Annotated in this window: 45 protein-coding genes, 1 tRNA gene and 1 pseudogene; 13 read left to right on the top strand and 34 right to left on the bottom strand. The window is 40.2% G+C overall.

Annotated features, from left to right (window positions below; translation table 11 throughout):
- Positions 1-9: 9 nt before the first annotated feature.
- Both JWR87_RS03330 and JWR87_RS03325 read right to left on the bottom strand, forming a co-directional pair.
- Positions 10-513 carry a hypothetical protein gene (locus JWR87_RS03330; RefSeq protein WP_297815561.1) on the bottom strand — a complete coding sequence of 168 codons (504 nt, stop codon included), beginning with the start codon at positions 511-513 and terminating at the stop codon, positions 10-12.
- Positions 514-530: 17 nt separating this feature from the next.
- Positions 531-965 (bottom strand): annotated as a pseudogene (locus JWR87_RS03325) (FKBP-type peptidyl-prolyl cis-trans isomerase); the annotation flags it as partial.
- Positions 966-1,090: 125 nt separating this feature from the next.
- On the opposite strand from JWR87_RS03325, the gene JWR87_RS03320 reads away from it, so the two are divergent.
- A complete protein-coding gene (locus tag JWR87_RS03320) occupies positions 1,091-2,071 on the top strand; it encodes a potassium channel family protein (protein WP_297815557.1) in 981 nt (326 codons plus the stop codon).
- 15 nt (positions 2,072-2,086) lie between these two features.
- Positions 2,087-2,551: an acyl-CoA thioesterase gene (locus JWR87_RS03315; RefSeq protein ID WP_297815555.1), complete on the top strand. Its 465-nt coding sequence runs from the start codon at positions 2,087-2,089 to the stop codon at positions 2,549-2,551.
- Between the two features lie 79 nt (positions 2,552-2,630).
- Here the strand turns inward: JWR87_RS03315 and JWR87_RS03310 are convergent, their stop codons facing one another.
- Positions 2,631-3,383, bottom strand: coding sequence for a YdcF family protein (locus JWR87_RS03310; RefSeq protein WP_297815553.1), 753 nt, complete (start codon positions 3,381-3,383; stop codon positions 2,631-2,633).
- 180 nt (positions 3,384-3,563) lie between these two features.
- Positions 3,564-4,451 carry a YegS/Rv2252/BmrU family lipid kinase gene (locus JWR87_RS03305; RefSeq protein WP_297815551.1) on the bottom strand — a complete coding sequence of 296 codons (888 nt, stop codon included), beginning with the start codon at positions 4,449-4,451 and terminating at the stop codon, positions 3,564-3,566.
- Positions 4,452-4,480: 29 nt separating this feature from the next.
- Here JWR87_RS03305 and JWR87_RS03300 point away from each other — a divergent pair, with 29 nt between their 5' ends.
- On the top strand, positions 4,481-5,569 hold the full coding sequence (locus tag JWR87_RS03300) for a phosphatase domain-containing protein (RefSeq protein ID WP_297815549.1): 1,089 nt from the start codon (positions 4,481-4,483) through the stop codon (positions 5,567-5,569).
- Between the two features lie 77 nt (positions 5,570-5,646).
- Here the strand turns inward: JWR87_RS03300 and JWR87_RS03295 are convergent, their stop codons facing one another.
- From JWR87_RS03295 to miaB, 8 genes are all read right to left on the bottom strand, one after another.
- Positions 5,647-6,621: a YihY/virulence factor BrkB family protein gene (locus tag JWR87_RS03295; RefSeq protein ID WP_297815548.1), complete on the bottom strand. Its 975-nt coding sequence runs from the start codon at positions 6,619-6,621 to the stop codon at positions 5,647-5,649.
- Complete coding sequence (gene mltG, locus JWR87_RS03290) at positions 6,618-7,664, bottom strand: endolytic transglycosylase MltG (RefSeq protein WP_297815546.1); 1,047 nt, start codon at positions 7,662-7,664, stop codon at positions 6,618-6,620. The genes JWR87_RS03295 and mltG overlap by 4 nt, the downstream gene beginning before the upstream one ends.
- Positions 7,665-7,744: 80 nt before the next feature.
- Positions 7,745-8,098, bottom strand: coding sequence for a preprotein translocase subunit SecG (secG, locus tag JWR87_RS03285; protein WP_297815544.1), 354 nt, complete (start codon positions 8,096-8,098; stop codon positions 7,745-7,747).
- A 1-nt stretch (position 8,099) separates the two neighbouring features.
- Positions 8,100-9,215 (bottom strand): hypothetical protein, encoded by a 1,116-nt coding sequence (locus JWR87_RS03280; RefSeq protein WP_297815543.1) that lies wholly within the window; start codon positions 9,213-9,215, stop codon positions 8,100-8,102.
- Between the two features lie 19 nt (positions 9,216-9,234).
- Complete coding sequence (gene lptE, locus JWR87_RS03275; protein ID WP_297815541.1) at positions 9,235-9,783, bottom strand: LPS assembly lipoprotein LptE; 549 nt, start codon at positions 9,781-9,783, stop codon at positions 9,235-9,237.
- Positions 9,784-9,978: 195 nt separating this feature from the next.
- Entirely contained in the window at positions 9,979-11,244 is a 1,266-nt protein-coding gene (locus tag JWR87_RS03270; RefSeq protein WP_297815540.1) for a sigma-54 dependent transcriptional regulator, read from the bottom strand.
- A gap of 9 nt (positions 11,245-11,253) precedes the next feature.
- Complete coding sequence (locus JWR87_RS03265) at positions 11,254-11,382, bottom strand: hypothetical protein (RefSeq protein ID WP_297815539.1); 129 nt, start codon at positions 11,380-11,382, stop codon at positions 11,254-11,256.
- A gap of 117 nt (positions 11,383-11,499) precedes the next feature.
- Entirely contained in the window at positions 11,500-12,924 is a 1,425-nt protein-coding gene (miaB, locus tag JWR87_RS03260) for a tRNA (N6-isopentenyl adenosine(37)-C2)-methylthiotransferase MiaB (RefSeq protein WP_297815537.1), read from the bottom strand.
- 43 nt (positions 12,925-12,967) lie between these two features.
- On the opposite strand from miaB, the gene JWR87_RS03255 reads away from it, so the two are divergent.
- On the top strand, positions 12,968-13,171 hold the full coding sequence (locus tag JWR87_RS03255; protein WP_297815535.1) for a hypothetical protein: 204 nt from the start codon (positions 12,968-12,970) through the stop codon (positions 13,169-13,171).
- A gap of 29 nt (positions 13,172-13,200) precedes the next feature.
- Here JWR87_RS03255 and JWR87_RS03250 read toward each other — a convergent pair whose 3' ends face one another.
- Positions 13,201-13,584, bottom strand: coding sequence for a hypothetical protein (locus JWR87_RS03250; protein ID WP_297815533.1), 384 nt, complete (start codon positions 13,582-13,584; stop codon positions 13,201-13,203).
- Positions 13,585-13,907: 323 nt separating this feature from the next.
- Here JWR87_RS03250 and JWR87_RS03245 point away from each other — a divergent pair, with 323 nt between their 5' ends.
- On the top strand, positions 13,908-15,524 hold the full coding sequence (locus JWR87_RS03245; protein WP_297815531.1) for an amidase: 1,617 nt from the start codon (positions 13,908-13,910) through the stop codon (positions 15,522-15,524).
- Positions 15,525-15,676: 152 nt separating this feature from the next.
- On the opposite strand, the gene JWR87_RS03240 is transcribed toward JWR87_RS03245, so the two are convergent.
- Positions 15,677-17,572, bottom strand: a complete 1,896-nt coding sequence (locus JWR87_RS03240; protein ID WP_297815529.1) for a CocE/NonD family hydrolase — start codon at positions 17,570-17,572, stop codon at positions 15,677-15,679.
- Positions 17,573-18,013: 441 nt separating this feature from the next.
- On the opposite strand from JWR87_RS03240, the gene JWR87_RS03235 reads away from it, so the two are divergent.
- Positions 18,014-19,867, top strand: a complete 1,854-nt coding sequence (locus JWR87_RS03235; RefSeq protein ID WP_297815527.1) for a sugar-binding domain-containing protein — start codon at positions 18,014-18,016, stop codon at positions 19,865-19,867.
- A gap of 8 nt (positions 19,868-19,875) precedes the next feature.
- Here JWR87_RS03235 and JWR87_RS03230 read toward each other — a convergent pair whose 3' ends face one another.
- The 9 genes from JWR87_RS03230 to JWR87_RS03190 all read right to left on the bottom strand — a co-directional run bounded on the left by JWR87_RS03230 (position 19,876) and on the right by JWR87_RS03190 (position 31,433).
- Positions 19,876-20,523, bottom strand: a complete 648-nt coding sequence (locus JWR87_RS03230) for a hypothetical protein (protein ID WP_297815525.1) — start codon at positions 20,521-20,523, stop codon at positions 19,876-19,878.
- 319 nt (positions 20,524-20,842) lie between these two features.
- A complete protein-coding gene (locus JWR87_RS03225) occupies positions 20,843-23,653 on the bottom strand; it encodes a M16 family metallopeptidase (protein ID WP_297815523.1) in 2,811 nt (936 codons plus the stop codon).
- A 205-nt stretch (positions 23,654-23,858) separates the two neighbouring features.
- On the bottom strand, positions 23,859-24,323 hold the full coding sequence (locus JWR87_RS03220; protein WP_297815521.1) for a GyrI-like domain-containing protein: 465 nt from the start codon (positions 24,321-24,323) through the stop codon (positions 23,859-23,861).
- A 101-nt stretch (positions 24,324-24,424) separates the two neighbouring features.
- On the bottom strand, positions 24,425-25,201 hold the full coding sequence (locus tag JWR87_RS03215) for a slipin family protein (protein WP_297815519.1): 777 nt from the start codon (positions 25,199-25,201) through the stop codon (positions 24,425-24,427).
- A 69-nt stretch (positions 25,202-25,270) separates the two neighbouring features.
- Entirely contained in the window at positions 25,271-26,320 is a 1,050-nt protein-coding gene (locus tag JWR87_RS03210) for a class I SAM-dependent methyltransferase (RefSeq protein ID WP_297815517.1), read from the bottom strand.
- A gap of 196 nt (positions 26,321-26,516) precedes the next feature.
- On the bottom strand, positions 26,517-28,142 hold the full coding sequence (locus JWR87_RS03205) for an OstA-like protein (RefSeq protein WP_297815515.1): 1,626 nt from the start codon (positions 28,140-28,142) through the stop codon (positions 26,517-26,519).
- Positions 28,139-29,158 (bottom strand): MlaD family protein, encoded by a 1,020-nt coding sequence (locus JWR87_RS03200; protein ID WP_297815513.1) that lies wholly within the window; start codon positions 29,156-29,158, stop codon positions 28,139-28,141. Before JWR87_RS03200 ends, JWR87_RS03205 begins: the two co-directional genes overlap by 4 nt.
- A gap of 102 nt (positions 29,159-29,260) precedes the next feature.
- Positions 29,261-30,202 carry an N-acetylmuramoyl-L-alanine amidase gene (locus JWR87_RS03195; protein WP_297815511.1) on the bottom strand — a complete coding sequence of 314 codons (942 nt, stop codon included), beginning with the start codon at positions 30,200-30,202 and terminating at the stop codon, positions 29,261-29,263.
- Between the two features lie 244 nt (positions 30,203-30,446).
- A complete protein-coding gene (locus JWR87_RS03190) occupies positions 30,447-31,433 on the bottom strand; it encodes an N-acetylmuramoyl-L-alanine amidase (RefSeq protein WP_297815509.1) in 987 nt (328 codons plus the stop codon).
- Positions 31,434-31,523: 90 nt separating this feature from the next.
- Here JWR87_RS03190 and JWR87_RS03185 point away from each other — a divergent pair, with 90 nt between their 5' ends.
- Positions 31,524-34,283 carry a putative LPS assembly protein LptD gene (locus tag JWR87_RS03185; RefSeq protein ID WP_297815507.1) on the top strand — a complete coding sequence of 920 codons (2,760 nt, stop codon included), beginning with the start codon at positions 31,524-31,526 and terminating at the stop codon, positions 34,281-34,283.
- Positions 34,284-34,671: 388 nt separating this feature from the next.
- On the opposite strand, the gene JWR87_RS03180 is transcribed toward JWR87_RS03185, so the two are convergent.
- Both JWR87_RS03180 and ung read right to left on the bottom strand, forming a co-directional pair.
- Positions 34,672-35,418, bottom strand: coding sequence for a lysophospholipid acyltransferase family protein (locus tag JWR87_RS03180; protein ID WP_297815505.1), 747 nt, complete (start codon positions 35,416-35,418; stop codon positions 34,672-34,674).
- Between the two features lie 17 nt (positions 35,419-35,435).
- Positions 35,436-36,113: a uracil-DNA glycosylase gene (ung, locus tag JWR87_RS03175; protein ID WP_297815503.1), complete on the bottom strand. Its 678-nt coding sequence runs from the start codon at positions 36,111-36,113 to the stop codon at positions 35,436-35,438.
- A gap of 71 nt (positions 36,114-36,184) precedes the next feature.
- Here ung and JWR87_RS03170 point away from each other — a divergent pair.
- Positions 36,185-36,261: transfer RNA gene (locus JWR87_RS03170), tRNA-Arg, on the top strand.
- Between the two features lie 892 nt (positions 36,262-37,153).
- Here JWR87_RS03170 and JWR87_RS03165 read toward each other — a convergent pair.
- Positions 37,154-38,578, bottom strand: a complete 1,425-nt coding sequence (locus JWR87_RS03165; RefSeq protein ID WP_297815500.1) for a DUF1501 domain-containing protein — start codon at positions 38,576-38,578, stop codon at positions 37,154-37,156.
- Positions 38,579-38,783: 205 nt separating this feature from the next.
- The gene (locus JWR87_RS03160) at positions 38,784-41,507 is read right to left on the bottom strand and encodes a DUF1549 domain-containing protein (RefSeq protein WP_297815498.1); all 2,724 of its coding nucleotides are present in this window, start codon (positions 41,505-41,507) and stop codon (positions 38,784-38,786) included.
- 453 nt (positions 41,508-41,960) lie between these two features.
- On the opposite strand from JWR87_RS03160, the gene JWR87_RS03155 reads away from it, so the two are divergent.
- Positions 41,961-42,479 carry a hypothetical protein gene (locus tag JWR87_RS03155; protein ID WP_297815496.1) on the top strand — a complete coding sequence of 173 codons (519 nt, stop codon included), beginning with the start codon at positions 41,961-41,963 and terminating at the stop codon, positions 42,477-42,479.
- Between the two features lie 4 nt (positions 42,480-42,483).
- Here JWR87_RS03155 and JWR87_RS03150 read toward each other — a convergent pair whose 3' ends face one another.
- Complete coding sequence (locus tag JWR87_RS03150) at positions 42,484-43,590, bottom strand: hypothetical protein (RefSeq protein WP_297815494.1); 1,107 nt, start codon at positions 43,588-43,590, stop codon at positions 42,484-42,486.
- 253 nt (positions 43,591-43,843) lie between these two features.
- Here JWR87_RS03150 and JWR87_RS03145 point away from each other — a divergent pair, with 253 nt between their 5' ends.
- Positions 43,844-45,079: a Pycsar system effector family protein gene (locus JWR87_RS03145; RefSeq protein ID WP_297815492.1), complete on the top strand. Its 1,236-nt coding sequence runs from the start codon at positions 43,844-43,846 to the stop codon at positions 45,077-45,079.
- A 61-nt stretch (positions 45,080-45,140) separates the two neighbouring features.
- Here JWR87_RS03145 and JWR87_RS03140 read toward each other — a convergent pair whose 3' ends face one another.
- The 6 genes from JWR87_RS03140 to JWR87_RS03115 all read right to left on the bottom strand — a co-directional run bounded on the left by JWR87_RS03140 (position 45,141) and on the right by JWR87_RS03115 (position 53,129).
- Positions 45,141-46,466, bottom strand: a complete 1,326-nt coding sequence (locus tag JWR87_RS03140) for an MFS transporter (protein ID WP_297815490.1) — start codon at positions 46,464-46,466, stop codon at positions 45,141-45,143.
- A gap of 148 nt (positions 46,467-46,614) precedes the next feature.
- Positions 46,615-47,400: a glucose 1-dehydrogenase gene (locus JWR87_RS03135; RefSeq protein WP_297815488.1), complete on the bottom strand. Its 786-nt coding sequence runs from the start codon at positions 47,398-47,400 to the stop codon at positions 46,615-46,617.
- 39 nt (positions 47,401-47,439) lie between these two features.
- On the bottom strand, positions 47,440-48,570 hold the full coding sequence (locus JWR87_RS03130) for a TIM barrel protein (protein ID WP_297815486.1): 1,131 nt from the start codon (positions 48,568-48,570) through the stop codon (positions 47,440-47,442).
- Positions 48,571-48,577: 7 nt separating this feature from the next.
- Positions 48,578-51,136 carry a c-type cytochrome gene (locus JWR87_RS03125; protein ID WP_297815484.1) on the bottom strand — a complete coding sequence of 853 codons (2,559 nt, stop codon included), beginning with the start codon at positions 51,134-51,136 and terminating at the stop codon, positions 48,578-48,580.
- A 193-nt stretch (positions 51,137-51,329) separates the two neighbouring features.
- Complete coding sequence (locus tag JWR87_RS03120) at positions 51,330-52,712, bottom strand: Gfo/Idh/MocA family oxidoreductase (RefSeq protein ID WP_297815482.1); 1,383 nt, start codon at positions 52,710-52,712, stop codon at positions 51,330-51,332.
- Positions 52,713-52,976: 264 nt separating this feature from the next.
- The gene (locus JWR87_RS03115; RefSeq protein WP_297815480.1) at positions 52,977-53,129 is read right to left on the bottom strand and encodes a hypothetical protein; all 153 of its coding nucleotides are present in this window, start codon (positions 53,127-53,129) and stop codon (positions 52,977-52,979) included.
- Positions 53,130-53,396: 267 nt separating this feature from the next.
- On the opposite strand from JWR87_RS03115, the gene JWR87_RS03110 reads away from it, so the two are divergent.
- The 3 genes from JWR87_RS03110 to JWR87_RS03100 all read left to right on the top strand — a co-directional run bounded on the left by JWR87_RS03110 (position 53,397) and on the right by JWR87_RS03100 (position 57,001).
- Positions 53,397-54,941 carry a hypothetical protein gene (locus JWR87_RS03110; RefSeq protein WP_297815478.1) on the top strand — a complete coding sequence of 515 codons (1,545 nt, stop codon included), beginning with the start codon at positions 53,397-53,399 and terminating at the stop codon, positions 54,939-54,941.
- An 82-nt stretch (positions 54,942-55,023) separates the two neighbouring features.
- The gene (gene tgt / locus JWR87_RS03105) at positions 55,024-56,163 is read left to right on the top strand and encodes a tRNA guanosine(34) transglycosylase Tgt (protein ID WP_297815476.1); all 1,140 of its coding nucleotides are present in this window, start codon (positions 55,024-55,026) and stop codon (positions 56,161-56,163) included.
- A gap of 193 nt (positions 56,164-56,356) precedes the next feature.
- The gene (locus tag JWR87_RS03100) at positions 56,357-57,001 is read left to right on the top strand and encodes a YceI family protein (RefSeq protein ID WP_297815474.1); all 645 of its coding nucleotides are present in this window, start codon (positions 56,357-56,359) and stop codon (positions 56,999-57,001) included.
- Positions 57,002-57,671: the final 670 nt, after the last annotated feature.

Genomic DNA, 57,671 nt, shown 5'->3' with positions numbered 1-57,671 from the left:
AAGCCGAGGCTAAAATTCAGGACCGGCTGCTATTGTCTTTTCATTAAAATTACCTCTAAAAAAGCTAACCTGTGTAACGCTGGTACTTTTTGGAACTGCTGCCACCACCATTGGCGTCTGCAAATAGGTCTTAATAGAACTGGTATCTGTTACAGTATAGTAAACCCGCAATTCATTCCCCATAATTTCTGCTTTATTTATACCTGGCGAGATCACTCGTTCGGTTGGCTTCATTATGATTGCGATAACAGACTGGCTAGAAAAATCCGGGACGATAACCGTCCCGGGAGAAGATTTGGTCATATGAAACTTCTTATTAAACTCATTCGAATTACGAATGAAGATATAATTAGTAGTATCCTTCCACAACACATCAGGATTAAGTAGATAACTATGCAAAGTGACAAAACCTATAGCAGACGAAGTGGCTTTTGGGATACTAACACAGGCCATTGTGCCTGTAATAAAGATAGCCCCGGCTGTAAATCGTTTTATAGCTCCTAAGCTCGTCATAAACTTACATTATTAAACTAACCTATATCCAGTAACTCTACATCAAATATTAAAGTACTGTTTGGGCCAATAACAGCGCCCGTTTGTCTTTCGCCATATGCAAGGGAAGGATGCAGGAACAAACGGTACTTGCTTCCTACAGACATTAATTGCAAAGCTTCTGTCCATCCTTTGATTACCATATTTAAAGGGAATGTTGCCGGTTGACCCCTTTGAACTGAGCTGTCGAAAATAGTGCCGTCAATCAATGTACCGTGGTAATGGCATTTTACTTTGTCTGTAGCTTTTGGCTTTGCACCGCTACCTTCAGTTAATACTTCGTATTGCAAACCACTTGCAGTAGTTTGAACACCTTCTCTGCTTTTATTTTGTTCAAGAAAATCCTCTCCTGCTTTTAAATTAGCAGAAAGCTTATCACCCTTTGCCTGGTTAAGTTTATCGAATAATGACATAATAGATTTTTAGAGGGTGCAAGGTATCGAAAAACCTTTGTTGGAAGTTTGGACGCAGGGTTATATTTTAGTTGAAATTAATGTGAGTGAACTTCAGGAGGTTGACTTTTCTAACATCTTTAATTGTGCTGGTAGTCGTTCTGGGAACATCCGGCTTCATGTTTATTGAAGGTTATACTTTTCTCGAAGCGCTATACATGACTGTTATAACCGTTAGTACAATCGGTTACAGTGAAGTTCATCATTTAAGCAATTCAGGCCGCGTATTCAACATATTTCTTATCGGCTTAAGCCTTATTACAACTGCCTTTGCCATTACTATACTTACAAGGTATGTTGTAGATGGAGAAATCAATCTTTACTTTAAAAATCGCCGAATGAATACAGCTATTAACAATCTTGAGAATCATGTTATTCTTTGCGGTTATGGTCGTAATGGAAAACAGGCTGCAGTTACACTATGCCAACACAAGGTGCAGTTCGTTGTCATAGAAATAAATGTAGATCGGATTGAGCAAGACATCCTTCGTGGAAGGAAATTGCTGTACGTTAAAGGAGACGCAACTGAAGACGAAACGTTGATACGTGCAGGCATTAAAAAAGCTAAGGCTCTAATTACAGCTTTGCCCGAGGATGCCGATAATGTATTTATCGTGCTAACGGCACGTACCGTTAACAGTAACATTCAAATTATTAGCCGGGCATCACATGCAAGTTCAGCTCCTAAGTTAAAAAAGGCTGGAGCTGATAATGTTATTTTGCCTGATAAAATTGGTGGCATGCACATGGCTACACTTGTTACCAAACCAGACGTAATAGAATTTATAGACTATCTGTCCGGAGCCGAGGGAGAGTCAATACACCTGGAAGCTGTGGGTTATGAAGTATTGCCTGCTAGTTTAAAGGATAAACCTTTACACGAAATAATGGCATGGCGCAAGACAGGCGTAAATTGTTTGGGGGTAAAAAATGCAGAAGGTAAATTTGTAATCAATCCACCGGACACTACTGCAATCACTATAGGCATGAAAGTAATTATTTTAGGAACCAAAGAACAAATTGAGGCCATGAAAGGAAATGTTGAGGTAAGTAGTATCAATAGCTAAAACGAACAGGCAATAATGAATTATAGCAAACCCGTAGAAATTAGATGGAGTGACCTGGACCCCAATTTTCACGTAAGACATTCTGTTTACTATGATTTTGGTGCTTTTATAAGAATGGCTTTTCTAGCAGAGTTTGGGTTGAGTACAGAAGTATTAATGCAACAACAACTAGGGCCGATACTATTTAGGGAAGAATGTTTATTTAAAAGAGAAATTCATTTTAAAGACGTTGTTTCTATCAATCTTGTTTTAAAGCAATGTACTGCTACCTATAGCCGTTGGACAATGCAGCACGAGATTATAAAAAATGGAGATATTGTGGCTGCAGTTATTACTGTTGATGGCGCCTGGATGGATACGGCAAAACGTAAACTAAGAGTGCCGCCGGAGTTTGTTATACCAGCTATGGAAAAAGTACCCAGAGCTGCAGATTTCAAAACGATTGAAAGAAAGCCTGCAGGTGAAACAAATAAGTTATAAGTGTACCTGTTTGTTTATGCGTTTTCTGCTAATACCCGTTCTTACAACTTAGCCTATATGTTTTACCACATTTACTTAACTATGCTTTGTTGAAAACGCTATATCCAACTACTCCCACCACCTCCTTTAGGTAGGTGCTCCAACTTAAAATAGTACCAACTTTAGGAATGAAATAATCAAAAAAATAAAACTCTCCTGGAATAACATAATAATTGCAAGGGTAAGAAATAACAGCAAGCCCGGCTTTTTTAAAAACCCTTTCTGCGCGGGGAATATGCATAGCTGAAGTAATTAATACAAAAGGCGGTTGCAGGCGTAGCGAGTCAATTATTGTTTTAGTAAACGTCGCATTTTCGAATGTTGATCGTGAAGCATTCTCAACTATTATATCATTTGGAGGAATACCCATTTCAATCATTTTCTTATATTGGAAGTCTGCATCTTTAGGCTGGTTAGGTCCGTTGCTTCCTCCGCTGATAATGATTCTTTTAATTTTTTTGGTTTTATATAAGATGCAGGTTTCTATGAAACGGTCTGAAGACATATTGAAATAACCACGACCATACTTGTCAAAACTTGAACTTCCGCCTAATACAATCCCTGCTTCATAAGGCACCCTGTTTACCAGGTCTGCCGGCCTTGGCTGCCATGCATTTACCAGACTACTGTAGATAAAACTGTTACCGAAGAATAATACCAGGAGTATTACAATTATGGTAAGTCTTTTCCTGGCAATTTTTGACCTGGAAAGAAATATCCATATTAACAGAGCAATTATCCAATTTTCAGGGGCTATAAAAAAGTATGTAATTTTTGAAATTAGGGTAAACATTGATCGGGTTTAAAAAAGGAAAGGAACCTTTTTCAATTTATTAAATTCCAGCTTTTATTACAGAAGAAGGGAGTTGTTGCATGATGAATAAAATGTACAAGAGTGCGACGCAAGAATGCTTCATTAAAGTGCAATGCCGGATAAAAAAAATAGTTAGTTTTTATCGCTCTAAGTATTTTATCAACTCCCTTCAGGCACCAGAATATTAAGTTGACCGGGAAGTATTTTGGCCGACACCTGTTTTACTTTGCCTATGTATTCGCCGTCCACCTGGAAGTGTACTTTTTTGTGTGTATAAATGTTTACCGCTTCAGCCTGTATAACTTCTATTTTTTTAGGATCAAGGGTTTTAGGTGTGATCCATCTTTTTAAAAGCGTTCCAATGCCAATGTGTTTTATAATCACCACTTCAAAAAGACCATCATATAAATCGCCGGTTGGATTTATAACGGCACCTGTGCCGTATTTACTTGCATTGGCCAGTACCACCATAAAGGCATCCCGCTTTATCTCGCCCTCTTTTGATTTTAGAATAACGCGAATATTTTGGGGATTAAAAAGTACTTTCAGTGCCACTTTTGCGTAGCCAAGTTTTCCACGCATATTTCCTTCTTCAAAATATTTTACCAGTCGCGCATTTAATCCAATATCGCTAAGGTGAAGGCAAAGCTGGTTATTAATAGAGATGGCATCGGCTTTTTTAACCCTGCCATTTTCAATAATTTTTAAAGCTTCTTCTACATTCTCAGGAATATTTAATTCCCTTGCCATACCGTTGGCTGAGCCGGCAGGCACAATTCCTAAAATAATATCTGTATTTAAAATTTTTTTTGCGACCATACCCACGGTTCCGTCGCCACCAACAGCAACTACTATCTGTGGCTTTAGCTGCTCAATACGTTTCTCTAAGCACTGCGCATTATTTTTGTCGTTTAATAAAAAGACATCAATCTTGTGTGGAAGTGGCGCAAAGAATTTTTCAATTGCATCCTGGTGATCTTTCTTATCTCTGCCGCCTGAGATTGGATTGACTACAAACAAAATAGTAGTTATTGTTGTTTGCATCATTTTATTTTAATTTCATTTGTTTAGTCATTATGCAAATTACCGAACCTGGAACCAAACCTTCTTTTGTTGAAAAATTAGAAAAGAAGTTACTTATTATATTCAGACTTACCAACGAACCGGTGGTAAAAGTATATCATGGATACGGAAATGTATCACAAATGATTGTCTTTGGCCACGTTTTTAGTTTAAGCCCTTTACCCCGTAAAAAATATAGAAAAAATTTCTGGACAAATACATTTGCATTGCTTCGCTCGTTTATGGTCGTTCGGGTACCTGATGTTGCGGTACGAATGGTATGGGGCGAGACTGTTTGTGAAACTACTACTGCAAAAGATGGTTTTTTTCGTTTTGAATGGAAACACCAGGCGCCTATGGCGCCGGGCAGTTATAAAATTCAGGTACAATATTATTCAAAGGAAACAAACGCTGTTTATGCCACGGGCATCGGCTCAGTTATCATTCCTTACGTTAACCAGTATTCGTTTATTTCAGACATAGATGATACATTTTTAATTTCTCATTCATCAAACATTAGAAAGAGATTGTATGTGCTTTTAACAAAAAACGCCCACAGCCGTAAGCCTTTTGAAGGTGTTGTAAATCATTACAAATTACTTGCTAACGCACAAACTACCGTAAACAACCCGAACCCTTTTTTCTATGTCTCCAGTAGCGAGTGGAACCTGTATGATTTTATAAAAGAGTTTACAAGAAAGAATGAGTTGCCCGAAGGTGTCTTTTTGCTAAGCCAGATAAAACGACTTGCAGAAGTCTGGAAGACCGGTGCTACAAAACATTCTACCAAATTTATGCGTATTGCCCGTATTCTCGAAGCTTACCCTACCCAGCGTTTTGTTTTATTAGGCGATGACTCGCAGCAAGATCCGGTTATTTATGCAGGTATTGTTACCCATTTTCCGGGTCGGGTGGTTAGTGTGTATCTAAGGCATGTGTACGAGAAAAACCTAACGAATGTAAAAGAAGAAATTAAAAAGATTGAGGCAGCCGGGGTAGAAGTTTGTCATTTTGTGCACAGCAAAGAAGCGATCGAACATTCTTATCGCATTGGCATAATTAGAAAAAATGAAGAACAAACGGCTTTACAAGCAATTGTATAAGTGTTAATTTTTGGTTACAGGCAGTCATGCTTACCTCGGCGTCGTTGTGTCACTCACTTGTACTTGTATCTGCTGTTTCAAGGTTTACCTACTTGCAGCTTTAGCAATTCCTTTTCATTCTTTTCCTTAACGTAAGACTTCAAAAATGTAATACTAAGGTTTAGTTCAAACCCAAGAAGCAGGATGAAGGAATTCAGGTAAATCAGCAGCATGAAAATTAGAATGGTGCCGAGCGACCCATATACTTTGTTGTAATTAGTAAAGTGGTTTACCCAAAAAGAAAACGCATACGTAGTAGCAATCATCATAAAAGTGGCAAGAACAGAACCGGGGGTAACGAGCGGCCATCTTTTTTTAACTGAAGGAGCATATTTGTAAATAAATGAAATGGAATAGAAAAATAACGTTACTGTAAAAGTCCACCTCAGGATAGAAATCCACAACACATCAGCGCCTTTCAGTTTCAACCATTTTATAATGTAGTCAAATAAAATGCCCTGACCTATCAGTAATAAAATTGTTCCCATCAATAGTCCTAAAACAACGATAGTAAGTCTTATGGCTTTTATTCTCTTTCGTATAAAATTTCTTCGTTTGTGTTGTTGGTAGATAGCATTATCGAAAGTGCGGATTATGCTAAGCATTGCATTTGAAGCATAGAAAATGACCAAGACAAAACCGAAAGACAATAGACCAACGCGAGGGGTATTTAAAAAATCCTGCAGAAAACTATTTACAAAGTTGTAGGAGTTTTGATTCGGTGCTACATGTCTTGTTAACCTTAGCAGTTCTCTTGTAAACTGCTTCGAAATAGGCATATAGGGTATTAAGGTGAAAATGCAGATCAACACAGCAGGAATGGCCATTGCAAAATCAAATGAGATAGATTTCGCCCTGCTATTCAGCCCCGATTTTTTTACCTGTTCTAAAAAGAAAACAAAGGCATCGTACAAAGGCACCCCATGAAAACCCGGCAGAATAATTTTTTTACTGGTACGACCAATAAATGAAGCAGGCTTCGATTGTATTATAATCCGTTCAAGCTTGGTCACAAGGCATTTTTAGCTGCGTTTTGTTTCCGTAAGATTAGCTCATCAAGCTTTTTCTGGTATTCTTTAGCATGTTGCAAATGCTCAGCATAACTAGTGCTGAATGTATGATGGCCCGAAAAATCGCTTCGTGCCACAAAAAACAGGTAGTTCGTTTTTGGAGCATTTAATACAGCATCAATTGTTTTTGATGATGGGGTACAAATTGGCCCCGGTGGCAATCCCCTGTTTCTGTAAGTATTATAAGGCGACACTACCTGTAAATGTTTCTCATAAATTCTTTTCAGACTAAAATCATTTAAAGCAAACTTAATTGTTGGATCTGCACCAAGTGGCATTCCCGTTCTAAACCTGTTTATGTAAACGCTGGCAACGTTTCCTTTTTCATCCTGTTGGTTGGTTTCCTCTTCGACAATTGAGGCAATGGTATAGATTTGATCGGTAGTAAACCCTAGTTTTTCTGCTTTCTCTAACCTATGATTTTTTTTCCAAAAGCTTTCGCTTTCACTTTTTAGCCTTCTGAAAATCTTACCCGGCGAGGTGTTCCAGTAAAAGGTATAAGTATTTGGTATTACTATCGTCATGAAAGTATTTTCATTTACTTCCAGTTTTGCGGCACTATCAGGGCTGCTTACAAACTGGCTTACTTCAACAGAATCTGCCTCAAAATTCTTTGCAATAACAGCGGCAAGGTCGCCTTTCGTTCTAAGTTTATTAATAACCAGCTTAACAGCAGTTTGCCTGTTGTTTCGCAGCATTCGCGTTATATTTAAAAGGCTTTCTCCTTTTTTTATTTCAAATCTTCCCGGTTTCAACCGTTTCCATACACCGGTTTTTTCAGCCACCATTGCAAGTAATGCCGGATGTTTTACGAGGTCGTAGTCTTTTATAAAAGACATTACCGAAGCTTTGTCAGCCTTTCCCGTATAAACCAACAAGTACTTTCGATCTTCATTAAATGCCGTTGCACTTCCTAGTAACAGGTAGGCAGAAACTCCGGCAACAAAAACAATGAGAATAAAAAGGAGTATGAGAATTTTTTTCATAACGAAAACTGACTAAAATAAATAAAAAGCCCTGTCTGATGTTGAGACAGGGCAAATATATTAAAACAGCGTGTTAAGCCTTATTTTGTTTGATTAGAAGCGGGAGGGGCGGTTTGCTGTGGTGTTGTAGCAGGCGCTTGTCTTGAGGGGGTTGTGCCCTGGCTCGTATTAATTTTATTCAAAATGTCGTTATCGTTGCTACCGCTGCTACCTGTCATAAAAAAGGTAGAAAAGACACACAACAAAGCTATCAGGGCAGAAAAAATCCAGGTTCCTTTTTCAAGTACATCATTGGTCTGTTTTACACCCATAAATTGGTTATTAAAACCTGCTATGCTTCCTGCTAGTCCACCGCCCTTTGGGTTTTGAACTAAAATGATAAAACCAAGAACCACACTAGCCAGTACAATCAGAATAAGAAATAAAATTGTCATCTCAGATACCTTTTAATTTTTTTATCTTGTCGGCAAAGTAAGCGCTTTTGTGGGGATTCAAAAAACTTAATTTGTTATATAATTCGATCGCTTTATCTTTTTTGCCTTGTTTCTCCAGCACCGAGGCCATGGCTTCGGTAACAACTTCGCGCACTGTATTTGAAGAGTCTGCGATTTGTTGAATGTCTGCGTCTGTCTCTGTTTTACTAATTACCTCGGTTGCATCTTCAGGCCCTAATTTTTTCATGTGCCTTAACCAATGAGTGAATTTTTTTAAATTCTGACCCAATTGATCCTGCGGGTTCTGATCCAACTCGAGCTTAATGCCTTGGGAAGCAAAATAATCGATCGTATAATATGGGTCTATTGTAATAGTAGCATTGTTAACATCAGCATCCGCCTCTTCACTGGAAGCGTCGAGCATAGCTTTGATGTTTCGAAACATCCGGTCGTGCTCATCGTCCGGTTCTTGCTCGTCTTTTTCGGTTCCGTTTCCTGTTTCTTCTAAAAATTTTTTTGTAACGTCATCCGACCCGTGTGTTACTCCAGCCATTTCTTCTTCTTGCTCAGTAACTTCTGATTGCGCGGCCGGGGATAACCCGTCCTGAATACTTTCTGCAGGCGTATCTGTAGTTGGTATGACTGCAGAAAGGTCACTGATAAAACTTTCGGTGACTTCATTTGGGCTTCTTGTTAAAGAGGCTATTTCTTCCGCAGCTTGAGGAACAGCTTCCGGCGGTGTTTCTTCGTTTTTCGAAGTGGCTTCGTCTATGGGTGCTTCAACTATAGGTTGGTCTTCTAGCGCCCCGAGCGCTACAATTTTATCAGAAATAAAAGTTGTGTCTGATAAGGCAGTCGGGCTGTTTTCCTGAACGAACTCTTGCCCCGTCAACTGATATTGCAGCCAATAAGGGTTGGGAAAGTATAAAGCTGTTTTTTGAATCTGTAGCTGATACTCGCGCTCGTTTTCCCCTTTTAGCTTTTTTGCCAGCAAAAAATGACTTACAGGAAAATACGGGCTCTCTGCTACCAATTTTTGCAGATCATCAACTGTTACAGCATCTAAGTTTTTATTGCCAGTAAGATAGTGGAGCACTTTTTCGGAAGCTTTGTTCATAAGGTCAAAATATAATTAGCTACCAATTGGAGAAAATGCGATTAAAGATTTCGTCACTTAAATTTCGAAGAATCTCATCGCGTAACTGGTTTTCGGCTTGTTGCCGGGTAAGGTTAGCCGAAAAATCGAAATTTCGGCTGACATCATATTCCTCAGTTTTAGCAGTAAGCGTATTGCGAAATGTAATATGAACACCTATTGTAAGCCTGTTTGTAGCTGCCTGCTGACTAGAAATACCCGCCGTTGTAATATTGTTTTCAGAAATGTAACCGCTTATCTGGTAATGTGCATCTTCATTATTTGTTCGGGTAAGTCTTGTCTGTCCGGTTATTTTTTGTTCTACCCTGTCTCTTAGCTGAGGTGCAAGTTGGGGATCAACATATCTTGCTTTGTTATCAATCATTCCGATTTTTACAGTTTTTACTTCAGGTGGAATGCTTACATCTTTAAAAGAATAAACGCTGCATGATGAAAGCAGTAGCATTAAACAGAAGGAAGCAAGAAGTGGAAATTTCGTGTTCATAAATAATTCGGTGATAAGAACTATATTTTTATTTTGAACGTTCATATTGTAATACTTTGGGCCAAAGCAACACTACTTAAAGGTTAAGGTAGATTATTTAGAAAAGCAGCGATGCCATGAAAAACTTAAAGTATAAGTGAGTGACACAACAAAAGATGAAAAGCGTACCGCTGCCTGTTCCCCAAATTGAATTTGTTCTTTTAAAATGCTTACAACCTTGTTCTGCATATATACTTAAAATCATTCATCAATATCGTACTCTTTCAACTTCCTGTATAATGTTCGTTCACTTATTCCGAGGTCGCTTGCTGCGTCTTTTCTTTTGCCTTTGTGCTTTTTTAAAGCTTTAATAATTAGTTCCTTTTCCTTATCCATAATATTTAGCGACTCTTCTACTTCTTCGTGATGATGGATGTCGTCGAAAATTACCGGCTGGGGATGACTAATTACGTTGGACTGAATGGCTGGTTGCTGGTGTTGCTGATGCTGATACTCATTATTAGCAACAGGACTATAGTCGTGAAGCAGCGTCTCGCGTGCATAAGCAACCGTTGCATTTGAAGGCGAAGGGTTTTGCAACATTTCAAGAAACATCTTTTTTAGTTCTGTTACATCCTTCTTCATGTCAAAAAAAAGCTTGTACAAAATCTCGCGTTCATTAGCAAACTCGTGCCCTGCCGCAGTACCATTGTAACTGCTGGCTAAAACGGGTAGCCTGTTCATATTTGCCTCCGGCAAAAACTGTCTGAGTTGTTTAGCAGCTATTAATTTTTCTGTCGTCAGAACCGAAATTTGTTCTGCAATATTCTTTAGCTCTCTTACATTACCTTTCCATGGGTAGGTGACTAACAGCGATTTCGCTTCTTCATCTAATTGAACAGGAGTCGTTTTATACTTTTCGGCAAAATCAATTACAAATTTTCTAAACAGCAGTATAATATCTTCCTGCCGGTCTCTTAGTGCCGGCACCCGGATAGGTACCGTACTTAAACGATAATACAAGTCTTCACGGAACTTTCCTGTTTGGGTAAATTCAAGCAATTCGCGATTGGTAGCCGCTATCACTCTCACATCAGTTTTTTGCACCTTAGATGAACCAACCCTGATGAATTCGCCCGTTTCTAAAACACGCAAAAGCCTGGCTTGCGTTCCTATCGGCATTTCGCCGATTTCATCAAGAAAAATTGTTCCACCGTTAACAGTTTCGAAGTATCCTTTGCGGCTGTCAACTGCTCCTGTAAACGATCCTTTTTCGTGGCCGAATAATTCAGAGTCAATTGTGCCTTCCGGTATCGCGCCGCAGTTAACTGCTATAAAAGAATTGTGTTTTCTTGACGACAACGCATGAATGATGTGCGAAAAAGCTTCTTTACCAACACCACTCTCGCCTACAATAAGCACGCTTAAATCTGTTGAAGCCACTTGTACGGCAACACTTAATGCATGATTTAAGGCGGCGCTGTTTCCTATTATTCCAAATCTGTTTTTAATTACTTGAAGATCCATTGTATGCATTTAATATAAATCCAATCTTTCCCTTCGGTACTTGTCAGGTTTGTTAACCGGGTTCAGCTCGTCATCAATAATATTTGTATTGAATAACGATTTATGAGGGGGTGTAAACAAAGCATTACATAAAGCCATTTAAGAGGAATTGTTTGGGGTAATAAACTTTAGTACTATTTTCAACATTGTTGTGTCACTCCCTTGTACTAGTAAAATTCACTTCAGCTTTCTTTTGCACCTTATCACTTGTACGAACTATTTAACAATTTCGCCTAATAAAGTTGCTCCTGTCGCATTGGTTACTTTTACCTGTACATAATCGCCCTTGCTCAGGTTATAGTCGGCTTTAGGAAATACTACTACTTTATTTTGACTGCTCTTGCCTGCCCAATCATCTTCGCTTTTCCTGGAGTTACCCTCAATAAGTACTTTAAACGTCTTGCCAATATCAGCGGAATAACTTCGCTGCGAAAGCCTGTTTTGCAGTTTCACTATTTCATCCAACCTTCTTTTTTTTACTGCCAACGGAATATCGTCTGTAAAACGTCGTGCTGCAAGGGTGCCAGGTCGCTCGCTATAGAAGTACATGTAGCTCATGTCGTATTTGCTGTACTCAATTATCGAAAGTGTGTCCTGGTGATCCTCTTCTGTCTCTGTACAAAAGCCAGCAATAATATCGCTGGTGATACTGCAATCGGGCATTATTTCTTTTATTCTGTCAACCTTAGCCATATACCATTCACGAGTATACGTACGGTTCATCAACTGCAACAATCTTGTGCTACCGCTTTGAACAGGCAGGTGAACGTACTTGCAGATGTTCTCGTATTTAGCCATTGTAAATAAAACCTCGTCTGTAATATCCTTAGGATGCGAGGTGCTAAATCTAACTCTCAACAGGGGGCTAATGTTAGCTACCATCTCAAGTAGTTTGGCAAAAGTTACAACCAGGTCTTTCTGTTCATCAACCCAATAGTAGCTGTCCACATTTTGTCCGAGTAGCGTAACTTCTTTGTAGCCATTTTTAAATAACTCACTACACTCGTTTATAATACTGAAGGTATCGCGGCTGCGCTCGCGCCCCCGGGTAAATGGAACCACACAAAAGCTGCACATATTATTACAACCCCGCATGATACTGACAAAAGCATTAACGCCATTGCTATCTAAACGAATAGGAGAGATGTCGCCATAAGTCTCTTCCCGGCTCAACAAAACGTTCACTCCTTTCTGACCCGACTCAGCCTCCTGAATTAAAGCCGGAAGTGTTCTGTAAGCGTCTGGTCCTATAACCAGATCTACCAGTTTTTCTTCTTCCAGTAATTTTCCCTTCAGTCTTTCGGCCATACAACCTAATATGCCAACAAGCATTCCACGCTTTGCCAGTTTAGCTTTCTTGAATTCCGTCAATCGTTTTCTAACAGTCGCCTCGGCCTTCTCCCTGATGGAACAAGTGTTTACCAATATCAAATCAGCTTCTTCAAAATTCTTAGTAGCGCCAAACCCTTCGTGACTCAGTATTGAAGCAACAATTTCGCTATCAGCAAAATTCATTGCACAGCCATAGCTTTCTATATAAAACTTCTTTTTATAAATATCCGTCTCAACTGCAATTGGAGCAAAAGGTTCACCCTGACGAGTTTCATCATGAACTTTTTCTTTTAATTCAAGGGTTTCCATCAAACAAAAAATTAGGCAGCAAAAATAGGATAATTAAAGGGAAATGCCAGTTTGGCAGAGGAGTAATTTATTATTTTCACTTTTTATAAAAGGCGTTGTAGACCTTCTGAAGAGGGCAGTGTATATGCTGGAAAGGCTGGGCGTTTATGCGTATTTTAATTACTTTGTAGACAACAGGCTTCTGAGACGAAACTTAGCTATTGGCAATAGAAACAGTCCCCGCTTTCGTGGCGATGCTTCGTTTTAAAATTTTCCGAATGCTGCTACTCATTCAAATCAGTCCAGATTTCTTGCTTCACTGCCGATATACATAGCAAAGGCAGCAAGGGCCGTATCTTTCAACATGTTCACGAAAGCCATAGATTTCATATCAGAATCTGCGGCACCAAGGTAGTTAGGAAGGTGTATCGATAGAACGAAGATAATGAGTAAAGCGGCGAGCACATAGCCGGCCGTTTGCACGAATTTGTGGGCGATAAAAGCAAACCCCGTAAGAATAAAGGCAAGGCCCACCAGGTAAACCAATAACTTTTTTCCGGGCAGGAAATCGGGTACAAATACAATTAAATTATCTGGTCTCATGAAATGATATACACCAAATAAAATCATTATAACCCCTAATATAATTACTGCAACGCGCGAGATGGAGTGCTGTGTCATATGGCCGTTTTAATACTATTAAATTACTTTTTTTTACTCAACTATTCAAATAAAAGATTCGTAACGCTTTAAAGCTCAAAGATCTTGCTTTTATAAGGCTTGCAGAACAGTTTGGAACTTGACAAGTCACACCAGTAAAGATCCTTGTAAAATGTTTGTCAGTTGAGCTCCGACGTATAAAAAATAACCATCTTTGAAGCTAGTGCGGTTTTTTTTGCTTTTTATAGATTGAACTTTATCAAAGCCTTCCTTTTGTCGTGCTTTTTGTTATTATCTTCAATTTTTTGGTGATTATATCTTCATCGTTAATTAATGTAAATACAATGAACAGACGACATTTCTTAAAGAACGGATCTTTAGCAGGTTTTACTTTGCCTGCTATTGTAACAGGAACGGCCCATGCAGCATCTGACGACAGTGAAGGTGCATTAACAAGGTTTGCATTAAAAGATAGTGACCTGGTTGAAGTGACAATCGATGAGTTGCAACAAAAAATGCGAAGTGGAACTTTGACATCGAAAGCAATAACAAAAGGGTATTTAAAAAGAATTGAAGATGTAGATAAAAAAGGCCCGGCAATCAACAGTGTAATCGAAGTAAATCCTGATGCTATTACTATCGCTGAAGCAATGGACGCTGAAAGAAAAGCAGGTAAAGTGCGAGGTCCACTTCATGGAATACCAGTTTTGATTAAAGATAATATTGACACCGCCGATAAAATGATGACGACTGCGGGCTCGCTTGCATTGGTAGGAAATAAGGCCTCAAAAGATGCATTTATAGTGAAGCAACTGCGTGAGGCAGGGGCTGTTATTTTAGGTAAAACCAATCTAAGCGAGTTCGCAAACTTCCGCTCGTCACGTTCAACAAGTGCGTGGAGTAGCAGGGGAGGACAAACAAAGTGTCCTTACATTCTAAATCGAAATCCATCTGGTTCAAGCGCGGGTTCTGGTTCAGCTTCGGCAGCCAGCCTTTGCGCTGTTGCTATTGGCACCGAAACAAATGGTTCCATCGTTAGTCCGGCATCTACTAACGGGCTTGTAGGCTTTAAGCCAACCGTTGGTTTGTGGAGTCGTTCAGGAATTATACCTATTTCTGCAACTCAGGATACAGCAGGCCCAATGACGAGAACAGTAAGAGATGCAGCCATCCTCTTATCTGCACTTACGGGGCTCGATCCCGCTGACGCTGTTACGCAGCAAAGCCAGGGAAAATTTCAAAAAGACTATACGAAATTTTTAGATCCAGATGGTTTAAAAGGAAAACGGATTGGGGTAGAAGCGTCTTTCTTAAAGGGAAATGCAAAGGTGGTTGGGCTTTTTAATCAGGCCATTACCGTGCTTAAAGAAAAGGGTGCTACAATTGTTGAAGTTGAATTACTGAAGTTAACCCGCCCGTTAGGAGAAGCTAGTTACGAAGTATTACAATATGAATTTAAAGACGGCCTCAATAGCTATTTGGCTACTGCAAATGCCCCTGTAAAATCATTAAAAGAAGTAATCGGTTACAACAACAAGAATGAAGCAATTGCAATGCCTTTCTTTAAACAGGAAACACTCATTAGTTCAGACGCAAAATCGGGGCTCGACAGCAAAGAGTATAAGGATGCGCTGACCAAATCGACCTCTTCGCGAAAAATTATTGACGAACTTTTTCAGCAAAACAAGTTAGACGCAATTTGCGGTATTACCAGTGGTCCGGCTGGCTGCATTGATATTATTAATGGTGATTATAGTACCGGTTTTTCGTTTTCGTCTCCCGCTGCCATGGCTGGTTATCCGCATATAACTGTTCCTATGGGCTTTGTACATGAACTGCCTGTGGGCTTTTCTATTTTTGGCACTGCTTATTCAGAAGGCCCGGTTTTAAGTATCGCTTATGCTTTTGAGCAGGCAACAAAGGCTAGAAAAGCACCGAAATACTTAGCTAATATTGGTTAATGTTAAGAGCCATTTACGACAGGGGTAAATGGCTCTTTTACTACTAAAAGGTGAAATGCACAGAAAGCTGCCAGTAATTTTTTGTATTCCGGCGAAGAACCGCAATTCAACATTCTTGCGTCGCACTCTTGTACTGTTATTTAATTAGTCAGCTACTTAAGCACCGGCAGTATAATTTTGCTGCTTCCTGTTTTATTGTGAAAAATATTGATAGTCGCCTTTTGAAAGTCCGATTCTTTTGCATGATAAATATCAACAAACTTTTGCGGGTTACGGTCTGCTAATGGAAACCAGCTACTTTGAATTTGTATCATAATTCTGTGTCCTTTTTTAAAAGTATGCGCAACATCGCCTAGTTTATATTTTACTTCATCTATTTTGCCAGGCGTGAATGCTTGGGGTTTCTCGTAGCTGTTTCTAAACCTGCCTCTGAAAATTTCGCCATGTACCAACATCTGGTATCCGCCCATTGGATACTTGCTTTCCGCGTCTTTTTCAGCATAAATATCTATAGGCGTGTAAGAAAGATAATCCGGAAAAACATCTATTAGCTTAACAACAAAGTCTGCATCGGTTGTTGAAATACTTGTTATTAAATCGGCCACTACATTTCCGGCAACTGTAACATCTTCATTTAATGTATCTGTTTGAAAAACCAATACATCTGGCCTTCTGGAGGCAAAGCGTTGGTCGTCGGTCATATAGTTACGGGTACGGTTAAAATGAACATCTTCAGTATAAGGTACCGGTTTCGAAGGATCGCTCAGGTAGCTTGTAAAACCATTAATATTCGTTGGAATGCTCCAGCTTAGTTTTCCGTTGGATTGTAAGTAGAGGACTTTTTCTTGTTTTTCCGCCGGTGGCCATTGGGCAAACTGCTTCCATTCATTGGAGCCTGATAGGAAAATAGTAGCCTCTGAAATCTTTGAAATGTCGCCTTTGCCTTTAAGGTAGTAATTGAAAAAAGGAATTTCGATATTCTCCTGGTACCAGGTAGCCGTATTGCTTCCAAATGCTACATTTCCAAGGTGCGTTCCATCATTGCTGGCCCATTGCCCGTGGTACCACGGCCCCATCACCAATTTATTGAAATCTTTCCCTTTATTATTTGCCTCTGCTGCCTTATATGAATTCCATGCACCCCAGTTGTCTTCTGCATCAAACAATCCGCCTACCCATAACATAGCAGGCTTTACATTTTTTGTTGCGTTTCGCGCATCACGTGCTTGCCAAAAGGTATCGTAGTTAGGGTGGCTCATAAGGTCTTTCCAAAAGGCAACCGAGTCGCCTAGCTTCTTGGTAAGGTTTGCAAGTGTGCCTGTTGTAAGGTAAAAATGATAGTTGTCGTGAATAGGGTAACCAATGCTATTTGCAGGTATGGCTGTCGGCTTTGGATGGGGCTGGCCAAAGCCAGAACCTAGTGCAGAATAAAAATCAAAAGCATCCATCTGGAAAAAAGCACCATTGTGATGAAAGTCGTCGCCGATAAACCAGTTCGTAACGGGCGCTTGCGGACTAACAGCCATTAATGCCGGATGATTGCTTGCAGCAGCCATTGTAGAATAGAACCCGGGATACGAAATACCGAAGACTCCAACCTTCCCGTTGTTGTTTTCCAGATTTTTAATTAACCAGTCAATTGTATCGTAGCTATCCGAAGCTTCGTCTATTTCGCTGTTTTTTTTGTTAGCATTAAATGGACGAACATTTACGAAGCTTCCTTCGCTCATCCATCTTCCCCGCACATCTTGTTTTATTAAAATGTAACCTTCCCTGGCGTAGTTCTTCTTATAAGAATACCAATTTGCTGCATCCAACTTATCACTTCCATATGGAGCACAGGAGTAGGGTGTTCTTGTTAGCAGAATTGGGTGCTTTTCATTTTTATCAATAGGATAGTAAATTGAAGTAAACAGTTTAATTCCGTCCCTCATAGGAATTGTTACTTCTTTTTTAGCATAGTGTTGAGCAAACCACACAGAATCTTCTTGTTGTGCAAGGATGAATAAAGGGAAGAAAATCATCAAAAGAAGGAGCGCTTTTTTCATAATTGGTTATTGTTTGTATTCTTAGCTGTTTATAAAAATAAGTTTAAAAAGAACGTTTCCTTTCGTTGACCCGGTTTTGGCTAAAGTATTTAAAATATTGCTTTTGTAAAGCCCGCTACTATTCTACTTTATTTGCCGGTTTTTGTGGCCGAAGAATATTTTTAAATATTAGTTTTATAAACATGGAATCAATATTGCAGGCTGCTAAGGCGTTTTATAAGAGGAGTTGCTCTAATTAAATTTTGATGAGTCAATTATTTGATATCGAGTAGCTTTAGTAAGCAAAACGCAATAAAAGTTGGGGCAGAACAAAAAGTTGAAAGGAGCGTCGCAACGATGATGGGTTAAAAACAAATTGTGGGCGAATAAAAATTACAACCCAACAACAAACCGTTTGGATCAGAGCTAGTATATAATAATAACACACATTTTTTTGAAAGTATGGAAGCAATTCATCCTAACTATAGTACATCGAAGAGTAAAGAAGAAGTTTTTGCAGAAGATAATTTTGTAAACCCACTACCAAGAGCTGTTGTAAGGCCAAACGCTCCAATACTGCTAGATGGCGAATGGAAGTTTTCTCTTGATGCGGACGACAAAGGATTGGCAGATGCATGGTACATTAGCCATGATTACCAGGATAAGGCGAACTGGCCAGGATCAATAGAAGATCATATAGCGGCAGCAAAAGGACAGCAGGCTGTAAAGGCCTGGCAAGATAAAGTGGTTGCCTGGTATGAGCGGGAATTTCCATTGCCAGTTCGTGTTAATGGTAGCGGTGCAGAACATGCTATGCTACAATTGACCTTTGGTGCATGTGGATATGAAACGCAGGTTTGGCTTAATGGAATTCCGTTGAAGACGGTTGAAGGTGAATTGGTGCATGTAGGAGAATATACCTCCTTTTCATACGAATTGCCCGAAGAAACGCTACAACCGGTAAACCGCCTCACAGTTCGCATTGCCGATACAATGGATGCGGATACAACAAGAGGTAAGCAGGAGTCGCACGTATATAAAAGAGGGGGGATCTGGTACCAAACATATACGGGGGCAGTTCGCAGTATATGGCTTGAAACTGTTGAACGTAACCGTCTTCGTTCGCGTGTGGGCGTCGTTTCTATTGTAGAAGATAACCTTGTGAGGTTTAACCTTACCACCCGCATTCACGACCCCGGCGAATATGTGATCAGGTTGAAAATATTTAACAGGAAGCAGGAATCGAATGAACCGATTGCCACGGATGATTTTCCTCTTACCCTGGAAGCAGGGCAAAAAAGGCAGCGCGTTGTTATTGAAATTCCGGATGCTAAGTTGTGGTCGATAGAACACCCTCATTTGTACCGCCTGGTTGCAGAATTAATTAATTCGAAAGGGGAGAAAGCAGAAATTGAAACCTATTTTGGGCTGCGGAAAATTGAGTCGAGGGGGTGTTGTGTCTACCTAAATAACAAGCCCATTTACCTTGATGGAATTCTTTATCAGCCAGGGGAGGCGACTTACGAGCAAATTAAAAGGCACATGTATGCGATGAAGGAGTTGGGATGCAACCTGGTAAGGATTCACATTTCGGGAGTTGACCCCCGGATTTATAATCTGGCAGATAAAATGGGAATGTTACTTTGGGTTGAGGTTCCAAGTCCGCACAGGTCGAATTTTAAAAGCAGGGAAAATCACCGCGATGAGTTAATGAGGATGCTGGCGCTCATAGGCACGCATCCTTCTGTAATTATATGGAGTTTGTATAATGAGGATTGGGGGGCGCAGGATATTGCTACAAATCCTGACACCCGACAATATATAATGGATATGTACCATTATATGCAGTTAGCGCATCCGCAATTTTTAGTGGTAGATAACGATGGATGGCAGCACATTTCTTACGAAGGTCGGTTGAAGTCGGATCTGCTGACAGCGCACTTGTACACTCCCGACATTCAACGATGGCGGCAAATGCTTGACCAGCTTGTATCTGGGCAAATGGTGGGAGTGGCAGCTTTTCCGCTGGTAGTCGGAGATCCTTTTTTCTATCGTAACCAAGTTCCTTTAATAGTGAGCGAATGGGGCGGTTTTGGCTTTATTGATTATGGCGGGCCGAACGACGACGCCGAACGGGCTAAGCAAATTAGTCTATTTAAAGATGAATTGAGAAAACGACCTATAGCAGGTGATGTTTATACACAAGCCACCAATATAGAAGATGAAAGAAATGGCTTGATTGATGAGGAGACTGGGGCCTTAAAAGTGCCGGCTGGGTTGCTTGCAAGTAGTAAGAGTGGCAAGCGTAGTGAATAATACCATAATTAAAAGGAACCGATAGTAATTCTCATGCATGGTCCTACACGTCGGATTTGTATGCCTTTTGCTTTTTTTGAAACTACTTCTCTTCCGGCTATGGTAAAATGGTTGCTTTTAAGGTAGGTTTCAATTTGAGCGATCGTTCGCCTGCTATTACCTTCTTCAGTAATGTGCATTTGAATGCAGTTTGCTGTATTCTTATTTTTTGCTTTAACTGTATTAATTCTGTTGACTAAGCGTTGAAGTTCAACTGGTGTGAATAGTTTTTCTTTAGGCGATATTTTAGCTTCCTTGTTTTTTTTGATTTCTGCACGAATGGCCGCCGTTTCGATTTTTTTCTCTTCTTTTTTGAGAACTTTTGTCGTATCTGCTTTTTCCTGCTTTTCAACCAGGCTGTTTTGCTTCCGATCTACACTATCTTTTTTCGACAAAACGGGTGAGGGAAGTAAGGGACTTGTGTCTATCTTTTCCGTTTGTTTTTGTGAGAGTTCAATTTTTGGAGTATCAGTTTTAAAATGATCTGCGGTTGTATCCTTAAGTTCCTGTGTTACACTTTCTTCGTTCTTATAATACATGTTCGTCACGATCATAATGCTTCCAATTAACCCTAATAGTATAGTTAAAAACGCAAGTCTCACTACCCACTTTATCATACAGTGATTTTATTTAAAAATTACCTTCATCGCGATAAATAAAAAAAGTGAGCTTTTAAATAGGATATTTGGCAAGTAAGGCTAGAACCAATGGGATTTATGCAATCTTACCAGAACCTTGCCATCTCGTTTTAAGGACTTTTTTAATAAACTACAGATGTTGTATTAGGTTCAGATAGAACGGAGATACGTTAGGTTGCATGCAGTAGACAAAAATAGGTGTTGGTTTAAAGGATCGGCGTCGCCGCAGTCGGTAATATTTGAAGCTGTTCTTTAATAAATTACTTTTGTTACCCGTGAATTAAGTGAAAAAAGCACTCTATTTACCTTCGGGCATTAGAACAATTTTTGCCATGTTGTTAAGGTTAAAATACTTGTTTGCCATTTCTTTTGTTCTTTCAACCGTTAATTTTCTAACCATTTGAGGGTCTTGCAGAATGGTTTTTGCGTCTTCGTTATGATAATACTTGCTTTGTAAGTTGTACAACCAATAGTTATTTTCTTTCACCCCTGTCTCCAGTCCGCGAGTATCTTCAGCAATTACCTTATCTACATTAATCTGACTTCCACCATTTGCTTTCATTTTTTTAATCTCGTCTAAAACAAGTCCTGAAAGCTTTTCAACGTTTTCGGGTGCGCAACCAAACGAAACAGTAACACTGTAGCTATTAATTGGCTCACGATTAATATTAGCACCAACCCCTACGCCATATACACCGCCCTGGTCTTCACGCAAAATTTCTCTCAGCCTTATCTCCAGCACTTTTGCCACCTGGTCCAACTGGGTAGCTTCCATGTCACTATACTCCGTTATACCGGTAAACGTTAAGCGAACTGAACTTTTTTGATCTTTTCCTTTGTTGATTACCTTACTAACTACACCTGTAGGAAACCGAACACCAATGTCTTTCCAGGTTTCTTTCCTGTTCATTGCAGGAAGAGACGCGATATAAGTTTCGATGACTGGTTTAAGGCTATCCAGCTTAAAATTTCCAACAATAGTGAAAATGAAATCACTGGCATCTGCAAAGCGGTCCTGGTAAACTGAAAAAGCCCTGTCCAACTTTATCTCGCCAACTCTATCCAGCGAAAGCGGTTTTCTACGGGGATGATAGTTAGACATAATGTAACTAACAGAATCTCCAAAAACAGAACCGGGATCTTTTCCTTTGTTAGCAAGCGAAGCAGAAAGCTGTTGTTTCAGTACCTCAAACATTGAGCTGTCTTTACGCGGCTGGGTAAAATAACCGTAAATTAATTGAAAGGCAGTAGCAAGATCTTTTGGTGTAGTGCTGCCACTGATGCCTTCAGAATATGCGCCAATAGAAGGTGCTATTGAAACCTGTTTTCCGGTGAGTGCTTTTTGTAAACTCATTACGTCGTAATTACCTATACCGCCGTAAAGAGCTATGGTTGTAGCATTTGATGCAGACAGGTAATCTGAATCACTATAAAGTGAAGAGCCTCCTCTGCTGATTGCTGAAATCAGTATCTCATCGTTTTTAAAATCGGTAGGTTTCAAAATTACTTTCGCTCCGTTAGATAGTGTTAGCTCTGTAACACCCAATTCATCTAACTTTTTTTCATCAACTATTTTACCTGCTACCGGTACTTTAGCCAGGAAAGAGCCTTGCATAACTTTATCTTCATACGGTTTTAAAGTTCCGTGCTTTTTATTTACCAGTGCAAGTATTTCAGGTTCACTAATTAAATTGTTTTTTTCTGACTCCGGTGCCGTAACAATGATTGCCCTGTCTGTTGGTTGTATCCACTGAGTTATTAAACTGTTGACTTCTGAAAGCTTGATGCCCGGAATGAATTGCTTAAACATTGCAAATTCTTTTTCTATCCCAGGGATTGGTTCATTGGTAAGAAAGTTCCTGATAAGTTCTTCAATCAGTTCTGCCGATTTTGTTTTATTACGTTCGTTATAACTATTTTCCATTGACGACAAAACAGCTACTTTGGCTCTTTCTAATTCACTTTGTGTAAACCCGTTTTGACGAACTCGTTCATTTTCCTGCAATACTGTCTCTGTTGCCCGTGCGATGGCTTTTCCATTCTTTGCTACGGCCATTAGTGTTAATGCATCCTTGTCACCTATAAGCTTTCCATAGCTGCTGCCACCAAATAAAAACGGTGCATCAGGTTTTTGGGCAAGTTCCTGTAGCCGGCTACTCATCATCGAATTAAAAAGGCCGCGTACAATAGACGCCCTGTATTCCCATTCGGTTTGAGCTTCACCAATCGATGGCTGTTTGTAAAACATCATTACCTGGTTGTAAGCCTGCTCGGGGTCAGTAAGAATAGTTGTTTGAGTTTCTTTTTGCGCAGGCACACCATACTTAATCCGCGGTTTCGGATTAACAGGACCACGAATGCCAGCAAAGTGCTGTTTTATCATTTGTTCTACCTCAGCAACGTTCACATCACCAACAACCACTACAGCTTGCAGGTTTGGCCGATACCAATCCTTATAAAACTGTTTTACCGCTTCATACTTAAAGGTGTCTAAGTTTTCCCTTGTACCAATCGGGTTTCGAACTGCATACCTCGACCCTTTTAAAAGAACAGGAAAGTATTTTGCTCTCAGGCGTTCATTTGCTCCCTGTCCCAACCGCCATTCTTCAATTATAACACCTCTTTCCTTATCTATTTCACTGTTCTCGAAAGTCACGTTGTGTGCCCAGTCTTCCAGAATTTGAAACCCTTTTTTAAACACCAACTGGCTATCTGTTGGTAACTGAAGCATATAAATAGTCTCGTCAAAAGAAGTGGAAGCATTTATGTCAGCGCCAAAGTTTACACCGCTTTTTTCCAGGAAATCAACCAGTTCCTGCTTTTTAAAATTTTTAGTTCCATTAAAAGCCATGTGCTCTGCAAAATGGGCAAGACCCACTTGCTTGTCCGTTTCAAGTATAGAACCGGCTTTAACTACCAGTCGAAGCTCTGCCCTGTTTTTGGGCTCCTGATTTTTGCGGATGTAATAGGTAAGGCCGTTGGCTAATTTGCCCATTTTTACCTTAGGTGAAACTGCAAGTTTTTTAGGTGTTGCAGGTTGTGCACTTATAGAAAAGTTGACAATAATCAGAAGAAAACAGACCACAAACCCTACCGATCGAAACTTCATAAAACAAAACGTTTAATCTGCTAAATAAACTTATTGTTTCAACCTTATCAAAAAATCACTAAAAATTTAGTCTTTTTGTAACCAGCGGTTGAATAGAATTGCGCATTGTTGTGTCACTCACTTGTACTTCAAAACATTAAGCAGCCACAAGCTTTCCGAAGCAAAAAGTACTTAACCCTGAAAAAACCAGCTTTTAAACTGTTTCTTACTTCATTGCAATGTATATGTCGACTACACTATTAAGGTCGTCTTGAGATTTATCTCCGTAAACTTCAAAGTCGGTCGAATATAGCCTGTTTAGTTCTTTGTCCTTGTCCCATATCTCTTTCCAGGTATTAATTACGGCCATTGGCTTTTCGCCTTTTGCTTCAAATACTAAATAAGATCCGCCCGTAATCTCATGTCCTGTAAGCCCTTCAGGAATGTTATCAAGTGAACTTACTTTATGCCCAAGAATGGCTGTATAGCCAGCAGTATAATCTAGTTCATAATCAGTATAAAGCGAATAGAGATCATTATCTGCCTTATTTAATATTTTGGAAGAGATGTTTTCAGAATAAAACTTTTGCCAAAGGTTCCCTAAGTCCGTGGATGCCTTGCCATTCTCGTTAGTAGTACCAACTGAAATCCCTACGATTTTAAAACTTTCAAGTTGAATTTTTCTAGCCATATAAAATGTTTCTAAAGTTATAGGTAAGCAGCTTTAGCCAGGTCTTTATGCGTAAAGTCAATTGATATAAAACATCACTATACTAACTCGTGCAATAAGACTTACCCGGTTTTTTCGTTTTGTTTCTTCACCATCTCAGTAAAACTTCTTGCAGCATTTGTGAAATCCGACGGCATCAAAATCACGGTAGTAGTGTTGTTGTCTATTCCGATTTCTGAAAGCATTTGCATGCGTCTTAACTCAAGGGCTATGGGGCTGCCTTCCATCTGTTTTGCTCCCTGTGTTAATTTGATCGATGCTTCCAACTCAGCTTCGGCTTTAATGATCCGCGCACGTTTTTCCCTGATAGCTTCTGCTTCCCTTGCCATAGCTCGCTGCATTGCTTCTGGTATTTCAACATCTTTCATTTCCACCATTTCTATTTTAATTCCCCATGGTTCTGTAGAAATATCTACTATTTTCTGAAGTGTGTTATTTATTTGTTCGCGCTCCTTCAGCACTTCGTCCAGTATATGTTGTCCTATTATATTTCGCAATGCCGTAACAGAAAATTGATATACTGCTTTATTATAATCCGCCACTTTTATTATTGCTTTTTCCGGATCAGTTACCCTAAACCAAAGAACAGCATTTACTTTTATTGTTACGCTGTCTTTTGTAATTGTTTCCTGTTGTTCCAGATCAACGGTTCTTACCCGCATATCTATCGTTCTTCTTTTTTCTATGAAGGGTATGATCCAAAACAGGCCGGGACCTTTTATTTCTTTGAATCTTCCGAGTCTAAATACAATTGAACGTTCGTATTCCTGCGCGATGCAAATACCCATTACAAAAAGTACGACGATGATAAATAGAGGAATTAGCAGATTGAGATTCATGTGTCTTGGTTAAGGTGATTTGTCTGGACCTACAGCCGGGTAGATGGAAAGCAGTGGTGACATATCAACTTACGACTTTCTGCCGGTTATTGCAATGTAGCCGGGAATAGTGAGAAAAGTGGCCTTTTTATAAGGACTAAACCCAGCTTCTTTTTGCCAATGCGTTATGTCTGCAAGGCTCCATGTGCCAGATGTACTGCTAAGCGCAAAAAAGAAATCTCCGATAGCACTTAGCATGTCTCCGTTATACTTTGCCGAGTCTGCTCTTAAGACTTCAAGGATTGTAAATATCCCTCCTGGTTTTAATGCATCATATGCCTTTTTTGCAACTGCTTTATTTTCGTCTGCGGTAAAATGATGAGCAACACTTGCCATTACTATTACGTCATATTTTTCCTTGCCTAAATCATCAGTAAGAACATTGCCTGGCTGATGGGTTACTTTGTTACCTGTGTTGTATTTTTCTAAAATTGGTGCAGCCTTTTCTACTGCAGCAGGTAGGTCAAGAATAGTTGAAGTAAGTCCTGAATACTTTTTGCATAAAGCAACAGAGTACAAACCATGAGAGCCTCCAATATCCAGCATACGGGTTGCACCGGCGGGAACAGGGATTTTAGTTACAGCTTCTTTCGATGTAACAGATGCGGCAGCTTCCATTGCTTTCTGGTAGTAAAACCATTCATCTTCGGTTAAAGTTTCGTGGTATTGCAACCCTTTGCCGGTTTCCAAAAAGGTACCTACATAGTCCATCCACTTTATGCAAACCCTGTTGTCGAAAATCATTAACCAATAAAGAGAATAAGGACTGTCTTTAAGAATCCATTTTTTTGATTTCGGGGTTAGGTAAAACAACTGCTGGTTTTGCCTGACCAGACCCATAGTTGCAAGAACACCTAGTAAACTTTTAACTGATTTTTCATTAAGATTACATGTAGTGCATATTTTTTCTATAGAAAATTTCTGATGTCCGATTGCTTCAAAAATTCCTTTGTCGACGGCCTCTAATAAAAACTTGCTCATCATAAAACCAAAGTGCGAATAAGCCAGTGGGGTAGGAACTAGGCCGGCTTTTAATGCAATCCATTCAAGAGGGGTTTGCGCAGTAGGTGAGAATTTCATTGTAAATAATTAGTACAACAGATCATCTAAAAGACCCGGCCAACCTTTTTGAAACTAACAGCAATAGCAGAAGGAAGATCTCAAGGAAAGATGAATATTGAGTTACTGATAAACGGAGCGTCGCAAGAATGATTGATAATGATTAAAGGCTGATAACAGGGTCACTTCAATTGACTAATACACTAATTTTCAAGGTTTAATTTCCTAGAAGGTCATATTTCGTTTTTGGTCTTCTTGCCTCAAGCCAGCTAAAACCCCTTACTCTCATTTGGCTGTTATCAACTTGTCTAATAGGCGAAATGGTGCCTTGCAAGTTGCCTAGAAACGTTACCCTATAAGGTTTCTTCTCCTGGAAAATAATATCTATTATATCTGAAGTGGAACGGTTTGCACCAATAAAACCTCCTTGTTCATCTGCAGTATAATAAATGTTTTCGGCATTGCCCTTAGCCCTTACAAAATCAATGTTGCCATTTTTGAAAATGCCATTAATCGTATTGCCTTTAAACTGGTTATACAAATTCTTTTCGACCCTATTAATAGCCAGCGCATTTTCGAAAGCATAAAATCTTTTGGGCTTTTTATTTTCGGTGAAGAGATATATAGTATCGCCAACAATCTGGTTTTCCTGCGACCAGACAACAGGGTTCTTAAAAAAACGAAAAGTTGAATCACGGAAACTATAGAACAAGCTATCACCAACCGCCTGCAGGCTGTCTGTAAATACTTTTACGTTAAAATAAGCTTCAAAGAAACGATTGCTGTTGCTATCGGTTGCCAGCTTAGTTACCCGCCTGTTTAAGGTATCGGTGATAACAGGTACAGTTCTAAATTTTTCCAGTTCAGTTAATTTGCCTGAATACAGTGTATCGGCGGTGACATATACAGTGTCATTCTTCTGCTGAATGATCATGAGAGGTTTTTGCGTCGCCAGTATACTACCCGTATTATTGTTTGATTTCATGTTGTTAGCAAGAATGGCAAATCTGTTTGCAGTATCCTTGCTTTTGTATACTACGCTACCTTGTGCTTCGCCAAAATGTGTGGCATCATCAAAGGCAAGGTCGTCGGCAGTCAACGTGTAATCTTTATCTTCAACCACGGGTCTTTTTCCAAAAACTGCTTTTTTGTTCTTCATGTCATAGAAACCCTCAGAGGTAATTACGGTACGGGTGCCGGTTTTAATTTTTGTGGGCACTGTAAACCTTGCTATCTGGGTGTATGTATTGTAGAGAAGAGTGTCGGTGTTAACCTTGTATTCCGGGTCGTTTAAAAAGACTTTATTTTTGAAGTAAATGTCTCTTGTGTCACCATAATAGTAACCTTCCCTACTTGTAAGAACGGTAGTGCCATTCACAACTTTGCCTCCTTTTACATAGGTGCCAATATGAGTAAAGGTGTTATATTCAAGTTCCTCAGTAGTTAAAACCGCCCTGCCATCTGTAAGCTTTACCTTCTTTCGCAGGTAGGCCATTTTTTCTTTACCTAGATATTTTAAATATTGGGAATAGGTATGAACGCTATCCGCGTCGTTGATGTGGATGTTTCCAAAAGCTTCGACGGTATTTGTGGCCTGGTTTAAAACCGCACTGTCGCAATAGATGAGTGTAAGGTCTTGTTTCATCTTAACATGCCCTGCAAGGGAAACAAAATCGCCTGTTCCTTCAACCTTTATAAAGTTATAGCGATCAGCTTCAAACTCAAGTTTTTTTCCTTTTGATGTATCTGGTGAAATAGGTACCTGCACTTGTGCCGATACTAAGGAAGAGATAATTAAAGAAGTGAAGAAAAATGTTAGATATAAATAAAGACTTTTAATCATTGCATTGTTACCGAAGCGATTGTATCCTTTGCCGGCAATGGTGAAGTTAAATATTCCTTTTTGCCTTTGCCGCCAAAAATGGAAATGCTAACATACCTTTTAGGATTTACACGGATGTCATCCATTAAAATATTAAGACTGCGGGTAGTGTTTGCAAGGTTATCGTACAACTGGTTGTCGTTTAATAATCTGCCCATTGACCCTTCTTTGCTATCGATTTTTTCTACTGCAGTATTAAGTCTTTCTATGGTACCTCTTAACTGACCTATGGTACCATCTATATCTGCGTTAGATAAATTTTTTGTTGACTTTTCAAGGTTGGCCATTGTAGCATTTATCTTTTCATTGTTGCCTGCAAGATTAGAAGTGAATGTATTTAAATTGCCCATTGATTTAGCAAGCCCGCCCGTTTGTTGGTTCATTAAAGACTGTAATGCTGCAGAGGAAACTAAAAGGCTGGCAGTAATACGATTGATGTTACTGGTGACCTCACGAACATTGTTTTTAGTAGCGGGATCAAAAATGCTGTTTGCGTTTCTTAAAACAGAATCAAGCGTTTGCAAGGTTAGCTTTACCTGGTCAACCACCGGCGTTAGCTTTGCAGTCATAGTTCCTAACATTCCTGGATTGTCAAGTGTAGGTATAGTGTCATGATTTTTAAGATACACTCTGCTGTCACCCCTGCTGATATCCATACTTGCTGTTCCTAAAGGATTATCTTTGATTGAAGCTATTGAGTTAACTGGTATGTTAATGTCTTTTGCTAGTTTTATGGAAATGATAATAGTGTCAACGTTCTTATTCGCTTCCTCTAATTCGTACACACTTCCTATCTGTAACCCATTAATGTAAACCGGGTTTGATATCATTATACCTTTTGTTTGCTTTACTTTAGCATATATAAAGTTGCCCGTTTTGAAAAGACTTTTTCCTTTAAGAAAATTAAATCCCAGTATTAAAAGTGTAATTGCCAACGCTGTAAGTGCACCAACTTTCGTTTCATTATTAATCTTCATGGAGTATACTTTTATAAAATGGCTTTAGGGCCTCGATGACTATAATTGCAAAAGTCATGCTAAGCAAAAGTAGTAATTAAAAGGATGTTAGTAAAAAGGCCGTTATTTCTTTACCTGTTGATTCTCGATAGAGTACTTGTAGCGCTTTAGGGCCTGAACGATGCAACGGGCAATTTCATTTTGTCCGTTATTGCTGTTAAGGTATTCTTCTTCATTAGGATTGCTTATAAAACCGGTCTCTACTAAAATACTCGGCATTGCGACAGCTTGTAGCACCCAGATCCCTACTTGTCGTTGTTGTGCCTGGCGGCTTATTCGCCCTACTTTTTTAAATTCTTCTTCTACAGTTAAGGCAAGATTAGCACTTCGGTTAAAATACTGTTGAGTTTTTAAAGAATACAGGATCATTCGATCAGGAGAATTTGTGTTGAAGTCTTTTACGAAGTTTGCAGTAGCACTATCCAGGTACAACGATTCATTTTCACGCATCGCCTTTTCTTTCAGCGCATTTTTGTGAGCACCCCAAATGTAAGTTTCAGTTCCTTTAGCCGGATTTGGAGTAGTCCAGTTTCTGTATTGAGGTATTTTACGTGTATGTTTTTTCTTTCTTCTTCCTTTACCTGTGTAATAGACCTCAGTTTTATATCCCGACAGCGCTGTGTGTTTTATAGGGCCGGCACTGTTGCAATGGATACTTATAAACAGATCGCCTTTGTTGAAATTTGCAATATTTGCTTTTGTTGGTGGCGATTGGTAAATGTCGGACGTGCGTGTAAGAACTACATCTATCTCAGGCATTTCACTTTCTATAAGCTTGCCCAGCTTCAATGCTACGCCTAAAGCAATATCTTTTTCTCTCGAATACTTTCCACCTGCGCCAACATCGTGGCCTCCATGACCGGCATCAATGATTATTTTTTTTAGTTTGGCTTTTTGAACAGGTTTAAAACCTGACAGGTAAGTAGTTTGAATGCATAAAAAAAACATGCTGAAAACAAAAACCGATTTTCGCCTTATTCCAATCATACTTTCTCTTGTTTTCATAGTTCTGGCTGCAAAATAAAAAGCGGCCTGTTTTTCGCAAAAGTACAGGTCTTGGTCTTATTATACTTCTTTATGATACAAAGTGAAGAAGTATTGAACAGGTAGGAGTATTTATTAACATTTGTCTGAAACGGGGAGGTGGATATTCTCAGAGTTAAAACGTTCTGCAGCATAACCTCGAGCAATAATAGTCGAAATAAAAACCTGAGGATCTTATTAAGTGCTCCAGTTTTCCGACAAACTACTATTGTGGCTTAGATATATTTACGTTGGGGGGGTCGGCTAGTACTCCTGACCCTGTTTCAAGTAGTTGCTTGTATCTTAATACAGCTCTCATTAATGCGTAGCTGATTTCGTTTTGTCCTTTCTCGCTATTCATGTAATCCTCTTCTTCGAAGTTGCAGATAAACCCTGTTTCCACTAATATGCTTGGCATGTTGGTAGCTTGCAATACCCAAATACCTTCATTGTTTCTTTGTTTAACACCGTAACTGGTGCGGCCTTCTTTTTTAAATTCTTCCTCAACAAATGTGGCAATGGCAAGACTCTGATCGAAATATTTTTTAGTTCTTAAAGAAGCAAGAATTTTTGCGTCAGGAGATTCTGCAAACATACCCGATGAGTCCTTTTCACCAAACTGGTCTCCCTCTCTTGATCCAACCGCATTTTGTTTCTGATCATACTTGTTAACTGCCCATATATAGGTTTCGGTTCCCATTCTGTCGCAGGAAAGTTTGTACGATTTATAGATGGGAACTGATCTTGTTTTTTCCACCCTTCTTTTCTTTTTGCCTTTCCCTACAGTTACTGTATAAGTCTCTTCCCGGTAGCCCTCTATTTTCCTTTGGTATCGGGGTTCTAAATCATTTACGTGAATAGATATAAAAAGATCACCATGATTTTCATTTGCAAAGTTTGCTCTCCAGCGGTTAGCAATATTCTTATCCTTTAATCCGCCTGGCAGGTTTTCATCGGTTCTTGTAAGTAGAATATTACAATCAGGCAACACTTCTTTAAGTCTTTCACTAAGTTTTAAAGCCATTGCAAGCGTCAGTTGAGACTCGTAACTGTATTTGCCTTCGGCATTACTGTTCGGTAGTCCATGCCCTGCATCTATAATAATGGTTTTTAGTGTTTGTTTCTTGTTCGGTTTAACGGGGTCTGTTACAAAAGAAAATAAAACAGGGAGAATACAAAATGAGAGAATAACTATAAAAAGTCTTTTAGTCATACTTAAGGGTCCTTTGGCTTTTTTCAATTTCAATTGGGTTAATCTTCACACATCCTTAATGCTTTAACCATTAAATTTGTCGCACTTCTTATGGGCAAGCGTTGTAAAGTTAGGTCAAAACAAAATTTAGCATTTGCACTAATTGCTATTGTTTTCATAATAACGCTCAAAGTAAGCGCAAAACAAAAACATAATAATCTTCAAAATTTTTCTTATTCTACAATCGTTGACTCTCCTCCTCCAATTAAACGAACGGGAACTGTAGATAGTATATTAAAAAGAAATACTTCTATAAGAGATTCAATTGCTGTTAACGATACTACTAAAAAAGATACCCTTGTTCGTACCATTGATACGTTAAATGTAAAGCTCTCCAAAGACTCTCTTGATGCGCCTGTTACCTATTCTGCCGAGGACAGCGGTGTATTAATTATACCTACGAAGGAGTTTATTTTATATGGAAAAGCGAACGCAAAATATTCCGATGTAGAGGTCTCTGCATCAACAATTAATCTTAACCAGGAAAAGCAACTGCTAACAGCATTTGGAGCAACGGATACAACCGGCAATCCTTTAGACAAGCCCAAATTGGTGCAGGGAGATATGACTAGTGTTAGTGATACGATCTGGTACAATACTCGTTCTCAGAAAGGGTTAACCAAAGGCACTAACCTGCAGCAAGGTGAAATGTATGTATATGCAGAAACTGTAAAAAAGATCAATAACAATACTATATATGCCTGGCACGGCAGGTTTACAACCTGCAACCTCGATACACCCCACTTTGCTTTTCGTACCCGCAAAATGAAGATGATTACTAATAAGATTGCGGTATCCGGACCTGCATCGCCAGAGTTTGAGGGTGTACCGGTTCCAATTGGTATTCCTTTTGGAATTTACCCTTTAAACCGTGGTCGTCATTCAGGTCTCCTTCCACCACAGTTTGCTTCTAACGAACAGTTTGGTCTTGGCTTGGAAGGGCTGGGGTTTTATAAGGTTCTCAGCGATAATTTTGATGCAACCGTCAGGGGCAACATTTATAGTTATGGTGGCTGGAATGCAAACCTTTCTTCGAGATACATCAAACGATATAAATACACTGGTAATCTTAACCTGGCTATACAAAACACCAAGATCTTAAATAGCGGAGGCTATAGTAAAGAAGAATTTACAAAGAGCAAAAGTTTTATGATCAACTGGAGCCACTCCCGCGATACAAAAGCAAGTCCGGGTTCCAGCTTTTCTGCCAACGTAAATGCCGGTAGTACTAAGTTTAACCGATATGTTTCTAATAACTCCTTACAGAACTTCCAAAACAGTTTAAGCTCATCTATTGCCTACAGCCGCGACTGGATGGGAAAATATAATCTTACTGTTAGTGCCAACCATAGCCAGAATAATAACCTGCGCTTAGTCAACCTCACGCTTCCGACCGCAAGCTTTAATGTGTTGACTATTTACCCGTTTCAAAAAAGGGAATCTGTTGGAACGCCGAAATGGTATGAGAAATTAGGGGTGGGCTACACCGGCAACTTTCAAAACCAGGTTTCTTTTTACGACTCTGCTTTCAGTCTCAGGCGTATGATAGATACTGCTCAATACGGAGCTACACATTCTATTCCTATCACTTTATCATTGCCGCAGATGGGACCGATACAATTGTCACCAAGCATATCATACCAGGAAAACTGGTATGGTCAAAAAGTGCTGCAGCGGTGGGATAGCACGAAGAATAAAGTTGATACCAGTATTTCAAGAGGCATTTATACAGCCAGGCAAATGCAAATGTCGCTGTCGGCAAGCACAAGGGTTTTTGGTACTTACCAGTTTAGTAAGACAAGTAAGATCCAGGCAATAAGGCATGAAATCAGGCCTACTATGAGCTTAAATTACAGGCCTGATATGCAAAAGCAGTATTATAAAGATTTGCAGGTCGACTCGCTCGGCCACAAACAGCGGGTGTCACAATTTACTGGTGGAATTATATCTCCATTCGGTGAAGGCAGGTCAGGCAGTATTGGTTTTGGTATAGATAATACGCTTGAAATGAAAGTGCTGAACCGTAAAAATTCTAAGGACGATAAGGATGCCAAAGACGAGGATACAACAACCGCCAACACTAAGAAAGTAAGGCTTTTAGATGGATTTGGATTCAATGGATCTTACAATCTCATTCCCTCAATAAACGATAGTTTCCCTTTGTCCAACATCAGCATTTACGCGAGAAGTACTTTATTTGAAAAGATAAATATTACAGCCAATGCCAACCTCGATCCTTACCAGGTTGACGAGTTCGGATTTCGTCGTTCACGCCTTATGTTGGCAGATAACAAACTTCGCCCGGGAAGAATTACCAATGCGAGTGTGGCAGTTTCAACATCTTTTCAAAGCCAAAGTAAAGATGGCAAAACTGATAAGGAAAGAATACCTAACGACGACTTTATGACTCCTGACGAGCAACAACGCCAGTTAGAATATGTAAGAAGCAATCCTGCTGAGTACACAGACTTTAATATTCCCTGGAGTTTGCAACTATCTTATTCACTTAGTTATACAAAGCAGTTAGCTAGCAACTACCGGCAAGAGTCAAGGGTTTATTCAAACCTAAGCGTAAACGGTGATTTTAGTTTAACCCCCCGTTGGAAAATTGGTGGTAATACTTATTACGATTTTACAACCAGTCAAATTCAGACACTTACCATGTTTATCAGCCGCGAAATGCACTGTTGGCAAATGTCTATTAATATAACTCCCGTTGGGTTGTACCGCTCTTTCAACATTACTATCAATCCTAAATCAGGTATTCTACGCGATCTTAAAATTAACAGGTCAAGGTTTTTCTATCAGTAACATAAAATTCCCAAATAACGGTTATACCTGTTCTTTCTTTTTGATACAGGCATTTGTACTTTGTTGTTTCATCGTTGCGTCGCATTTCGTTCATCTGAAAATCTTTGTGGATCTTTTAAATGCGCGGCACTTGACGGTCTTGTTCACCGTTTTGCCCGACAGTTACAGGTATACAACCAGACATCATTTGCTGGCAGATGAAATTTTTGCTTTTGCCAATAACGAACAGATTTTCATTTGAAGCTTCAGGTGCACAATGATATGCCGACGAACGTATTGCGACGCAAGAATGCAGCTATGAAAACGGATGTTGGTACCAAAAAGAGATACCCGGAAAGTTGTAAGTGCTTAAGGTATAGGACGTCCTTTGTAAATGGAAATTGCCTGGTTATCCTGCCGACCTATTCTTCTCTAAGTAATAATCCCACATCAATTTGAATACCTTCTCGCGCAATTCCCTGCTTGTAATATTTTCGGAACTAACTGCGGGTAAGAAATGCATTTCGAGCCGGTGAGGACGCATGTAAAAATTTTTCTCAGGGGGCAAAACAGTTTTTGTGTGGAAAATGAGCGTGGGGATAATTTCCTTTTCAGCAGCAATAGCAAGTTTGAAAGCACCATCGTGAAAAGATTTCAAAGGGTCAGCGGTACGGTTTCGGGTTCCTTCGGGGTAAATGACCATATGTAATCCCTGGGCTAATACCTTTTTCATGTTTTCAAAACTCTTGCGTCGACTGGCATCACTGTTTCTGTCGACCAAAACCGTTCCCCTTATATAAACCCACCCAAAGACAGGAGCTTTGGAAAAAGACTTTTTCCCAATGGTTTTATTTGCTCCTGGAACGTAGGGCGTTGTTACCGGTACATCCATTAAAGAGTTGTGGTTTGATACAACAACGTAATTCTTGCCCTTCTTAAAATTACCCCTTCCAACCACCTTTAAGGGCGAGCCTACAACTGTCAGCCAAACACTCATCCATATTTTTGTTATCTGTCTGTAGGCTTCAGTCCCCATCGGTTCTTTTATTAAAAACGTAATAAGAACAGGAATGACGATGATAAGTAACGTAACACAAAAAGTAATTAAGCCCCACAACGCCCAGAAAGCACCTAGAATATTTTTAATGATTTTCATTATATGCAATTTCTGAGTTATTTGCTGATCCTCCAGTCTATAGGAGTTAGGCCTTGCTTAGTAAGGTAATTATTGGTTTTACTAAAGTGTTTGCAACCAAAAAAGCCATTATGGGCGCTAAATGGCGAAGGGTGCGCAGCCTTTAGTACCAGGTGTTTTGTTTCATCAACCAGCACTTGTTTTTCCTGTGCAAATTTTCCCCAAAGTAAAAAAACAACTCCTTCTTTTCCTTCAGATATTTTGCTGATAACGGCATTGGTAAATTCCATCCAACCAATTTTTGCATGACTGGCAGCCTCATTTGCTCTAACGGTTAGTACGGAGTTTAGAAGCAACACGCCCTGCCTTGCCCAATATGTAAGATCGCCGGTTTTAGGAATGGCCATACCAATATCATTATGAAGTTCTTTGAAAATATTGATCAGGGATGGGGGAGGAGATACACCGTCAGGAACGGAGAAGCTAAGACCGTGCGCCTGCCCATATCCGTGATAAGGATCCTGGCCCAGTAAAACTACTTTTATGGTATCGAAAGGTGTTGTGTTGAAAGCATTAAAAATGAGCGATCCGGGAGGATAAATTGTTTTTCCCTGTGCTTTTTCAGTCTTTACAAAAGTAACGGCTTGTTGAAAATATGGCTTCGAAAATTCGTTGAATAAAACGTTTTTCCAGCCCTCTTCTATTTTCACATCCATTTTAATAAATTTTCGTTTGGATGCAAACTAATAAAAAATTACTTTTGCCACCGCTTAAATCGGCAGTGAATGGTCTGGTAGCTCAGTTGGATAGAGCAACTGCCTTCTAAGCAGTAGGTCATTGGTTCGAATCCAATCCGGATCACCAGTAGCAGTAAGGGTTTCAGGAGTTTTATCTGAAACCCTTTTTTATTGTTTGCATACAATTTCACACAAATCTTACTATAATTAAATGCAGATTGCAAGCTCATGTACTATTAAAGTAGTTGTACAGCGCGAAGCAAACTCTCCGGCAATTAGCCATAAGGTGTGCTACTTGCGTTGCTGAAGCCTATCTAAGAGTGTTACATCGGGCTGAGGTACGCGCTTTTCTGAAAACATTTCTGAGCAATGATGTCTGTTGCGGTTTATTTTTTATGGATTTAATTAAATAAAAAGCACCCCCTGGTGTAAGGTGCTTTTTAATTATATTAATAGCTACTTAACAGCTGTATTTATACCCTCTAATTACCACCGTTCATATTCTTTCACTCTTGAGAGCATTTCTTTTCCTTAAATTTTGTTGAGATAAGTTGGCCTGATTTAACACCTCTCACAATAAATGCAACAAAAATTTAAACGGATACATAATAACAAAGTAAGAAACAGAAAAAGCTTCAGATGACTCGCCAAGTCCTGAAGCTTATAGTTAAAATTTGGGTCTTTTGTCCAGATGCTTTGGCAAATTTACCTATGTTGTAAGTAGGTTTTTAAATGGAGGTAGCAGAAACTCCCTCCATTCTTTTTAAAAACGTCAGTTAATATTGTTTTGACAGTGCGAAATAAAGTGGATGTTGCAAGGAAACTTAACTTGTACCAACGCTGTTGCCGGTACGTTCGTTATAGATCCAACTTTGAGGTTACAAGTATCATCTGCACTTTAGCAGTTGAAAAAGGTTCCCCTATTGCTTCAATTCGGATGTTTGTAGAAGGAATGCTTAAAGATCCGGGCTGTTTCCACCACTTTAATTAGGCAACTTGTATTTGTTTAATTGTACGAATTAAGCAAACAGCCCTAACTCCGCTTTCCCTAATCCATCTTGTGTTGTATAAAAGGGGCGTTTTTCAACTACGTAATGCGCGTCTTCAGCTATTCCCAAAGCATGATAAATAGTTTGATGTATCTGGTCAATTACAATCGGTTTATCTATTGTTTTACATGGCCGTTCATCTGCAGTTTTACCATACACGTTTCCTTTTTTAATGCCTCCGCCAAACATCAATATCGAGCAGCCATCTGTAAAGTGACGGTGCATGCCATAATGTTTCAATTCCTGTATCACATCGGGTTGTTGCACCTGCTCCTGTACTTTTAGGTCCGGACGACCTTCCACCATCATATCTCTGCTGAACTCACTGGCCAAGATCACAATGGTTCGGTCCAGTTTTCCTGTGCGTTCAAGATCTTTTATTAATTGCGCTACAGGGCCATCAATCTGCTTTTTCATCTCCAGTAACCTTGTGTTGCCATTTTCGTGTGTATCCCAGCCCTTAAACGGCTCATATTCGGTCGTTACACTTATAAAACGCGCCCCCTTCTCAACCAGCCGCCGGGCCATCAGGCATCCTAATCCAAACTTGCCTGTGTTATAGATATCGTAGATCTCTTTCGGTTCGTTATTAATGTCAAAAGCCTTTGCTTCCGGTGATTTTAATAGTATGTAAGCTTGCTCCATAGACCTTTTCAACGACTCTTTCTGATAGTCGCTGCCATACTCTCCAAACGCGCTGTTGTTTACCAGCTCGTTATACAATTGGTTACGCTTTTCAAATCTTGTAGCAGACATTCCCACTGGTGGTTGCACGCTCTCAAGGCCGGTTGATGGGTCAGGTATTAAAAACGGACCAAATTCATTTCCTAAAAAACCCGCGCTATGAAAAGCTTTCAGCTCTTCTCCTTCGCCCAAAGTAAATCGTTGTCCGATATCAATAAAAGCAGGAATGACAGGGTTAACAGGTCCCAGCTCTTTAGCGATCCATGCACCAAAATGTGGTGCCGCTACAGACTGAGGTGGCTTGTAGCAGGTATGCCAATGGTACTGGTGACGCGAGTGTAGAATGTGGCCCATGTCGGCGGCAACATAAGACCTGATAAGTGTACCCCGATCCATCACTTTTCCAATTGACTCCAGGCCTTCTGAAAAAGAAATTCCATCTAACACTGTAGGCACAGACTTAAACGTACTTAGAACCCTGTTTGCGTCCATCCCTTTTGTAAAGGGAGTAAATTTTTTGGGATCAAAGGTATCTGTGTGCGCCATTCCACCTGCCATCCATAACAGAATTACCGAGTCGGCTTTTGAATTAGTTCTTTTGGAATTACAGGAAGTTAACAGGCTTGTCATGGGCGCACCGGCTGCCATGGCTGCCAGCATCGCCGCGCTTGTATTTTTTAGAAAATTTCTCCGGTTCCAATTCGTTGCCATAATGTTTTCTTTACAAAAAGAAGGGTTATGTAATTTATGTTTTATTAGTGGTCGATCGCGGGTAGCAAGGTTAGTTTGCCCCTGCCTATTTTCTGTACCAGCTTTACAATTTCAATGAGTCATCGTTGTGTCACTCCCTTGTACAGTTTTTTATTAGATCAGCAATTCAAGTTCCCGGAAATACTCGGTACATTACATAGCGCGGTCAATAGATGATCTGGAATTCAGGAAGAAGCATAACTGCCCAAAACAAATCTTGTACAGCGCCGGTGCCTTTATCCACTTCCAGCAGTTGTTTAGCAACTTTGAATTCTTTTTGTTGCGGTTCACGTCCTAATGCTTTCCTGTAGATTTCTTTAATGATCACGTCAGGCTGACCATACTTTCTCTTCCAATTTTCAGCGCCGTGCTTTAGTGCTTCATTAAACCTACCGCCATTAGTCAGTTCAAGGGCTTGCAATAGATTCGCCTGAGACTCGCGGCTAGTAGACACGGTTTCTCTGTTAGGACGCCCTAGTGCCGTCAAAAAACTATTATTTACTACCAGGGATGCACGCGGATATAACAGGATAGACTTCTCAGCCACCAATTTTTCAGCAGCCAATTTTCCTGCTACTTTTCGTTCATCCGCTAACCTTTTTTGAATCAATCTTTCGGCAGCTTGCTTTTCGGCGGCTAACTTTTTTTCGGCCTCTGATTTTTCGACAATTGGTTTTTTTACAGCCTCCTTTTTAGGATCCGGTTTCTTCGGTACTTCTTTCTCCACTACAGTTGCTACAAACGGATTGAATTTAATGAGCGAATCTGGAAAAACAGGTGCAATAACGGTGCTTACAGCATCAGCAAATTGTTCCGCTGACATTCTCCTCCTCAACATTCCTTTAAATTTATACTCTTTCGCTATAATTTGATTGGGTTCCTTAAATCCGACAGACGGCAATTGGTAGGTATTGGACGTGGTGATGAGGTAGATTAACTCTTTGAGGTTTGATTTATTTTGGACAAAATTAAAAGCCAGCCAATCCAGCAAGTCCTGGCTCCAGGGTTCATTGTCCATCAGGTCTACAGGTTCAACAAGACCGCGTCCCATAAACTGGGCCCATATCCGATTTACAACAGTGCGATAAAGGCGACCATCTTCTGGCCTGGTCATGATCTCAGCCAACTGTTGTTGCTTTATTGCAGCTGTCGCAGCACTATTGATAGTACCCAGTTGTTTCCAAAGCACTTTTGCTGTTGTAAACTTGCCTGACGGCTTATCACAACGAGCTATTTCGAGAGATGAGTCGGCAAAAATATTCGCAAAGCCATAGGCATCTTCCAACTTCCAGTCGCTGATAAAGCTATTATGGCAGGAAGCGCATTTCAGGTTAAGTCCGAAGAAAACCTGTGACACGTTTTGGGCTGCCTGCATTTCTGTACGTTGACTTGCATTGATTACTCCCCGCCATTTGATACCTTCAATAAATCCTTTTGATTCTTTGTCAGGACTAATAAGTTCCCTTACAAAGGCATCATATGGTTTATTGGATTGCAATGACTTGTACAACCAGTTATTGATGTTAGAGCGGCCTCCTGTAATATATCCAGTACCGGTATAATCATTTCTTAGGGCATCGTTCCAGAACGTGAGCCAGTTCATTGCATAATCATCATTCCTGTTCAAGAGTGTTCTTACCCAAATGGCCCTTTTATCTGGCCTTGTATCTTTATAAAATGCCGTGTAGTCTTCAGGTACCGGCAACAGACCCAAAATATCCAGGTATACCCTCCTTAGGTAAGTTCTGTCGTCTACCAGCTGAACCCATTGTATCTTATTCTTTTTAAAATATTCGTTCACCCATACATCTACCGGGTTTTTGATGTTACCTGAGGCAACAGGAAGCGGTGGATTACGAGGCTCCAATGCAGCAACCCGGTAATTGTTTTCTTCTTTATCATTTCCCTCTGGCCATGGTGCCCCTTTTTGTATCCAGAACTTTATAGTTGCAATATCACTTTCTGATAATTTTTTGCCTTTTGACGGCATGACATCTTTGTGATTTGCTGGTAATGTTATTCGCCGAAACAGATCACTTTTTGCCAGATCACCTGGTACGATCACAGGGCCATCTTCGCCTCCTTTAAAGATCATTTTTTTACTGTCGAGCCGCAGTTCGCCTTTTATTTTCTCGGGTCCGTGGCATTTATAGCAGTTATGAGCAAGAATCGATCTTACCTGCACATTCAGCTCCATCTCTTCTTTGTTGTTCAGCTTCACGGTATCGTCTTTATAAAAAGCGAAATCAAAATTCTTAACAGGGGTAGCTTCATAATCACTGCTCCAGGGAAGTGTAGATGAGATGTAATCATTACCATGCGTTAACGCTGCCCCCAGGTGTCCGGCAATGCAGACACCAATACCAGCAACAATAAGCGTTGCACGATAAGGCTTAACCATGTTGACCCGTTTTTTATTTACTACCTGGTATAAAAAAAATAAACCTATAGCACCCAGACCTGCTGTTATAATACCTGTCCATTGATGCCAATTCAATGTATCCTTTCCATAGTCACCACTTCTGGCTAGTAACAATCCGAAAACAACGGCAAGGGCACCTGTTACTGTTCCCGTAGCAAGCAGAATATTGATGGCGGGTCTTAGACGGGAATTGAAGTTTCTAATTGTAGCAAGTTCGAGCAGCGCCGCAATTAAAAGCAGGCTCACTGGAAAATGGACTACTAAAGGATGAAGCCGCCCTAAGAAATTCCAAAGCCAAAATGAGTTGCTTACATTGGTAAGCGAAACATCTCCCGAAGCAGCGAGGGGCGCATCTCCGGCGTATGACTTTAAAAGCAGGAGCGGATTAATGACAAAGATCAACAACAGGATCAAGGTAATAAAGAACACTCTTTTTGTAAGAATAGTATTACTACTTGTTTTTTTCATTTGGGCGCTCAATTAGACGAATTAATACCATCACCGATAACAGATCAACCGGTTTGAAGGTAAAGGAATAAATTATGAATTACAGGTTTTAATGACGGATGGGCAACCTCTTTTATTAAGGTTGACCCTCTTTTATTTACCACCGTAATAATCTGTGCTGGTTATGCAAAAGAACATATGATGTGTTAGGCGTGTTCACTCTATTAAAACGGTCTAATAGAATATTCACAGGTACAAGTGACTGTGCTGATGATGGTATTGGTAAGATGGAAGTTGTTGCACCAGGGTGTTGAACGAGTATTACGAACTTATACAAAAGCATTTTTTATGCACGTTCTTATCTCAACTCTTGCATATGTAATTATAATATTGTTACTTGTACGAGTACATCAAAACCTCTAATTGATTACAACTTTTCCAGTCAGCTTGCCGTAAACTTTTTAAATCTAAAATATGAAGAAGAAATTAAACCCCGTATTGCTTTTTATGCTTCTGATTTGTTCTTTCGTAACCTCTTTTAGTCAATCTGAGAGGGACAATTACTGCATTGTAACTTTAAAAGGGAGTGCTGTGAAAAACACCCTTAGTGCATACCCCTCATTTGCATACTTTGATTTTTATTTTCAGAAATTGGATAGTAAAAGTTATATTTTGACGGGATACGCTTATGACGTTAACAAAAATAAATTGGGCGACGTAATTAGGCTGGATTCGATGTCTGATAAACCAAGATCCTTAAAAAATATAGATCCGGGCTATCTCAGACTCGATCTGGCTACAATGAAAAATCACAATGTTGACGGCTCCGAGAATTATGTGTTAACGCCCAAGCGGTATAAGAACAAATCCGGAGAAAGTATGGACTATGTAAGTTATCGTTTTAGTAATAAGGTTTCGAAACTAGAAACCGCCTTCCTTTCGGTTACAAAAGTTATAGAATTCGACCTGAATCCTTCTCCTCCTTATAGATAGGTAATCAGTCCTTACGCAGACCTTTAATCACTATATTACCCGTGCCGTTTTCATCACACGGATAGGAAAATTCTTTCTGCATCGCCTTTCCATTATTGATAGTTGAGTAGAACTCGTCAAGATATTTCTTTGTTGCCTTTATATAACCGGCATCGAGTAGGGGACAATCAGAATAAAGGTTGTAGATATCTTTTTTTAAACGTTTAAATACAGAAAAGACCTCCGCGAATCTTGTTGTGTTGGGAATGCAATAGCCCCTGTACCGGCGTTCCACGACAGAATACATCTGCAGTTGTTCTGCCGGTTTTGCATATGGTGCATTGACAAGACCGGAGTGATCAAAATCATAGGGAACAGCAGCAGGGAGGGCGGCTGAGTCTTGTAGTAGTAATTTTACGTTCTGCTGGTATTGAATAGACCAGTCAGTATTGCCAATAAGATATTCAAAAACCGCCATCGTTAAAAAATTTGTTTCCTCAATTTGCTGAGGTTTTATCAAGTTTTTATCAATCAATACAGAATGATTTCTTTTAGCCAATTGTTGTTCTTCCTCTAACAAAATTCCATAGAACGGAGTAGGCTTCTTTTTCTTTTTTGCATCCTCTAACTGTACCCTCACAAGGCGTGCCCTAAAACTTTTTGCTGTAACTAGGTTATACAACCGGTAAACCATCCATTCTCTTACCACGTATTCGTCTCCCTGGCAGGGCATTACCAATTTGAGCTTACTCTGGTCACTAAAAATTGAAGACCTGAATTTTTCGTTTTTAACAAAACGAAGCATAAGAGGTGGATACAGGCAAGTGCCGGCCGTTTTTCTGAAATGACCACGGGTTTTAGCTTCTGCGGAAATGGTTACTTCACTGCTATCTATGGCGGCGTAAGAAAAACTTATGGGATGATACTTTACCTTTTCAGCGCGATCACTAAAGATTTCACGAAGACTTCCACTTAATTTAATATTTAGAACTTCATCTGTGTTAAACAATTTTGATGCCTTTAGATTAGCAGGTTGATAGGCAGTCCACTCCAACTTTAGCCGCGGGCCGCAACTATTTTTGCGAGGAAATGCCCAGCTTATAAAGGTTAATGCTAGTAAAAATATTTTCATTAGAAAAAGATGTGATGTATAAGAGTATTAATAAATAATACCGCAATTGCAGATCTACTAATAAAAGCTACAGTTATTGGTTCCTTTAAAATAAGAACTCCTTCCCGCACTTCAAAGTGAAAAGAAGATTTGCCGCGTAAAAAGTTTTTAATTCAATAAGTGGTTTTTTATGAACGCAACGAATTATCGGGTTCGGGAAAATAGAATATATTAGAGGATGCTTTAGAAGTATTTACAGTATACCTAACACTATATGAATTATAATAAGCTATTAAAGAAGATCGAAGAACATTTTATCGCCTTCTATAAACAGCACGCTGATCAACGATTGCTTTTTCATACATACCTAGAGGCAAAAGAAGTCGTATGTATTGCTGAAAAAATTTCACGACATTATAAGCTGGATGAACGCTCATCTTTTATTGTTTGTGCCACCGCTTGGTTTTATAAGGCGGGTTATCTAACAGGGATCTTAGAGGCATACGAAACCAAAAGTGCAGAACTTGCAGAGCGGTTTTTAAAAAGTAATGGAGCACCGGAAGCTGATATTGATGAAGTTAAAAAATGCATTTCCACTGTCAGGAAACCTGGAAGTGCGGATACCTTACCTGAAAAAATTATTCGTGATGCTAACACCTTTTGGTTAGGAACAGATGGTTTTAAAGAAGGTCAAAAACTACTTAAAAAGGAACTCGAAGGGCTAAGGAGCACTAAAATAGGAGGACATGAATGGAGAGCAGAAACTATAAAGATGCTTGAGGAACACACTTACCTTACCGATTATTGTACATCCCTTTTGAAGAGAGCGAAAGAAGAACATTTAGTTAGACTGAAAAATAAACAGGCTGGAAAGGTGTTTCTTGCCAATTCTAATATCGCGGAAACAAATGATACACAACCAGAGTCAACGGAGCTGGATAATTACACTAAAAATAAAAGAGCTTCCAACGCTGATAAAAGACCGACAAGGGGTATAGAGACAATGTTCAGGATTACCTCCTCGAACAGTCAAAAAATTAGTATGATGGCAGATAATAAAGCTCATATTATGATTTCAGTCAACTCCATCATTATATCAGTAATTCTGGGACTTATTTTAGGAAAACTTGACGAAAACAGCCACCTGATCATTCCTACAGTTATTCTATTAGCCACAAATGTTGCCACTATTATTTACGCTATCCTGGCAACAAGGCCAAAAGCTACTAAAGGTGTTTTTACTCCAGAGCAGGTTGAGAACAAATCTGTCAACCTGTTATTCTATGGTAGCATTTACAATATGGATTTAGGATCTTATGATGATGGGATGAGGAAGATGATGGATGACCGCAGTTTTTTATACGGAAGTCTTATTAAAGACACCTATTGGCAAGGCAGAGTGCTTGGGCATAAATACAAGTTGTTGCGGGTATCTTATAGCGTTTTTATGTACGGAATTGTAGTTTCTGTAATAGCATATACGGTAGCCGCTTTAATACATGTTTATTAATTCGTACAACTTGTTATTATACTTTGTCTGTTAATAAGAACCCTATCAACCAACGTTATTCTTACATTGCTTTGCTTTCTGCTTCGTCAACATTTAGCGTAACTTGTTCTATTTTCCCCACCAGGAAAATATATGAACATGCTCCGATAAGTGCAATCGCTCCAATAAACAGCAATGCGGGTTTAAAGTCACCTCCTTTTACTAAAAAGCCGATGACAATGGGGACTACAATAGAAGCCAAATTGCCCATAAAATTAAACACACCGCCAGTTAAGCCTATCAGATGTTTGGGTGATAAGATTGAAACGAATACCCAGGAAATTAATCCCATGCCTGCACCAAAAAAGGCTAGCGCCATAAAAAAAATGATGGAGAAAGTATCATTGCTGTAATTGGCGCCTACAATGCTGATTGAAATGATAAGGCCGATAATAATTGGTGTTTTGCGGGCTACTCCTATAGATTTTCCTTTCCGTAACAGGTAGTCAGATAAGAAGCCCGATAAAAGTAAACCAGCGCATGCAGCGAGGAAAGGAATGGAGGCGAGGTAGCCTGATTTGAGAAAGTTTAAGCCGCGGTATTTAACCAGGTATGTCGGGAACCAGGTGAGAAAAAACCAAAGCATCGCATTTAAAGAGAATTGGCCTATATATATGCCCCATAAGGTGCGGGTAGAAAAAACCTGTTTTATATTCGCCCATTTCCAGATGGATGGTTGGTCTGGTTCGTTTTTTTTACCTGAGATTAAGCCTCCGCCCTTCGCGATATAATCGAGTTCTTCGGCGTTGACCCCCTTATGTTGTAGCGGATCGCGGTAGAAGAAATACCAAACTACTCCCCAAACCAACCCTACCAGGCCAGTAGTAATAAACAGTCCCTGCCAGCCAAAATAATATTGTATAGTTACCAAACCGGGGGTAAAAAAAGCCAAACCAATAAACTGGCCGGATACATATAAAGCGATTGCGGATGCTCTTTCCTGGTTGGGAAACCAGCTGGTAACAATGCGGTTGTTGATAGGATAACAAGGAGCTTCGAAAGCACCTGTAGCAAGGCGAAGCCCAAAAAGGCTAACGAAACCTCGCGCAAATCCCTGTAATAACGTAGTTATAGACCAGGTAATTAAACAAAAGGCATACAGTATTCTTGGACCAAACCGATCAGCTATCAAGCCACCTGGAATTTGTAATAGGGCGTAGCTCCAGCCGAATGCTGAAAAAATTAATCCCATTTGTACAGTTGACAGTTCCAAATCTTTACTGAGGGAAGCCGCAGCTACCGAAAGATTACTGCGGTCGAGATAATTGATCATTACATTGATGAAAACAAGGCCGAGCATCGCATACCGAATCCTTGTTTTTTTGTTTTTACCGCCTGGTTGTTCCATTATTTTAGTTGGGATTAGTGATTTATCTGACGCAATTATTTTTGGTCTTTTGATGAATAGGGAAAAAAAGGTACAAGAGTGCGACGCAACAATGTTTGGAGTAGAAATATAGCTTGCTCCAAAAAAATATATTATAAACTTCGCTGTATTAACGTGCTGTCCAACCTCCATCGACCGTAAGCATCGAACCTACCATGTAACTACCGGCATCGCTCGCCAGAAATATTGCTGCTCCCTGTATCTCCCGCAGTTCTGCCCAACGGCCAAGGGCAGTGGCGCCGATCACAAATTTTTTACCTTCTTCTGTATCTGCTATGGGAATATTCATATCGGTTAAAAACGGTCCGGGGCATATAGCATTTACCTTGATATTGAAAGGAGCGAGCTCTAATGCCAGCGCCCTCGTCATTTGTACAACTGCCCCTTTGCTGGCAGTATAAGGTGTGCGATTAGATAAGCCAACGAGGCCCAATGTACTGGCGAGATTAATAATGCTGCCACTGCTGTTTTTTTTCATATAAGGAGTTACTGCCCTGCAGCAAAGCCAGGTGCCCTTGACATTTACTTCCATTACCTTGCTAAAGTCTTCGGGAGTAACTTCATCAATTGGGCCGCGTATATTAATGCCTGCACTGTTAATAAGGATGTCGATTTTGCCGAACATTTCTATTGCGGCCATTGCCATTGCTTCTGTTTGCTCCTGGCTGGTAATATCGGCAGGGAAGGAGATTGCTTTAATGCCAAAATCGCTGCTTAATTCTTCGGCGGCTACAGTTCCTTCCTCTGCGTTTCGATTTACCAACATTATATTCGCTCCAGCCGAGGCCAGCCCGGCCGCCATTGCTAAACCAAGACCTTTTGAGCCTCCTGTAACAATAGCTGATCTGCCACTTAAATCAAACTGTTTAATTCCCGGAAGTACCTCTTTGCTCATGAATTGTAGTTGAACTTATTTAATTATTATTTGAGTAGACTATTTAAGCCCTAAAGTATTTCTGCTATAGGCCAGACAGTCAAGTATATTTTGCTCTTCGGCGGCTAATTGCTCTTCGGAAGACAGGTGGGAAATTCTCGGAAGAGGAGTGTTGTTTTTGTACTGACGAACAAGGCGCATGGTTCGTGCAAGATCTGAACCTGGTACTTCAGCAAAAGTTTCCCAATATTCATTTTTAAAACAAGGGATCTTGAGTGGATCCCGTGTGATCATTTCGAGGCTAAAAGTGACGTCTGAATTGTATTTTTTGCAGACGGCAATGATGGCTGGCAGATCAAGTATACCTTTTCCGAGAGGGACTTCTGATAACAGAAATCCGTCAGCATATTCTTCCAGCGCCATATCTTTTACGTGAGTAGAAAAAGCATAAGGTGCAAGTGTTTGAATAACGTTCATCGGGTCTTCTAACAAAGAAATACTATTACCAAAATCAAGCGTTACACCTATCCATTCGCTGTTGACTTGTTTCAATATCTGTTCTAATTCGGGCGCCCGCCAGTCTTTATGATTTTCAACACCCAGTTTCATTTTGTGTTTTCGTAAAACAGGATCGGCTAGTTGCAAGGAAAGTAAAGCACTTTTTTGAAGCTGCCGAAAAGCTTCCATTGAATGGTAGTTTTCGTACCGCCTGCCGCTTGAGCAAACCGTTCTTAATACCTGCATGCCCGCATCTTTGGCGTTTATAACATCCTGCTCAAACCGTGGCACATCTGCTGCATTTTTTGGCAGACCGACAGACCCTTCTAAGTACAATCCTAATTTTGCCTGGCTGCTTCGAACTTTCTTTGCAAAATCATTTGTCCAGTTGCTAACTACCACCTGCGTACCGCCGGCACCTATTTTATTGCAATGTTCCATTAAATCAAGCGCGTTAGTAAAGCCGGGATATTTCTGACTCTCAACCTTAGAGTTCCAGCGGAGGCCATAGGAGTGCACCACAATACCCATTGCGGTTTCTTTCCGAAATGCCGGCAGTTTTGGTAACATTAGAGCTGCAGCTCCCATGCTTGTTTTGTGTAGAAAGTTCCGCCTGTTTAATAACGGGGCGCTATATGTAGTTGCCGGCAACGAATATTTTTGGTCATCTTCCATGGTATTGGGTATAGTCATAACGGTTTTATTTACTTTCAGTCGCTTTTGTTTCCAGCACATATTTTTTTAATTCTCCGGCTTTCCATGGAACTACCCGCCCTTGCGTAGTGTTTCTTGTGATACCAACAGTACGTTTGCCTATAGGTCCAGCACTATTACCCCATTCATTTCTGATATAAGTAAGAATAGCAGTAATAGAGGCGTCGTCCATAGTGGAATGAGCGGGCATAACTGGCAAGATTTCTGGTGAGTCGTACTTTTTGCCTGCCACCTCTACCGCTCCTTCCATGCCGTGCAAGACAATTAAGGCTAACCTTTTTTCATCTCCCACAACCCATTCGGAACCGGCAAGTGGTGGCGCAAAACGTTTTATGCCAGCTCCGTCTGTTCCGTGACAACCAGCACAGGTAGTTAGGTACTGTTGCCGACCCTGAGAAAACAGTTGCTGCTGTTCTTTGTTTAATACGCTTTTCAAACCTGGCTTACTTTTATCGATAACATGTCCCGGCCATTCAAATAAACTAGTTAATGCTGCAAGTCGGTTTGATGCTATTCTACCTGCGGGTTTTACAAGTATGGCCGGAGCGGTCGGCAGCCGGACAGCCATTAAATTATTGCCACCTCCTATAGAGAGCCCCATTAGTACCGCTTTTTGCCGCCAGTTTAAGGGTAGTTTTTTTTCATCCATCATCGCCAGCAATGAAGTGAGCTCAGATGGATCTCTTTTGTGAATGATGGCAGTTGCCAACATTTCAAACAAAATTTCCTTTGCCGCCTGGTGTTTTTGCCAATCCGGATTTTTCCATAAGTATTTCAAAAAGGCAAATTCCCGATCCCCGAGGCTACTTATAATGGCATCGCGAATTAATGGAAACCCCGCATATTTACCGGCAATGCCCGATAATAATTGATTTGATACCAGAGGATCTAGCACCTGAGCAGTCAGCGCGATCTGTAGTATTTGTTTTTCGGAAGCGTGGGGCCATTGCCTTATCAAAGCCTGCTCTAACTGCACCCGGACTTTCTTATCCTTCGTTGCAAAGGGTTCAAGCAGTCGCAAGGCAGTTGTTTGTACGATAGGAACTGGGTCGGATGCCAGTTGTAAAAGCACGTCAGGCTGAGCGAGGTTTAAACCTTGCAGAGTCCATAAAGCATGGAACCGGCCAAACTTATTCTTTCCTTTTAAAGCAAGGTTGGTTAGGGTTGATTCTACCTTCTTATCGTTACGCTCTACAAGTAACCGCTGAGCCATATCCCGATACCAACCGTCGGGATGCGACAAGTAGCTTACCAGCTCCTCCCCGGTGGCACTAGACAATTTCTTTGTTTTTAAGGGCTTCCAATTCTTTGGAACAATCCTCCAGATACGTCCGCGATGGATAGGCTGTACTAATTTTCGGTTCATCGTTTGATCACGCAGGTATGGGGTAATATAAGCAGCATGCTGCACCAATCCCCGGTACATATCTGTAACGTACAGTGCTCCATCGGGTCCGGTTGATAACTGAACTGGCCGAAACCGCTCATCGGTGGAAGCGAGAAATTCTTTGCCGGGATGCGGATCACGGGCAGAGATAAGGAATCCGTTTTCTTCTACTACATTTCGTTTTACAAGATTTCCTGAAGGTTCACACACAAACACGTTGCCGTAGTATTCTTTGGGCAAGGAAATACCACGATAAAATAAGGGAGAGCAAGCTGCCGTAAATTCAATCAAACGTCCCTGGTTGTCTAGTGTACCTGGAATGTAACCACGGTTTACTGCTGGGTTAGGTCTGATAGGGTATACCCGACGATCTACAGTCAAACCATGATCAATGCCTGTTGTTGGTTTATGATTTTTGTTTCGCGACAAATAGTTGGGAGGAACCAGGTCGGCATGAAGCTGCGACCAGTTATAATTGTAAACTAAGCGGCCTTCGTTGTCGTGGCTGATGCCCCACTGTCCGCGGAACTCGGTGCTGTCGCGTTGCCATTTCCCTTCAACAAGCTTGTACCGGAACCGCGACTTAGCGTTATAATACCAATTGTCTACTCCTCGCCAAAGTCCGTTACCAGCGTGTTCGGGTAGTGGACTGCCTGCATAAGTAGAGTCTATGAGTATTTTAGTATCGGCCTTTGAATCGTTATTGACATCTTTTGTGAGCCAGAGAGAACCGTTCTCAGCTACCAACGCTCCGCCCTGGACAATTGCAATAGCGCGGGGCATAATGAGGCTGTCGAGGTAAATTGTACTTATGTCCATTTTTCCGTCACCATTTGTATCCTCGAGTACTGATATCCGCCCTACCCGTTCTTTCTCGCCGGTTCCCTCAATATCGGACATGAAACCCCGCATTTCAACCACCCATAGTCGGCCGTCGGCATCAAAAGTTGTTACCACGGGATCCTGCACCATAGGCTCTGAAGCTACCAGTTGAATTTGTAAACCCGGCTCAATTTGAAAAGTTGCCAATTCTTCGATGGGAGAGCGCGTAGGCGAAGGCTCATCACCAGGATTATTTGAGTTTCGGGGATTAATAAAGCAGAAGAGACCACCAAGGGCGGCGCAAAACAAGCAGATACTGTAAACTTGCTTAAACATGATACTCCATTGGGGGTGAATGGTTGGCCTGCTTTTGAGGAATTAAGGACTAATGTTTCTGGTGAGTAAAGAGAAAAAAGTACAAGAGTGCGACGCAACATTGTACCGCCTACTAATTCAGCTGGGTTCAAAAAGGCAATGCTCCTTCGTACTCTTGTTTATTCTGATTTCTCTAAAAACGCTACAAAAACTTTTAAACCTGATTAGGATCGGGATGAATATAGGGAGCGCGATAGGGCCTTTTCAACAGCGCATTTGCCTCGGGGTCGTTAACGATTTGACGCTTCCTGGGATCGTACACCAACGGACGTCCTACCTTCATAGACATATTAGCGAGGATACAACTGGCTGTTGAAATATGGCCTTCTTCTATGTCAGCAATTGGCCGGCCTCCTTTTTCTATGGCAGCCAGAAAGTCGAGCATGTGCAGGCGCGTAGCGGGTGCAGCGTTCAATTCTATTTTCGGTTCAGTTGGCTCGGTTACATCTTCGGGATATTTTTCCTTTTCGTACACAACATCTTTATGCACTTTGCTTCCGCTTTTTGCATCGACAGGAATAAAATCATACTGCATGGTCGACGCGATCAGCGTTCCTTTGTCGCCATAGATGGTAAAAGACCACGGATAATCGGGGTTAGCGGGAGTGCCCCAACTGCGGTGTTGCCAAACGCAGTTTAGATCGTCGTACTCAAAAAGCGCTGACTGGGTGTCGGTTATATTTGACTTGCCGTCCTTTTGCACATAGATTCCACCGGTAGAACTGATTCGCGTAGGCCAGCCAAGCTTCAGCATCCAACGTACCGTATCGAACATATGTACACACATATCACCCATGATGCCGTTGCCATATTCGGTAAAAGTGCGCCACCAGCGTACATGTGGCAAACCATCATAAGGACGCATTGGAGCCGGACCAGTCCAGGTCTCATAATCGAGGAATGCCGGAACCGGTTGCACTGCCGGGTTGCCGTTTGCACGCATGTGAAAATAGCAGCACATGTCAACATGTGATATTTTTCCAAGAAGGCCAGCATCAACTATATTCTTTTTAGCATCGATTAAATGGGGGGTGCTTTTTCGTTGGGTGCCTACCTGCACAACTTTGTTGTATTTACGTGCAGCAGCTACCATGGCTTCGCCTTCGATTACATCTACACTTATTGGTTTTTGCACATACACGTGGGCGCCAGCTTTCATTGCATCAATTGCTTGTAGTGCGTGCCAATGGTCCGGCGTACCTATTATAACAATATCAAGCTTGTTCTCTGCCAGCATCTTTCGGTAGTCGCCGTATAGCTTGGGTGTTTTTTTTGACTTCTGCCGCTGGCTTACCAGTTGAGCTGCACCTTCCCTCATATTTTTATCTACGTCACAAAGGGCTACCACTTCTACAGGTGCTACCTGGATTAAGCGGAATAAATCACTTTTGCCGTACCAGCCTGTGCCGATTAAAGCAACAGCGTACGTTTTGCCTGGTACAGTCAGGTTCATTCCATTTGCTTGTAGGGCTGAAAGGGCGAGGGTAGCAGTTGCTCCTTTTATAAAATGGCGGCGGTTGATTGGTGAATAACTCATGGCAAGAAAAGTTAGGTGTCTTTTTGTAGTTAATAAGATTAATCGTTAGAAGAGAAGCGGCAAAAGCTTTTGCAGCCCTTGCATTTTCGAATTAGCAATATACTAATATTCTTAATTGGGAAAAGAAATAAGGTCATAAGCTGATAGACAGTTTGTTGGATTTGATTGAATGATTGCGACACGGGGAATATAACAAGGGGATATTTTATGAAAGTGAATGGGTTCGCTAATTTGAAAAACAAATACCGGTAGGGTAAGGCGCCGTTACAATACTTCTTTATACTTCAGGAATGCATATGCCACAACGATAAAAAATGCACAGGCAATAAACCATCCTGCAATTGACCATGGCCGATCATTAGTTATTGGTTCAAGGGGTAGCTCTACATTTAATTTTCTAAATTCTGGAGATTTCATCTATACATTTTATGCGCTACTAAAATACAAAAAGCCATTAGTTTACGGTCCCGCAAAAACAATTAAACTTGTCATTCCAATAATTAATCAGCTTTAACGCCTCGAGCTCGTACTATTGAAACTTCAGCTTTAGGAAAGACAATATCCTGTAGACGTAATAAACGGCTCACTACATTTGCAGCTGCAAAACCTCTAAATGCTGCATCTGTTTAGGCAGCCGGTTTGGTTTTCTTAAAAGATATTTTACAATAACAAAAAGCTGTTTAATTGTTCTCCCAGTTCCTGATGCCGGTCGGCACTTTGTATAAAAAGCATCGTCAACTTTTTATTGTACTTCTATTTATTTCTACTTGTGTTATTGGCGCCATTACTATCTATCATCATGAAATGTGGCGAGATGAGTCGCAGGCGTTCCTTTTGGTTAGAGATAGTAAAAACCTGGGCGAGCTATGGCAAAATGTTCGTTATGAGGGACACCCCATTTTATGGCATTTAATCTTGTTTGTTGCGTACCATATATTTCCTTCCATTTATACCATACAGGTTGTTCATCTCCTGATCGGCTTATCTGTAGTAGCACTTATCGTCTTTTATTCACCATTTTCTTTTGTCGAAAAATTTCTCTTGTGTTTTTCTTACTTTTTTTCGTTTGAATATTTGATTATAAGCAGGAATTATTCAATTGGCGTATTTCTTCTGTTTCTCTCAATATGTCTTTACCTACGGAAAAAGTCAAAAAGAACAATGATAAACATTGCTGTGGTATTAGGCCTCGCTGCTAACACCAATATTTATTCATTTATTATCAGCTGCTGCTTATTTACCTGTTTTCTCTGCAACTTATTTCCATTAAACAAATTATCCTTTTATAAATCAAAACTCTTTTACGCCACCGTCCTTGTATTTTTAGTCTTTTTAACGACTGCCATGTTGCAACTGGTTGCACCGCCAGACCGGACACCAAAGTTGAAAATAGCCGCCACACTTAACTATAAAAGGATGGCTAAAATTTCTAAGGAAATTTCCAACGTGCTGTTTTATTTGCCTGCTCCCTTAGAAGAGGGAAGATACTGGGGCACCAGTTTGTTTGAACGCAACCATCTTAAAAGTAATTTTGTAAAAAACGGTGTTTTTCTTTTGCCGCAACTATTGGCGCTTACAATGATTATTCTTGCGATTGGTGCCTGGAGACGATCCCTTTTAATTTCCATGTTCTTTGCAGCATCTTTTACAGGCTTTTTTTTATTTATGTCTTTTATTTTCGATCGCGGTCAGTTAAGGCATACTGGTGCCTTTTTTGTTTTGCTAATAGCATGTACCTGGCTTTATCGTTCCTCATCTACTCGGACAAATAAATGGACTCTTTATTTTAATTATTTTTTTACAACAATGTTGTTAACCCAATTAGCGGCTTCTGTTTTTGTGCATGTGTATGAAATAAAGTATCCTTTTTCAGGTGCGAAAGACGCGGCAACATTTCTGACTAACAGTGGCAGAAATAATGATAAAATACTCCTTCATCCTGACTTTGAAGCGATGGCTTTATTGCATTATGGAAGCATTAACCAGGTGTATTATCCTACTATTGATGCCAGGGGAAGTTTTATAAAGTTTAACGATAAAAGAAAGCCACGCAGCTATAAAGACATTTTAAAGATTGGCCCCAGAGATGATATTGAGACGATGGTTTTTAATGGTAGAAGAAACGATTCCGCAATTAATGCAATTGGGTACGAACTACTATATTATCCAAAAATTCATTCAACAGTTCCTGACGAAGACTTCTGGATCTACGGAAAAAAACACAAATAGCTTTAAGTAAATATTTTAAACATTTGTTATGTTGGCATATGCTCTTATATTGCTGTAGTCATTTCCCTACTTTTGCCGGCTTATGCCGGCATTACAATTTGAACTTCAACATACACAAGAACAGTCGAAAGCGAGAGCGGGAAAAATAACTACAGATCATGGTGAAATTGAAACACCGATCTTCATGCCGGTTGGTACTGTAGGAAGCGTAAAAGCAGTAACCCAACAACAGCTACATAAGGATGTGCAGGCGCAAATAATTCTTGGTAATACTTATCACCTTTATCTGCGGCCGGGACTTGAAGTATTAGAAGCTGCAGGTGGTCTTCATAAGTTCAACGGCTGGCACAGTCCTATTCTCACAGACAGCGGCGGCTACCAGGTCTTTTCGTTGGCGGCGAACCGGAAGATTAATGAAGAAGGGGTGATGTTTCAATCGCACATCGATGGAGGCAAGCATTTATTCACACCTGAAAAAGTAATGGATATTGAGCGGACCATCGGGGCCGATATCATGATGGCCTTCGATGAATGTCCGCCTTACCCAAGCGAGTACAAATATGCCAAAGACAGCATGGATTTAACACACCGCTGGCTTGACCGCTGTTTTACTCATTTTAATGAAACTCCCTCAAAGTATGGCTATTCGCAAAATCTGTTTCCAATAGTTCAGGGTGGAACTTATAAGGATTTGCGAAGAGCTTCATGTCACTACATCGCATCAAAAGATGCCCCGGGAAACGCGATTGGTGGCTTAAGCGTGGGCGAGCCAATGGATATGATGTACGAGTTTACAGCCTTATGTTGCGAAGAACTTCCGGAGAATAAACCGCGTTACCTGATGGGCGTTGGTACCCCATGGAACATTCTTGAGTGCATTGATCTTGGTATTGATATGTTTGATTGCGTAATGCCTACCCGTAATGGAAGAAATGGGATGTTGTTTACTACAAGAGGGGTGATTAATATCAAGAACCTTAAATGGGCTAAGGATTTTTCGGTGATTGATGACCAGTTGCCAAATGAAGTAAGCCAATACTATAGTAAAGCTTATATGCGACACTTATTTGTTGCAAACGAAATTCTTGGGTTGCAACTTGCCAGTATTCATAACCTGGCTTTCTACCTCTGGCTCGTTAAGGAGGCAAGAAAGCAAATTCTGGACAATAATTTCAAAAGTTGGAAAAATGAAATCATAGGCGTTTTGCAGCAGCGGTTATAAGTTGTAAGGTGAGTATCTAAAGCGATGCACTAAAAACGCTTTGCGCTTACTACAGCTTGCCTACAAATTTTTCACTTTCGTCGCAACATTCCTTCCTTTTGTCTCTTAAGCAACTTATGGGTGGAGGCGGCGGGTATATTTGGCTCCTATTCATTTCATTCCTTATAAAAACTCTGAAAAGCAAAAAAACATTATGAAAAAGTATTTTACAGCATCGTTAGCTGTTGCTGCAATTGTAGTAGCCACTTCAGCTTTTACTCCTTCTAAAGAAAAGGCATCTCCAAAAGATGAAACGTTGGTCACCATGCCAGACCAGGCAGGAAAATGGGTGATTGACAAAGCCCATTCAAACGTAAAGTTTGCAATAACTCACCTGGTTGTATCTGAAGTAGAAGGTAATTTTAAAATGTTTGATGGCAGCATGGAAAATACAAAGGGCGATTTTTCTGATGCAAAAATTAATTTCACTGTTGATGTAAATTCTATCAATACAGAAAACGACATGCGTGACAAGCATTTAAAAAGCGATGATTTTTTCAATGCTGAAAAGTTTCCTGCTATGCAGTTTCAGAGCACTTCTTTCACACCTGCAGGTGGCAACAAGTACAAACTTGCCGGTAACCTTACCATTCGCGACGTAACAAAGCCAGTTGTTTTCGACGTTACTTTTGGTGGAACCGCATTAAATATGGGTAAAACAAAAGCAGGTTTCAAAGCAAAAACAACTATCAATCGTTTCGATTACAATTTGAAATGGAACAAGGCAACTGAAGCTGGTGGATTGGTCGTTAGCAAAGAAGTAGAGCTTGTTGTAAATGTTGAACTGAATAAAGTATAAGTTTTTTTATAAAAGCATTTAAAAGCCGGACATATTTTGTTCGGCTTTTTTATGCTTATTTTTTTGGTACATGCAGTTGTTCTGCGTTCAACTTTTGTTGCGTCGCATTTCGTTCGTCTTTTTGTTCGTTGATGTTGCTGCAGTTTTATGTGTTAAAACTTCACTTAACTCATTCGGTTCAATCGCAAGTATTGATCCGTTACTTAGTCTGTTTGCAGGTATCTTCAATCTTAAATCAAACGCTCAAGCCGCTGGGCTTCGTTCTTGCAACAGGACTCCACCCGCTTGTTTCCGAAACTGCTACGCATTGTTTCGGAATACCATCGCTTCGCTTGGCACCCAACCGGCTGATGTCCTTTATGCAAGAACTGTTGTCAGAATGTTTGATGTAAATTAAACAACGCAAAAATTCAACTAAAACGCAGAATAGACGAACGTTTATTAATAACGCCCGACCTCATAAAAAAGGCGTTAAGAAAATTGCCTGTTCAGGCGTTAAGAAATGAAATGATGTTACAAATGCCCGGTAATGTTGCTGGCTTGTATGTTATCCTTAGTTCGTTTTTTATTCAACTGTTGTGACTTATTTCATTTTAGCCTGAAAAGGTAATTTTTAGCCTTTTTTATGGAGTCTTGATTTTTTCTTTCTTTTTTATCAAGAAAAAAGAAA

Origin of the sequence: Segetibacter sp., assembly GCF_025963695.1 — a bacterium.
Lineage (GTDB): Bacteria > Bacteroidota > Bacteroidia > Chitinophagales > Chitinophagaceae > Segetibacter.
This window is presented reverse-complemented; position numbering and strand designations above follow the sequence as displayed.

What these genes read in the sequence shown, in the direction of transcription:
- JWR87_RS03330 (WP_297815561.1), bottom strand. Translation starts at nt 513, where the DNA reads ATGACGAGCTTAGGAGCTATAAAACGATTTACAGCCGGGGCTATCTTT.
- JWR87_RS03315 (WP_297815555.1), top strand. Translation starts at nt 2,087, where the DNA reads ATGAATTATAGCAAACCCGTAGAAATTAGATGGAGTGACCTGGACCCC.
- JWR87_RS03310 (WP_297815553.1), bottom strand. Translation starts at nt 3,383, where the DNA reads ATGTTTACCCTAATTTCAAAAATTACATACTTTTTTATAGCCCCTGAA.
- JWR87_RS03305 (WP_297815551.1), bottom strand. Translation starts at nt 4,451, where the DNA reads ATGATGCAAACAACAATAACTACTATTTTGTTTGTAGTCAATCCAATC.
- JWR87_RS03300 (WP_297815549.1), top strand. Translation starts at nt 4,481, where the DNA reads ATGCAAATTACCGAACCTGGAACCAAACCTTCTTTTGTTGAAAAATTA.
- mltG (WP_297815546.1), bottom strand. Translation starts at nt 7,664, where the DNA reads ATGAAAAAAATTCTCATACTCCTTTTTATTCTCATTGTTTTTGTTGCC.
- secG (WP_297815544.1), bottom strand. Translation starts at nt 8,098, where the DNA reads ATGACAATTTTATTTCTTATTCTGATTGTACTGGCTAGTGTGGTTCTT.
- JWR87_RS03280 (WP_297815543.1), bottom strand. Translation starts at nt 9,215, where the DNA reads ATGAACAAAGCTTCCGAAAAAGTGCTCCACTATCTTACTGGCAATAAA.
- lptE (WP_297815541.1), bottom strand. Translation starts at nt 9,783, where the DNA reads ATGAACGTTCAAAATAAAAATATAGTTCTTATCACCGAATTATTTATG.
- JWR87_RS03270 (WP_297815540.1), bottom strand. Translation starts at nt 11,244, where the DNA reads ATGGATCTTCAAGTAATTAAAAACAGATTTGGAATAATAGGAAACAGC.
- JWR87_RS03265 (WP_297815539.1), bottom strand. Translation starts at nt 11,382, where the DNA reads ATGGCTTTATGTAATGCTTTGTTTACACCCCCTCATAAATCGTTATTC.
- miaB (WP_297815537.1), bottom strand. Translation starts at nt 12,924, where the DNA reads ATGGAAACCCTTGAATTAAAAGAAAAAGTTCATGATGAAACTCGTCAG.
- JWR87_RS03255 (WP_297815535.1), top strand. Translation starts at nt 12,968, where the DNA reads ATGCCAGTTTGGCAGAGGAGTAATTTATTATTTTCACTTTTTATAAAA.
- JWR87_RS03250 (WP_297815533.1), bottom strand. Translation starts at nt 13,584, where the DNA reads ATGACACAGCACTCCATCTCGCGCGTTGCAGTAATTATATTAGGGGTT.
- JWR87_RS03245 (WP_297815531.1), top strand. Translation starts at nt 13,908, where the DNA reads ATGAACAGACGACATTTCTTAAAGAACGGATCTTTAGCAGGTTTTACT.
- JWR87_RS03240 (WP_297815529.1), bottom strand. Translation starts at nt 17,572, where the DNA reads ATGAAAAAAGCGCTCCTTCTTTTGATGATTTTCTTCCCTTTATTCATC.
- JWR87_RS03235 (WP_297815527.1), top strand. Translation starts at nt 18,014, where the DNA reads ATGGAAGCAATTCATCCTAACTATAGTACATCGAAGAGTAAAGAAGAA.
- JWR87_RS03230 (WP_297815525.1), bottom strand. Translation starts at nt 20,523, where the DNA reads ATGATAAAGTGGGTAGTGAGACTTGCGTTTTTAACTATACTATTAGGG.
- JWR87_RS03225 (WP_297815523.1), bottom strand. Translation starts at nt 23,653, where the DNA reads ATGAAGTTTCGATCGGTAGGGTTTGTGGTCTGTTTTCTTCTGATTATT.
- JWR87_RS03220 (WP_297815521.1), bottom strand. Translation starts at nt 24,323, where the DNA reads ATGGCTAGAAAAATTCAACTTGAAAGTTTTAAAATCGTAGGGATTTCA.
- JWR87_RS03215 (WP_297815519.1), bottom strand. Translation starts at nt 25,201, where the DNA reads ATGAATCTCAATCTGCTAATTCCTCTATTTATCATCGTCGTACTTTTT.
- JWR87_RS03210 (WP_297815517.1), bottom strand. Translation starts at nt 26,320, where the DNA reads ATGAAATTCTCACCTACTGCGCAAACCCCTCTTGAATGGATTGCATTA.
- JWR87_RS03205 (WP_297815515.1), bottom strand. Translation starts at nt 28,142, where the DNA reads ATGATTAAAAGTCTTTATTTATATCTAACATTTTTCTTCACTTCTTTA.
- JWR87_RS03200 (WP_297815513.1), bottom strand. Translation starts at nt 29,158, where the DNA reads ATGAAGATTAATAATGAAACGAAAGTTGGTGCACTTACAGCGTTGGCA.
- JWR87_RS03195 (WP_297815511.1), bottom strand. Translation starts at nt 30,202, where the DNA reads ATGAAAACAAGAGAAAGTATGATTGGAATAAGGCGAAAATCGGTTTTT.
- JWR87_RS03190 (WP_297815509.1), bottom strand. Translation starts at nt 31,433, where the DNA reads ATGACTAAAAGACTTTTTATAGTTATTCTCTCATTTTGTATTCTCCCT.
- JWR87_RS03185 (WP_297815507.1), top strand. Translation starts at nt 31,524, where the DNA reads ATGGGCAAGCGTTGTAAAGTTAGGTCAAAACAAAATTTAGCATTTGCA.
- JWR87_RS03180 (WP_297815505.1), bottom strand. Translation starts at nt 35,418, where the DNA reads ATGAAAATCATTAAAAATATTCTAGGTGCTTTCTGGGCGTTGTGGGGC.
- ung (WP_297815503.1), bottom strand. Translation starts at nt 36,113, where the DNA reads ATGGATGTGAAAATAGAAGAGGGCTGGAAAAACGTTTTATTCAACGAA.
- JWR87_RS03165 (WP_297815500.1), bottom strand. Translation starts at nt 38,578, where the DNA reads ATGGCAACGAATTGGAACCGGAGAAATTTTCTAAAAAATACAAGCGCG.
- JWR87_RS03160 (WP_297815498.1), bottom strand. Translation starts at nt 41,507, where the DNA reads ATGAAAAAAACAAGTAGTAATACTATTCTTACAAAAAGAGTGTTCTTT.
- JWR87_RS03155 (WP_297815496.1), top strand. Translation starts at nt 41,961, where the DNA reads ATGAAGAAGAAATTAAACCCCGTATTGCTTTTTATGCTTCTGATTTGT.
- JWR87_RS03150 (WP_297815494.1), bottom strand. Translation starts at nt 43,590, where the DNA reads ATGAAAATATTTTTACTAGCATTAACCTTTATAAGCTGGGCATTTCCT.
- JWR87_RS03145 (WP_297815492.1), top strand. Translation starts at nt 43,844, where the DNA reads ATGAATTATAATAAGCTATTAAAGAAGATCGAAGAACATTTTATCGCC.
- JWR87_RS03140 (WP_297815490.1), bottom strand. Translation starts at nt 46,466, where the DNA reads ATGGAACAACCAGGCGGTAAAAACAAAAAAACAAGGATTCGGTATGCG.
- JWR87_RS03135 (WP_297815488.1), bottom strand. Translation starts at nt 47,400, where the DNA reads ATGAGCAAAGAGGTACTTCCGGGAATTAAACAGTTTGATTTAAGTGGC.
- JWR87_RS03130 (WP_297815486.1), bottom strand. Translation starts at nt 48,570, where the DNA reads ATGACTATACCCAATACCATGGAAGATGACCAAAAATATTCGTTGCCG.
- JWR87_RS03125 (WP_297815484.1), bottom strand. Translation starts at nt 51,136, where the DNA reads ATGTTTAAGCAAGTTTACAGTATCTGCTTGTTTTGCGCCGCCCTTGGT.
- JWR87_RS03120 (WP_297815482.1), bottom strand. Translation starts at nt 52,712, where the DNA reads ATGAGTTATTCACCAATCAACCGCCGCCATTTTATAAAAGGAGCAACT.
- JWR87_RS03115 (WP_297815480.1), bottom strand. Translation starts at nt 53,129, where the DNA reads ATGAAATCTCCAGAATTTAGAAAATTAAATGTAGAGCTACCCCTTGAA.
- tgt (WP_297815476.1), top strand. Translation starts at nt 55,024, where the DNA reads ATGCCGGCATTACAATTTGAACTTCAACATACACAAGAACAGTCGAAA.
- JWR87_RS03100 (WP_297815474.1), top strand. Translation starts at nt 56,357, where the DNA reads ATGAAAAAGTATTTTACAGCATCGTTAGCTGTTGCTGCAATTGTAGTA.